Consider the following 57,671-nt stretch of genomic DNA (forward strand, 5'->3'; position numbering starts at 1 on the left):
GATCTTCGACTACATCGAGATGTTCTACAATCCGAAGCGCCGACATGGCTTCAACAACAAGCTGTCCTCGGTCAACTACGAAAAGCAGTATTTTGAGCGGCTCGCGAGCGTCTAGTGAACTCGTGGCGATTCAAACCCCACCAACCAATACAGCTCCAGTGGCAACCTGTGTCGCACCAACCCCTGGGTGATTCGGATTAACCGGATCACCCATTTGATTGACTTCGTACGCACCGCCTTGCTGAAATTCTGAAGCGTTACCCCCACCGCTGGCATATACACTTTTCAGCCATCCAAGGAAACCGCCACTGTTTGCCGAATTAAACTATCCCACTTTGGTAGTCAAAGGAAAAAGATCCTCGTATCACAATCCGATAGAAATAATAAATTCCTCGGCAAGTTGCTCGGAAATTTCGAATGGAGAAAATAAAACTCTAACGTATTCAAGCTTATCTGAATAACTCCACAATTGCCAATCACGCTCTTTAGTCGCACGTTCGTGAGCTACCATCCATTCTTCACGGGAAGGGTCTATTTTTTTCCACTTACTCCAATCCTCAGCTGCAGCTGGTCCTTTTCGACCGACTTCAACGTCAATTAATACATCAAGCGCTCTTTCAAACAACTTCGCCACAATAGGACTCGCGCTAATATCTTCGTCACTAGCCTTAAGGCAAAATTTTGCTTCTCTAAAAACCCTTTGCAGAGCGATAAGCTCATAATAATCAAGAACTACAAAACTCTTAGAATCCATTTTGTTTTACCTCCAAATCCGCCTGCCTGCCATTTCGGATGGGTCCATTGTGAATATATTCATTGCCATTCTTACCTGGAACAATGACAGCCCCGTCTCTTACACGAACCTCTATCACATAGGTACCTTTATCTCCCCCCCGCCCCAAGAACAACACGGAATTAGCTTGCTCTGGAGTCAGCTGCTCTCTAGTTAAAAACACCTGGCGTCGAGCATTTGGCAATATCATGCCGGCCTCTTGGATCGCCTCAGCACCGGCCTTATCGGTGTAATGATAGTATGTGTTCTCTGAAGGGCGAAACGCGTAGCCGACCCCCTCTTTAAATACGCGAGCCGCTATCGCCTCAACTGGTACCGCATTTGCCGAATTCTCTGCCAGATTAGAAAGTTGTCCGGCCATGCTGAATTTGACTTCACCGCGCAACTCACGTCGATGAGTCAATTCTTCACACGCACCTAACGCACCTCCTTCACAGCTAGAGAGTAGATGTTGATCATTTGCCCTTGAGTAGTCTTTAACCCAAAGAAGATTTTTAACTACGCCTGCAATTTCGCTGATTGCCGAAACAATGGGCTGGTTCGACTTATCAACCGCCTTTGACGATTGCTTATTATCCGAGGATCCGACACCCCAACAATGTGCGCAAAAGTTCGAGTTTCTCTTGTTCTCATCCTCTTTTAATTGCCGGCATCGCTTGTCGCAGACAGGCTCCTGCGCCGTATTAGGATCCGAGCCGTTGGCCTCAAATCCAGTCGGATCCGTCATATTCGTCGGGTTATTCCACACATAAGTATAGCGGTTATAGCTCTGGCTATGGCCCGGATCCTGGATGTAGGGATCGGCGCTCATGAAGCGCGCGATGAACGGGTCGTACACCCGCCCGTTCATATGCACCAGCTCCAGCTGATCGAGCATCTCGTGGCCGGTATAGCCCTTGTTGTCGGTCGCCCCCGCCAGTTTGGTGTCGGCTGCCGCGCCCGTCAGCGACATGCGCTTGCCCCAGCTGTCATATGCCAGCGACTCTTTCGCCGCGCCGTTCTGGTCAGTGATCGCGATCACGCTGCCCAACCAGTCGCGCTGCGTCCAGTCCAGCTCCACCGTACCCAACTTGTCGATCTCCACGCCCAGCCCCATCGGCCAGTACGTGCGGACGACGGCGCCCGCGTTGCCCAACTCCACTTCCATGCCGACACCATAATAGGTCAGGCTGCTCGTCGAGCCGTGCTTCCGGGTCTGCGTGCCGCGCTGGCGATCGGCGCCGTACGTGAAATGGCTGCTGTCCAGATCTTCCCCGGCGCCGCGGCTGATGGTGTCCGGCATATCGAAGCTGGTCCACGTGGCGCTGCGCCCGGCGCCGCTGGTCAGGTTGCCGTTGAGGTCATAGCCGAACGCCCCGACGCCCGGGATGGCCGACACCGCGTGTACACCGGCGTTGCCCGTGCCGTCGTACACATAGTCCCCCGTCCCCACGCCGGTCTTGTTGCGGATATTGCCGATCACATCGTAGTTGACGGTCTGCGTCGCATTGCCGATCTTCGACGTGTACAGACGGTTCAGATCATCGTACGTGAAGTCCTCCGCGAAGCCCGCCCCGCTCCAATACAGGTCGCGGTGCGACACATTGCCCAGCACATCGTACTGATAGCCTTCCTGCACCACCGGAGCCGTCCCTTTTCTCAGCCAGCCATTGGACAGGCGCCCCGTGTTGGCAAAGAAGTGGCGCTCCTGCGTCAAGCCATTGCCAAGCATCGCCAGCGTGACCCGGCCGCTCGCGTCCGCCGAACTCAGCTTCCACAGCGCCAGCGTCCCGCGCTCGATGCTGCTGAGCGTGCCATAGCTGTTGTAGCGATAGGCGTACGATTTGACGCCGTCCGAACCGCGCTGGTAGCTCTCCTTCAGCAAACGGCCCCAGTCGTCATAAGCGATGCTGCGCGTGTACGGGTTGCCGGTCTCGACATAGGTGCTCGTCACGGCCAGTCGCCCCTTGGCGTCATACGAATGGGTTTGCCGGAAGTCCTTGGTGTCGCCCGCCATCGTGAACGACTCGACCAGCTTGCCGCAGCTCATGGTGCTGGCGCACTGGCTCGCATCCGTCGCGTGGTCATAAGTCCAACCGCTGATGAGCGAAGGCTCAGCCCGGCCCACCATGCGGTTGAGCGCATCGTAGCGCATCGTTGTGACGGTCTTCGCCGCCCGCTGATTCGGACTGATCTGCTTATAGACCAGGCCGTGCGGATCGACGAAATACTCGATCAGCCCCAGGTCGGGGTCGGTCAGCGTCGTGCGGCGGCCCAGGCCATCGTAGCCGACCTTCACCACATTCTTCTTGGGATCGGTGGTCTTGGTCAGGTTGTTATAGGCGTCATATTCGAACTTTGTTGTTCCCAGCAACGCATCGACACTGCTGACCAGCAAGCCACGCACGTCGCGCGTATCGACCTTCTTCTGAAGCTTGGGATTCTGATAGGTCGTCTGCAGCCCCTGATAGGTCGTCGTCGACATTTGCGGATGGTTGGCCTCGTCATTGGTCTGGACCGTCAGAACACGGTCCAGGTCGTCGTAGGTTCTGCTCGACGACAGGATCGCCGCTGCCGACACCACGCCGGTATCTGCCAACACTTCGCCACTCGAACCGACATAGCGCGGCCAATAATTTGCACTGACCCGGCCCCGGCTGTCATACGCGGTATCGGTGACGATCTGCGTGCCGTCGTAGCCCCAGGTGACCTGGCGCAACGCATGGCCAGCGGTGTCGGCGAACACAAACACCGGCACCGCTATCCGATCTTTGCCGCGTTTGACGTCGCGGATCGCCACCGTCGCGGCGCCTTGCGGACAGCCGGTATCGCACTGCTTGAGATAGGTCCAGGTTTCCGTGCCATCGGGGGCGATCTCTTGCAGCTTGCGGCCGAAGCCGTCGTAGCTGGCCGAGTTGATTTCGCCATTGGCCGTCGTCAGCTTGGTCTGTCCACCGTTGCGCGGGTCGTACTCCGTTTGGGTCTGCTGCCCCAACGCATTCGCCGTCGTGGACACGAAGCGCCCGTTGCCGGAGTAGCCGGTCGCCTGCACCGTGCGTGTCACCGTCTTCGCCGCGACGGGGTCGTACCATTCTTCCTTCAGCCAATTGACCAGGCCGAACTTATTGCCGCTGCGGTCGTAGGTGGTGAGCAACTTCAGTTCCTGATGATCCTTTTCCCGCGTCGCCGTCGACATCAGACCATTGCCGTCGTAGGTGTAATCCACGCTGCGCACGATGCTGTTGCTGCCGATCGTATGCGTCTCCGTCGCACTGGTTTGCAGGCCGATCAGCCAGCTGGCCGGGTTATTGCTGAAGGCCGTCGCGCGGCCGACCGTCAACGTCTGTGTCGGATCGGCACCGGCGGTGACACTGGTACTGTTGAGGATGTTACCCCAGCTGTCAGGCGCACCGTTGGTGACCGTGACCGTCTGCAGCGCGCTGCCGTCCAGGTCCTTTTTAGTGATGACGCTAGTCTCCACATACGAATACACCGTGCTGCGCTGATTGTCGTGACCGACCGTCGCGCTCTGGCGCGTCTCGGTCGAATCGCTAAGTAGCACACCCGCCGCCGAATGCAGCTGGCTATACTGCATGGCGCCAATATGCGGATACACCTGATACGGCCATCTGGTCCGCACCATGCCGCTTTGCACGTCGACGATGTCTTCGCGCGCAAAACCCAGTCCGCCGCGGCCTTGGGGATCAACCGCGTAGCCGGCATAGCTATAGCGGGTATCGAGCACATGTCCCTGGCCGATGTCCTTATGCAGCGCTTTGACCAGTTGGCGATTCGGATAGCTGCGCTTGCCAACCACGGGCGCCAAAGCACCCGATGGCAGCAGCGCGTCCTGCTGATACACCTGGCCGTCGTTGACCGCCGCATACTCAACGGTCTCGACATTGCCCACACCGTTGGTCACGGCTATCAGCTTGTCGATGGCCTCACCGGCCTTGGCCTGATCGGCCGCGCCAGCGATCGCCCAATTGCTGCCACCGAGGTAGGAGACAATATCGACCTTACCGTCGCCGTTGAAATCGCCCATGAACATGGACCGCATCGCCGACTGGTACGGCGTCCCCATCATGACGTAGGAGCCGCGCAGTCCGTGGAACACCGGTCCCTGCCAGGCCTCGCATTTGTGGTAGCTGGCATTCGCGCCGATATGGCACAACTGGTAAGTGGAGAAGTCGTCCGTGCCCCAGGTGTCCACCGCCGGCCGCAGCACGTCGACCATGCCGTCGCCATCGAAGTCCCCCAACGTCAGCACCAAATGGTCGAGATTGACGCCGTTGCTGGCAGTCAGTTCCGACACCGGCAGCGCCCGGCAATCGCCGTTGCCGTCGCCGCGCGAATAGCAAACAATCGCATCATGGCCTTTGACGTCATGCTCATTGATGCCCATTTTATTGGTGCCGAACACCAGATCGGTATAACCATCAGCGTTCAGATCGCCCGTCAGCATGCCAGAATTCGCCGGCGACAGCACCGATGTTTTCTGGTCCGGCAGCACGTACAGTTCTCCGCTGAGACCGGTCGTGCCATTCGGCGCGCGCTGGTTCGACACGGAGATACTCCCCCAGCCTTCGCCATGCGAGTTGCCACAGAACCATTCGTATAAGGTGGTAGGCGCATCGGGAATCCGACGGCGTATACAGCGGGGCAACGTGATCTGGTCAACCCGGCCGTCGCCATCGACGTCGGTGTCAGCATTACCCGCGTTGGCACGGCCGAGAGCCGGATCGCCCAACTGTACCTCATACACGGTAAGGGTTACATCGGTGCAATCGAAACCGGCGCCGTTCGACAAGCAGGTATATTTCTTATTCGCGCCTGGCGACTCGGGCAGGTCGTCGCCTGCCGTCAGGAAGATATCGTCGCGCCCATCGGCGTTGAAGTCGCGCACCACGCGCGCCACCACCGGCGCCACCAGCTTATTGAACGCTCCATCGGGGAAGGTCACCTTGGCATCGCAGTTTTCCTGCTGCGCCGTGCGCAGCCTGCCCCAGCAGATGCGCCAGTTGGCCGGCACCGGTGTACCGGGCACGAGATCGGCGATCAGGATATCGAGCTTGCCGTCGCCATCGAAGTCGCCCACTTCCATCACCGCGACATTGCCGATATTGGAAAACGGCGTACTGGCCGTCCAGCCGTTGCCATCCGCATCGGAGGTGTACATCTTCTGCGGAATGCCGGCGGCGCCGTACCGTTCCAGAATATCGGCTTTGCCGTCGCCATTGAAGTCGCCCGTGATAATGGCGTCGGCGACCGACGGCGACCTGAAGTTGCTGCCTTCGCTCGGTGGCACCAACGCCCACAGCGCACCCAGGTCGGGGCCGGTGCGCACCGGGCCCAGGTCGATAAATTTTTTCTGCGCGGACGGGTCGATGCCGCCCCATCCGAACCTCGTGGCGGGAAGACATTGGTTTCCGCCGTCGCATACCTGCACCGACGCCAGCAGGCTGCGCCCGCTGGAAGCACTCGCAGCGTAGGTCAGCTTGTAGACATTGGCGACGATGCCGCCCGCGCCCAGGGCGTCGGTGTCAGTGGACGTTGTGATACTGAGCAGCCGCTTGCGTTCATCCGTATGACCACCGGCTACATACGCAGTGCGTTTATCGGGCCGGTCCTCGTAGCTGAAACTGGCCTGGGCGTAGTGCGCCTGCGGCATGGCGCTATTGCCGCCCCAGCGTATCGTGGACGGCCTGCTTTCTCCCGTCGCGCCATCGTTTACATAGGCATAACTGATGTAATTGCCGCTGCGGTCGGCACTGCTGCTGATGCGCCAGCGGTGGGCCAGGCTGTCGGAGCGACCAAGCCCCTTCAGATTGCTGTCGGCCGTATTGCCATAATATGCAACGCGTCCGTCCCGGGTCTCCACCGTGAACGAGCGATTGGCCAGCTCACCGACCGCGATGATGCGAGTAAAACTCTCCAGTTCCGTGCGATACTCGGCGCCGGCCGCCCAGTAGGCGTCGTCGCTGGCAACATCCCCATTGACCAGCACCAGCTTCTGCCCGTCCAGGCAGAGGCGATCCACATGTTTGGAGCTGTGCACGCCGGGACTGGTGTACACCTCGCCCACGAAACGGACGGCATCCGAGATACCCTCGGTCGCCACGGTCTTACCGCAGAGATCGATATTGGACAGGCCGCCAACGGACCAGCCCAGCCCCGCCGATCCGGTGGTGTTGCCGCTGTCATAATTGAGGCTCAAGGTCGGTGTCATGCCTGCCGTGCCGGGAGGCAGGGAGAGCGCGATGCTGTACGTCGCCGCGCCGCCATGCACGTCCACAGTGCCCACGAGCGTGCCGGCCGGGCCACTGTCCAAATTCGGCGGTGTGACAGTCACCGGCGTTAACACTGCACCCGAACCGCCGGCCGGATCGGTATCCGCACTGGCGCTCACGGTCAACGTGACGCTGGCGGTTTCCATCAGCACCGCTCCCGCGCCGTCCAGCAATTTGGCGACCACGGTATAGCCACCCTCTTGCGCCGGTTTCCAGGCATAGGCCCATTTGGCTCCATCAAAAACTGCATTCCCCACCACGCTGCCGCCTGCATCCGCAGGCGCAGCCATCTTGGTCTGGCGACGCAGCGCCTTGGGCGCAACCTGCACCTCCTTCGGATTGATGAAGAACTTGACCGTCTGCCCTGCCTGTGCTGGGGTATCCAGAACCAGGCTCAGGACTGTTGCCTGACTGAAGCCCACCGTGGTGCCATCCTTGGGCGTGACATTCCCTGGTACGATGCCAGGATCGACAAAGAACATGTGCGAGTCGGTGATCAGCGTGGTTTCGCCCTGCCGTACTTTGGCATAGGCTGCATACGGCGCCGCGCCCGACTGCAGACCGGCCTTGCTGACGGAATAAGCTCCCGCGCCCTCAGACGTGCCGGCCAGCCATTCGCCATTGATATTGAACGCCACCTCGTCCAGCGTGCCAGTATAGCCAGTGACCACCGCGCGCACGAAGACAGGCTGCGGAGAACGGAAACGGTCCAGATTGTTGACGTTAGGAGACGTCAAGCCGATACGCAAGCCTTCGGGGATGCGACAGCCATGGTCTTCGCAAGGCAGCACCAGCGTTTCGCCTTGCGCGCTGCGGGCCGTCACGTACAGCGGGATGCCAGGGTACTGGGCCTGCAGGCCAGCGATGTCGACCGCAAAGTGATGCGATACTCCCGGCGTGTGGCATTGTTGCTGCACGCCGGCGTCACCGGCCTCGCCCGTAAGATTGGCCGCGCCGCTGGCTACCGGCACGCCACCCAACGCAGATGGCGCCTTAACATACACCTGATAGTTCAGTGCTTCGGTCGAACTGTCGCGGCAAACCCAGCCTACCAACTGCAACTGCGCGCCATTGGAGCGCACGCCGATCAACTGCCCCAGCAGCGGGCTGTCGGTAACGTTCACCGTCACAGGATCGGAATCGGCGAAATGTCCGCCGCCATCGGTGGCGCGCAGTTTCAGGCGATAGCTGCCGTTGGCCAGCGTGATGCCATCGTTCATGTCCAGTCGCGCGTCACTGCCGTTCACCGTCTTGAGCGCAGTCGCGCCATAGCCGGCACCATTGTCAGCGAAGACTTCCAGCTTGCTCAACACCCCGCTCTGCACGGTACCAAAACCGGTCAGCGTCACTATCGCACTCTGTCCCGGCGCCACGCGCTGGTTGACGGGACTTGCCGACAGCGAGACCACTGGTACAGGAGGAGCGCTCACGGTGACGGTGGTCAGCGTCGACGCCGTGCCGAAGAATTCCTTCGACTCGTCGCTCATGCGCCACTGGAACTGATACTGCTTGGTGGCTGCCGGCGCGACGACATCAACGCTAAATGTATAAGTCGCTCCCGGCGCCACGGCGTTGGTCAACTGCACTCGGCCGGTTTTGCTCCATACGGTATTGCCGTTGGGTTGCTCGATCAGCACCATGCCAAGCCGGCTCTGCGTGGAGAACGGCTGCCAGGTCGTGTCGCCGGTATTCTTCACCGTCAGCGTCACCGTGTAATGATCGCCCGCGTACATCGTGGCGGGCACCGACTGGTTGACAAAGGCAGCGTCGTTGTGCAACACCGTCACCGTCGACGTCTGACTCAGCGTGATCGCGTTGCGGCTATCAGTTGCGCGCAGTTGCAACACATGGCTTCCAGGTGTCAGAGGCACGGTCGCGTTGAGCAGGCTACCGCTGCCGGTATAAGCCACCTTGGTTCCGTCGAGCACCTCGAACTTGCTGATGACGGCACTACCGGTCGGCGACGCGGCGCCGGCAACCGCCACCTGGGCGTAACCGCTGATCGCCGTATATGTGCTGCCGTTGGCCGGCCCGTTCAGGTTGACAGTCGGCGCCACGCCCGTCACGACGATATTCTGAATCGTCGATTTGGTGCCGAACAATTCCGTACCATTGCGTACCATCTGCCATTGGAACGGATAAGTGGCCGGATCAGCCGGGGCCTGCACGTCAAACGTGAAGGTGGCGTTGGCTCCCGGCGCGACCGCGGCTGTCACCGGTATGTTTTCCCGCACCCAAGTGCCGTTGTCGGGGGACGGCGCCAAGGCATAGCCGTCCTCGGCCGTCCAGGTCGAGGTACCGGCGTTGCGCATGACCACCGTTACCTGATATGTGGTGCCTCCGACCATGGACGCCGCCGCCGTGCGCGACACCGCGCTGGCGCCATTGGTCAGCACCGTGATCGCCGTGGTAGCAGTACCGGTCACCACTTGCGCGAAGTTGTCGGTAGCGCGCAGTTTCAGCGTGTGGGATCCCGCAGCCAACTGCACCACCGTGTCGATGCTGCCGCCATCAGCGGTCGCGATCACGGTGACGCCATCGAGCACTTCGAGCTTGCTGATGACGGAGCCCTCGCCCGCCGTCGCGCTGCCCTGCAGACGCACGTCGGCCTTCGCGCCCACCGCGACGAATTTCTGGGTGGACAGCGGCTGGCCCAGCCCAGGCACGGTCGGCGCCAGCGGCTTGACGACCACCTGCACATTGGGTGTCTCCGGACCGAACCATTCGACGCCCTCCTGCAGCATCTGCCATTGAAAATTATAGGTGCCGGGCACTGTCGGCGCCGTGACCGGAACGGAAAAACTCAGCTGGCCGCTTGCACCAACGGTCGTGGTCAGGGGAACCCGCCCGTCACGCCACAACGTATTGTTTTCGGGATTCCGTGAGCCGAGCGCGTAGCCGCCCGCCGCGGTCCAGGGCTTGTTGCCCGAGTTCCTCATCGTGACCGTGGTGGTGTATGCTTTGCCCACCTGCATGGTTGCTGGCACGGACTGCGAGACATAAGCCGCGTCGTTGCTCTTTACGGTCACTGTGGCGATCGCGCTCAGCCCCGTTTCGTTCCAGTTGTCGGTGGCGCGCAGGCGCAGCGAGTGCGTCCCCATCGGCAGCTCCAACATCTGATCGATCGCACCGCCGTTGGCCGTGGCGATCACTGCGGCGCCGTCAAGCACCTCCAGCTTACTGATGGTGGCGTTCAGCCCGGCTACCGCACTACCTTGCACCAGTACTTTAGTCGTGGTGTCGGCCGGTATATCAAGAGTACTGGTAACGGGCGCGGTCATGGTGACTGTCGGCGGAATACGCGCTACCGTCACGCTCCTCATTGCGACAGTGCCGAATGGGCTGCGGGTACTCTCTTGTAGCCGCATGGCGAAAGAAAATGCTCCCTCCTTGGGAGGCGCCGTCAGTGTCATGTTGAAGACGGCAGTCCCTCCCGGCGCAACGGTAGAGGTCAGCGGTACGCTGAAGTCCCCCCAAGCGCTGGTGTGCGCCGCGTTGGCGGAAACCAGGGAGACGGTCTGCGGATCCCACGTGGTCTCCCCAGCATTCCTGAACACGACAGCCACGTTGTACTGTACCCCTGGCACCATCGTCGCTGGCACAGAATTGGATACCTGCGTTGAGTCATCATCCAGACCTTTAACGCGTATGGTCACCAAGGCGCTGGACTTATTGAATGAATCAACGGTCCGAGCGTACATAGTAAGGGAGGCCGAGCCCGTCCTATGCAACGTGTCCAGCACCGGCCCAGGGGCGCTGACCCAAGGTACCAGAACACCTTCGCTGTCTTTTATCAATACCTCCGTTCTGAGGATCGTCGCCACACCGGTCGGCGTACCGGTAACGTGAAACGGTATTTCAATTACGCGGTTGTTACTGATAAAGGTCTGACCATCGGTCGGACTGGCGACTTCCACGGTCGGCGGGCCGCCTGCCACCGCAACGGTCAACTTAGTCGTCGTGTCGCCAAAATATGCGCCGCCTTCCTCAAGGACTTGCCATTGCATGTCGTAGTAGCCAGGCGGCGGCGCGGTGATAGTGCCGCTAAAAAGCCCCAAGGCATTCGGTGCAACGTTCGCGCTGAGCTTCAAACGATTGATGCCCCACGTCTGATTTTGCGTACCCATCACAATCTGACCGGCCTTCCACGTCGTATTACCGGTATTTTTCATCGACACCGAAATCAAGCGCGTAGCGGTGGTCAGAGTTGAAGTCATCGACTGCGAAGTAAATGTCGCATTCGGCGCGCGCGCCGCAACTTGGATGGACAGCGCAGTAGAACAAGCGCCGAACGACACACCGCCTTGCGTCATGCACCACTGGAACGTGTAGGTTCCGGGTGTCGATGGCGGCGTGATGGTCGCGCTAAATGGCCGCGTCGCGTTCAGTGCCGTGGTGGAGGTCACGGGAATTGACGCAACACTCCATCCACCCGGGTTCTGCAGCGTCAAGGAATAGCCGCCGGTCGAAGTCCATGAGGTGCCCGTATTCTTCATCGAGATGGTAATCGGATACGCTTCGCCGACTGTCATACTGGTCGACACAGTCTGCGAACTGAACGCCGCGTCATTCGCGGCACATGCGTTGCTATGAGCGGCAACCAGCAAGATGCTTCCAATCAGGCCGGCCAGCACCCTGCCTTGCCGCAATAGTGACAAGCATAGTTCGAGGAATTGGGATGCCCGGGAAAGCTGGCCGAAATTGAACATGGTAAGAACTCGTCGTCTTTGTCCGGCCTTGGGTGCAGTACCACCCGCCAGACTTAAAGCAAAAAAGGACCCCTGCGGACTGCGTCCGCCATCAAGGCACATCAGGAAATAGGTCGGTCGCCGAACAGGCTATTGCCGCCACTGCGCAAACAATGGCGGTGACAGCACTGGAGAGGAATGGTGTGATAAGTATGGCAACATGATTACCCTAACGAATTCGATATCTATTTAAACCATATGGACCGCTATATAGCGGACAATTGGAAAAATTCCATTTGGAAACATTGACAGTATGACAGATTGCCAAAAGGGAAAATCTCACAAATAATCACCAGCATGGAATATTTATCAACTGGCCATTCACACGGCGGTGCAGGCTACTTCAAGCCCGCTTTGATCTCGAAGACTACAGTCTGCAAGCGGTCGCGACGGCGGACTTTTTGATGGGTCAGGTGCACGCGTTTGAGCACCGGCTGCTCCGCCAGCGCATCGACGAACGCCACCAAGGCCGCTTGGTCCCGCGCTTCCCCGCGTAGCATCACCCGGCGGTTGGCCTTGTCGGGCTGGAACTCAAGTAACTCGATATCCGCGCTGCTGGCCTTTTCGATCGCGCCAAACAATGGCCCCCACACAAAATCGCGCTCGGACTTCAATGTCGCCCACTGTTTCTGCGCTTCAGTTTCTGCCTTCGTTGGCGGCACTACCGGCGGGCGAACCTGCGCCGCGCGCAGCACAACAGTACGCGATGAGATCAACGCCCTCGCCTCGCGTTCCTTCAGAGCGACTAGCGCCGCCCAAATGCCTACGCAAGCCACGAGGACCGCCGTGGCAAGCACAGGCACTACCGCACGGGGTCGCGGCTTCAAATATTGGGACATCATTTCCATCGTTTAGCTCCAGACATCCGCAAGCATTGGCGTTATCCGCGCATCGGGCAAGCAGTCGTGCACCCATCCTGCCGCAGACTCGGGCGAGACGGCGGGCCAACATTGAACCGCCTCAGCGGCACCATGACCAGCGCTCACCCGCTTCAGCAAACGCAGCCCGGCAACAGCTGTGTCGCCTGTCACCGATTGAACGTCGCGCGCAATCAGGCTCCCGCCCGCATAGACCAGCGCGGTCAGCCGGGATGCCTCCTCCAGTAACACCAAGCCGCTTCCGGCGGGCCGCGTGGGCCGATGCCGCCAGTAGGCGGCGGCCGACACGGGCAGTACCGTTACCAACCGCGCGCCAGCGTCGCGGCACACGACCTGCAATTTCTCCATCCAGCGCCGAGGCAGAGCGTACGCCATCCCCGCCGCGTTAAAGCGACGGAATCCAACCCGCATCACCCAACCGTCGTCGATCAGACGGCCGTCGCGCTCAAAACAGGCTTGTCCATACGCCATCAGTTCCTCTTCTCCAGCCAGCGCCGCCTGCCATGGCAGCACGGCGATAGCGGCCAGGGTGTCCGATACCACCACATGCAGCCGCATCTTGCCAACGCCAGACTTGGGCACGCCCGCCAGCAGGGCGGCCAACGCCGCCAACAAAGCATCGGCATCGCAGGCGCCGTCCGCTTGCGGCGCGACGATGGGTGCGCCGCGCCCGCGCTTCATCCAGCACCCGCCTGGGAACAAACCTATCCTGATCGACTCAGGCAACAAACGTGACACGGTTCACCTCCTGCAAAGTCGTATGGCCGGCACGCACCAGGTCCAGGGCAACGTCACGCAGAAAGCGCGTTCCCTCCTTCCGCGCCTGCTCCTTCAAGGCGCGAATGGAGGCCCGCGCGATAATCATTTCGCGGATCTCATCGGTCAGCCGCAGCACCTCGGCCACAGCCCGTCGTCCCTTGTACCCGGTATTGCGGCACTGCGCGCAGCCCTTGCCGGCATGGAAGCGATAGGTCTCGGGGTCCTTGATGCCGGATTCGCTCAGCAATTCGGCGCCGACCTCGGCCGGCGCGTTGCAATGCGGGCAGTTTTGCCGAAGCAGCCGCTGCGCCACAACGCCTGTCAGCGAGGAGACGAAGTTATACGGATCGACGCCCATATGCATGAAGCGCCCGATGACGTCGAAGGTATTGTTGGCGTGCACGGACGTAAACACCATGTGCCCCGTCAGCGCCGATTGCACGGCGATCTGCGCCGTCTCGGGGTCGCGGATCTCGCCGACCAGGATCTTGTCCGGGTCATGGCGCAGGATGGAGCGCAGGCCGACCGCGAAGGTCAAGCCCTTCTTCTCGTTGACGGGAATTTGCAGCACTCCCGGCAGTTGGTACTCCACCGGATCCTCAATGGTGATGAACTTGTCCTCGCCGTGATTAATTTCAGTCAGCGCGGCGTACAGCGTGGTGGTCTTGCCGCTGCCCGTGGGACCGGTCACCAGCATCATGCCGTACGGTTCGGCCGCCAGCCGGCGCAACAGATGAATGGTCTGGCGGTCGAATCCCAGCGAGTCCAGCGTCAAGCGCTGCACGCTGTCCGTCAACGCCTTCTTGTCGAGCACGCGCAGCACCGCGTCCTCGCCGTGAATACTGGGCATGATGGATACCCGGATATCGATATCGCGCCCCTTGGCGGATACACGGAAGCGGCCATCCTGCGGTATCCGTTTTTCGCCGATGTCCAGCTCCGCCAACACCTTGATGCGGGCGATCGCCTGCTCGGCCAGCGCAGGATTATTCACCGAGGCGATCTTGTTCAACACGCCATCGATACGGAACTTGATCACCAACCCCTGCGGCAGCGATTCCATGTGAATGTCGCTGGCGTCGGAGCGCAGCGCGTCGAACACCGTCGAATTGATCAGGCGTACCGCTGGACTGGCCTCGCCCTGTATCGAAGTCAGCGTCAGGTCCGCGCTGTCGTCGCGCGCCAGCTCAATCACGTCCTCCACGCCCACGGCATCCGCCACGGCGCTGAACATTCCTTCATGCGACTCCAGTTTGGCCTGGATCGCCAACGCGTCGCCCACGTAGATTTCCCGCAACGGGAACTGCGCCAGCCAAACGCCGGCGTCGGCGTCCAGCGGCATCCCCTGCACCGCGATCATGCGCCCCTGTTCATCAACGCCGACCAGCAGGTGGCGTGCCACCATATCGCCATAGCTGGCTCTTTCAAAGGCTGGCGTCAACGCAGTGATTGCCCCGACATCCAGCGCAGGCATGGCCAACAAGTCGGCGGCGGCGGACAGCGCAGCTTCACGCGACAGCGCCAGCCGTTCGGACAGCATGGTCAGCCAAGAATGGGGCGGGGTCGCCGCGCGCGTAATATCGCCAAGCAGAGTAAGTGTCAGCATAGATAAAGGCTAAAAGAAGGCATCAAACAATATTGGCCAGGTCAAAAATCGGGCTGTACAGCATCAGCACGATGGCGCCCACTACCGCACCAATGGCCAGCATCAGAATCGGTTCGATCAGGCGGCCGGCGGTATCGATCCAGATCGCCGTCTCCTCGTCGTAGAAATCGGCGATGCGCTCCATCATCTCGTCCAGGTTGCCCGACGACTCCCCCGCCAGCAACAACCGCTGCGCGACTTCGGTACTGAGGTTGTACTCGCTCATTACCTTTGACATGGCTTGTCCTTCGCTTACCGCCAGAATCGCCGCCGTCAGGTCGGCATGCATGGTGACCGGCATCGAGGCCTGCGTCATGCGCATGGCGGACAACACGCTGACGCCGCTGCGCAGCAGCATGCCCAATGTCCGATACAGGCGCGCCAGTTGCAGCACCAGGACCCGCTCACCGATCCACGGCAAGGTCAGCAATTTTCGATAAGCCATGGCGCGCAAGGCCGGGTGCAACGCCACCGTCAACACGGCGGCGGCGGTGACGATCACGCTCGACCAGGCCAGCACCGTGTTGTTGCGCACGAAGCCACCCCACAGTTGCACAAAGCCCGCCTCACCATGGCGACTTGGGCCGGCGTCGTCATAGACCGCGCTGAACCGCGGCAGCACGTACAGCAGCAGGAAGCTGATCACCAGAAAGCCGACGCTCAGCAAGATGGCTGGATAGGTCGCGGCCGCCGCGATCTTGCTGCGGATATTGTCGACCTGGCGTTGATACAGCATGAAGCGGCGAATCGCCGCCCGCACCGTGCCGGTGGTTTCGCTGGCGCGTACCATCGCGATGTACAGCGGCGAAAACACCGACGGCAACGTTGCCATCGCATCCGACAATTGGTTGCCCTGTTTAAGTCCCTGCAACAGCGTGTCGTAGATCGCGCGATGGCGGCCGCGCCGGTCGTTCTGCCCCAGCACCTCGATCGCCTCCACCACGGTCTGGCCGGCATCCAGCAGCGAATGCAGCTGCTGATTGAACACACCGAGATTGAATTTCTTCTGCCGCGAAGAGCTTTTCAGCCCGGTTCGCACCGGCCGCAGGTCCAGCACCCTTGCTCCTGATGACGCCACGAAACGGCGCGCCTCCTCCTCGCTGGACGCGTCGACGTCGATGTGGTCGACCGCCATCTTCTGATTCAATACTTTTGCGCGAAACTGCATCCCGGTCCTTGTCTAATGCCAGTTGGCGATGTCGGCGGCATCGCCCTCGCCGCCGGGTACGCCGTCACTACCGTAGGAGATCACCTCGAAATCGCGCCCCTCGCTGCCAGGCAGCTTGTACACATAGGCGCGCCCCCAGCCATCGGCCGGCAGCAGCTTTTTCAGATACGGTCCGCGCCACAGCGCCTCGTTGGGCGGTGGCGCGAACAGGGCCACCAGCCCCTGTTCCGGTGCCGGATAATGGCCGGTGTCTATACGGTACTGGATCAGGCCCTTGTCCAGCGCATCGATCTGTGCGCGGGTGATCTGCGCCTTCGAACGCTCAAGCTGGGCGAAATACTTCGGCCCCACGAACGCCGCCAGCAGGCTGATGATGGCGATCACCACCAAAAGCTCCAGCATGGTGAAGCCCGCGCGTTTATTGAGGAACATAGACGAACTTCCAATTTTGGTAGCTGGCCGCATTCCTGAAGCTGGCCTGCTGTGGCGGAAACTGGTCGCGTTTGAGCGGCTTCTGGGTCGACAGTGAATACACGCCGATCAGATTGCCGTCGTCGTAGACATACCCCCATACCTTGGAACCTGTGATCGGATCGCGATACAACTTGCGCAGCGGCCTCGATATCCTGTTGGAGCGATCATCCAGCAGCAAATCATCCGGCTTTTTGGGCCAACGCTTCTCCGTCCCCTGCGAACCGTTGTAATACGCGGCGATGGCGGCGGCGTAAGCCTGCCCGACAAACAACAGCTGCGCCTCCTTGTCGCGGCGTTCCGCCGTCAGCGTGCTCTCCAGCGCCCGAACCGAAACAATCGACAGGACGGCGACCAGGAACATCACCACCACATAGCTAAAACCTTGTTGTCGTTGCACGTGTCACCACCCGCCCAACGGCGTGCCGTCGCGCCCATTGCCCGGCGCACCACTCCTCACATCGGCCACGCCGCCCAGGGAAGCGTCGGTAGGCGGGACAGGGAACCAACTGTGAGCACTTTGCGTATAAGGATCGACCGGCAAACTGCGCAGGTACTTCTCCGTCACCAGGTCATCCAGTTTCGCCGGATAGACATTGCGGTCGCTGTAAAAATGGTCGATCGCGCTGCGCATGATGTACAGGTCCTCGCGCAACACGTCTTCCCTTGCCCGGTCGATATTGCCGAAGTAGCGCGGCGCCGCCAGAGACACCAGCATGCCGATAATCGCCAGCGTCACCAGCAATTCGATCATGGTGAATCCTTTGCCTCGTCGCTTCATCACCATTCCCGGTAAGGCACGCCGTTCAGTCCGGTCGCATCCGATGTCGAATATACGTCGAACACGTCCTTACCCTTGGCGGGATTCTTGTCCGACGATGCAAAGCTGCGCAGCCCCCAGGTGTCGATGGCGGCTGCGGAAGCATCCGCATAGAATGGATCGCGGGGAATACGGCGCAGGAAATACAACGGCTTGCCGCCATTTTTCTCGTTCGGCGCGCCGGCCACCAGATCGGTCAGCGTGGCGGGATAGCCGCTGGCATCGATGTCGGCTAACTTGATTTGCCCGTCCACCACGGCCTTCTTGTAAGCGTCGATCCCTTGGCGAATATCGCGCAGAGCGATCCGCAAGCCCTGCTCTTTTTGCCGCTTGATCGACGTCTCAACAAACGGCACGGCGACCGTCGCCAGCAGGCCCAGGATGGCGGCTGCGGCCAGCAGTTCGATCAGGCTGAACCCCTGGGACGCCCTGCCCCCGCTGAACGTCCGCGTCATCGCGTCACCGTCAACGAATGGGTCAGCGGCAAGCCTGGGCGGCCAACCGAGTGCTCGCCGCCGATCGGTGTCATGGCGATGACGCTTACGCCATTGCCATTGCCCGGCGCACGCGCCTTCACTGTCACCGCCAGCACCCGGCCGCTGCCTTTCGCTCCGGCGCCGCTGCTCACGCCCGCGCCTATCGATACGCGCCCGCTGGCCGCATCGATGGCCTTGCTGAACGTGCTGGCGCCGCCCTTGGAGAAATAATCGCCCTCGTCCACCGCCAGAATCTCCAGCTCCGCAGGATCGAACGCCAACTGCAGCGAGGCCGCGCGCAGCAGTTCCGGACTGTCCAGGTTCAGCATCAACATCACGGTCTCACCGACACGCGCGCCGGGGGGCCCAGACCAGGCCAGCTTGGGGGCGTTCGACGAAGTCGGCGGCGCCATTGCCGGCGCACCGCCGCCATTGGTGCCAGCAGGGCCGGCGCCCGGCGCCGCTGTGCGTTGTGCACCGGGGCCGCCATGATCCGCAGTCGTATCAAAACCACGCAACTGCAAAGGCCGGTTGCGAAGGCTGGCCTCCGTGCCGGACCAGAACGATTCGGCAGCAGCGCCCTTCCGCTGGATGTTGCGTATCAGGTGGGGCGTGATCGACAGCACAATCTCGGTCTTCTGACGGTTGTCGTTCTGACTGCCGAACAACCGGCCCAGCACCGGCAGGTCGCCCAGCAACGGAATACGGTTGGCCGACGAGCGGTCCTCGTCGTTGATCAGGCCCGCCAGTATTTGGGTCTCACCATCCTTCAAACGCAGCGCGGTGTTCACGTTGCGCGTGCCGATCTGATAGGCCTGCGATCCGTTGTTGGTCTTGACCGATGACACCAGGGAGCTCACCTCCAGCGCCAGCTTCAGCCCGATCTCGTCGCGCAAGTGAATGTCCGGCTCGACCTCAAGCTTCAGGCCTACGTCCAAGTATTGAATATTCTCGGTCACGAACGTGCCGCTGCTGGTGGTAGTCACGACCGGCACCTTGTCGCCGATCAAGATCTTGGCCTTCTCGCGGTCGCGAACGCGGATGCGCGGATTGGCCAGCAGATTGGCATCGCCATCGGACTTCTGCACGCTGATGGTCGCGCTCGGCGGCGTAATGCCGATCACCGACGAGTTGAGCGACTTCAGGTCACTCAACTTCATCGACGACGTGCCGACGGTGCCGGTACCGCCGCTGCCGGAAGAACCGCCGCCAGTCGTGGTGACCGCCAGCGGCGTTACCGTGAACTGGTTGGTCCATTGAATGCCCAGGTTCAGCAGGCGGGAGCGGTTTATCTCCAGCACCTCCACATCAAGCATCACCTCCGGCTCCTCCAGGTCTTGCAGAGCGATCAGCTTCTCGGCCAGCGCGATCGACTCGGGATTCTCACGCAACACCAGCAGATTGTATTTGTCGTCGACGTAGATGTCCTTCAGCTTCAACACGGTCTTGAGCATGTTGGCCGCCTGCTTGGCCTCCACGTTGGAAAGGTAAAAAGCCTTCACCATCAAGTCCTGGTATTCGCGGGTCTTGGCTGGCGTATTCGGGTAGATCAGCACGCTGCTGGCATTGAGAATTTTCTTGTCGAGCTGGCCTGTCGACAGGATGACGTCGATGGCATCATCCAGCGTAGTTTGCTTGAGAAACACGGTGGTGCGCTGGTCGCTTTTGACATCGCGGTCGAAGATGAAGTTGATCCCGGTTGTGCGCGACAGGGCGTCGAACACCATCTTGATGCTGGCGTCACGAAATTCCAGGTTGATCGGCTTTTTGTAGGCGCTACCGAGGGTGGGCGTCGCCAGTATCGCTTGCGCTTGCGCGGCGTCGATATCGCGCCGGACCGCCTGCGCCTCCGCCAGGCCAGGTACACTTTTTAAAGCCCGTGTCGCCAGCTCGGACGCCGTCGCCACATCACCCTGCTTGAAAGCGGCACGCGCTTGTGCCGCGTCGTCGGCTGCGCGCGCGCTGTTGGCCAGCGACTCTATCCCAGCCAGCGCCCGCGCGTTGTCGTGGTCGAACCGCAATATCGCCCGATAAGCCTGCTCGGCTTCGGCGCTCCTGCCCTCGTTTGCCGCTGCTGCGGCCGTCGCCAGCAGCTTGCTGGTCGCGGTCTCACGTCCCCTCAACCAGTCGTTGCGGTACTCGACATCCTTGGGTTTCAATTCCGCCGCTTGTACCAGCTCAGCGACTGCCTTCGGATAATCACGGGCTTCCATCGCCGCCAAGCCATCACGGTGATGGCGCTCGGCGGCACAGCCGGCAAGCAGTGCCGCGCACACCAAGCCTGCGGCAAATCGGAAGGAGGAATGTTGGGGGAATCGGGTCATGGATTAGTTGTCGCGTGCAGGGAAAACCAGTGCCTGCCTGGCGCCGGTCGGGATGTATTCGAACTCGATTTGCTGAGCATTGATCGCCACTACCTTGTACTCCGTGTCAAGCACCTCGCCGGTGCGGGCGACGAGCGCCTGGTCGCCTCGCGCCAGGTATACGACCTGCTCGAGGTTGTCGTTCATGCTGCCGACAAAGCGAAACGGCAAGGCCGGCGGTCCCGGCGGCGTCAGGTCCACCGCTGCCACAACCAATGGGGCAGCTGGTGGTGGAGCTGCTGGCGGTGGAGGCGCCTGCCAGCCGCGCGGCGCGAAAGGATCGACATCACTGCTCTCCTCGGCATCAATCGCGACAGCATCGGCGGCGACGCTCACCAACGCCTTCGCGGCCGGAGGCAGACGCGGCGCGGCGGCAGAAACCTCGACGCCGGCGTCATTCGCGCCGGGATAGAACACCGCCGCCACCGTCGCCGCCAATGTACTCAGCAGGATCGCCCAACGAATACGGGCCGCCTTATCCATACGCTTCGGCCCGGAAAAAAGCGGAGAATGCCAGCTCACACGTCAGCGGCGCGACAACGATATCGGCGCGCGTGCAACTGATGCTGTCCAGGTCCACATGTCCCATGGTCGACGTCACATTGGCGACAAACTGGCGTATGGCAGGATAGCTGGCAGCCACTGTCATCGTGATCCGGTAGCGCAAATAGGGACGGGTTGCGCCCTCTTCCAGCAGGTAGCCGATTTCGTCGAGCGGCAGCTTGCTCTCCTCGGCCACACGGCTGAACTGTGCAACCAGGTCTGAACTCCGGAACCATGGCAGCGCAGGCGCCGCCAGTTGCGGCCCAGCAGGTTGCACCGCGATGACGGGACGGGAGGCCGCGTGGCGTAGCTCCTCCAGCTGCTCATTGGCCAGTTTTGTCGCCTGAGTCTCCTGCGTGAGTAGCGCCAGCGATACCATCAGCAGCAGAAGTGACGCCGCACATACCGTCGTAACAAATGGATGGGGGCGAATCAGGCGAAGCACATGAAAGCGACAGAAGAGAAATAGCGTCGGAATCATGAATGTCTGCCGGGGGAGAACCGTTGAATATTGGGAATAGCACAGGAGCTACAGAAGAGTGACGACGACCAAGCCGAAAAGTACAAGCAGCGACAATCGCTACTTCCAACAAAATATTGACCAGAAGCTAAATTATTAATTATGCAAAATTATGCTGAAAAAATTTCAATATGTCAACTGAATATGGTTTTCCGCAAGAAATTTCTTAGGAGTTCTCTTCATGTTTGCGAAAAAAAGCCCTGTTAAAACAGGGCTGTGGCATCAGTCAATTACCGACAAAAACATTTCATTATAGCATCTCGCTCCCACTCGATTATCAAATCACCCTCTAGTCAGTTGATTTGTAAGCACTTTCGTGGATAGCGGGGACATAAGGACCATCAAAAATGCCATCACAAGACAACGGATGTGGACACTGCCCGGCAATTCATCCGCCGTAATAGATTTGCAGACCGCATTGGCTACTGACACCAAGGCTTGAGCTACAGATTACAGAGTATCGACGGGCTTTCTCTCAATGAACATGAGAGTTACTTCAATAACACCAGCGATCACACCGATTGGAACAGTAAAGATCGTGCCTGTTCGTTTGCGCGCCGAATTGACCCACTCCGTTTGACCCTCCCTCCATTGCCTGGCGAAGGCCGCCACGCGGTCGTAAGACCCTTTGCCCCCCAACTCCGATAGATCCTCGTGAAGCTGTTTTAGGCTGCGCCGCTGCTTGCGTGATTTGGCCGCCTCGGTCTTGAGCCAGCCTGAGAGCTGGAAGGCGTATGGGTCGATTGCGCTGGCCGATTGGCGCTCCGCATAGGCGGGCTCGGTCGTTTCCGAGCGCAGGTAGCGCCGGACGGTGTTGCGCGAGATGCCGAGGCGCTTTGCGATTTCCCTCAAAGGGACCTGGTCGCGAAGGTGCCAGCGCCTGATGATTCCTAGTAATGCCACGTCGATCACTCCGATCCCCTACTCATTCAGATAAGTAGGATTGTGTGCTAAACGTGGGTCAATTTTCGATGCAAATTATGCGGCAAAGTGGGTCAGTTTTCGGTAAATCAACAGATGATGGCGTCACACCGCTGGCAAGCGGCGTGATCTCAAAGGGCTGCTGGCAGGTTGCAGTTCCCAGGCAAGAAATCATCAACCCGGTTAACGGGATGATCGGCGAGATGCGTCAGCACGTGACGCAGTGACTTATCACTCTCCCAAACAGAGCCATCCTCCGGATTCTGCTTAGCGTCCTTTCCGCCATTGATGCGATCAAAATCAGTGTTGTCTGGATTGTTGGGGCAAGGGGCTTCAGGGATTGGCTTCTTGACCTCGCCGTCTCCGCTGTTTGTATCTACAGTTCTTTGCGAAGGTATACAAGTAAGTCATTTTCCGGATTGAATGGCTGCGAATAGAACGACGCTTGGATCGCCAGCGTATAAACGTCCGCCGCAGGTAACACAGTCAACGTTTCCCCGCCCATCGTACTTAAAGAAAAGCCCGATTCGGCGTCACATTCCTCTGACACGAAAACAAGCTTTTGAACATCTTGCACGTGCAACCAAGGCTCCGGCAAAGGCACCATTTCTGGCGCATCCGCTGGGCTGACTATTTCAAACGTGAGCGTGCCGACCTCTTCCCAATCTGCGAGATCGTGCATTTCCACTCCTATCCTAAGAATCCGGCCATCCCCCAACCGCAACCACAGAGTCGCCGGCGGCCCAACCTTGGGGAAGTTAGTCGCGTATGCAGTCAACCCGCTGCGCAAGCCTGCTGCGAGCGATGGTACGGAAGCGAAGTCAAAATTCAGCAAGCTCTTCATGCGATATCTCGCGTTAGTAATGCAGCGTTTCAGGTAATTTGTTACCGTTGCCAGGTATTTCAATTCGAGGACCATCGCCTGGATTCTTAGAGCCTGGGCGCATCCAGATTCCATTGTCACCAATGACATAGCCGGGCTTTGTACTGCGACCGTCACTGTCTGGGAATGGCTTGCCGGTACCACCTGTCAGCTTGTCAAAGTCCTTTTCAGCATCACCCGTACCACCATTTTCTGGCGTAAGCGGTCCACTTGTGTGGCGCTTTCCGCTTTCGCTAGTACCCGCGCGCTTGTCCCCTTGATCTCCTACATAATCGCCTGGCACAGGTGGCACACTGTTTGTATCAGCTTGTTTGCCTGCGTCACTTGACACGGCGTCACTGGCATTTTTCCCTTGGTCGTTGGCCGCGTTATAAATAGCCGAACCGATCTCGTACGCCCCCCAAACCGCACCCGCAACTTCAACAAATGGGGTGGTCACTGGCACAGCTAACGATGCCGCGCCCGCCACTTCCCTTTTCACAGCCCTCGCAACAGCGCGCCTAACTGGCAGTGGCACTCGAGCTATAACTTTACCGCTATTCTTGGCGAACTCACTGCCTTTCGCTTTCAAGGAAACCCATGTGCTGCGGATAAAGTCAGGGTCATGACAAATCCAGCACCTTGCCCCCGTAATTTCCACAACCGCGTCAAAGCCAGTAGGATCGGTCAGGTTGGTCGGATTGTTCTGCACATAACTATAACGGTTGAAACTCTGGCCGTTGCTGGGGTCTGTTACGCGGGGATCCGCTGACAGGAACTTCGCCAGATACGGATCATACACGCGACCATTCATATGCACCAACTCGACCTGGTCAAGCATCTCATGACCAGTGAAGCCCTTGTTGTCGATGAATGGACCGCTGCTCGCGCCATCGGTAGTGCGCCGCTTGCCCCACGCGTCGTAGGCTAGCTTATCCTGGATGACACCGCTCTGATCGCTCAACGCCATAGGACTGCCAAGGCGATCGACGTGACTCCAGTAAAGCGCGGTCTCCGCCCCTGAGCGATCAATCTCCAATCCGATGCCGTAGGGCCAGTAGGTCCTGATCGTCAGTTGACTGCCGTTTCGCTCCAGCTCCTGCGCCCCGGCGTAGACCTCGGTGCTACCATCGCCATGCCTCTGCCTGGTTCGTTGATGCTCCGGCCCGTACACGAAGCTGCTCGTCTCCGCTCCCCGTTTGATTGTGATCGGCATGTCGAAGCTGTTCCAGGTATAACTGCGCCCGCCACCGCTCAACAGGTTGCCGTTGTCGTCATACTGGAACGTATCCCCGTCGATCTTCCATACCGCATGCGGACGCACAGCGTCAGCACCCTGCGGCAGATAAACATACGGCGAACCATTGGCAATACTTCCGACGCCGGTTTTGCGCTTCAGATTGCCAGCTCCATCGTAGGCAAAGGTCTGCAGCGCGGAACCCGTTTGGCTGCTGGTGAGCCGGTTCAACTCGTCGTAGCCGAACCCCTCCGTGTAGCCGCCCTGGTTCCAAAGCTGTGCCCGCGTGGTCACATTGCCCAAAACGTCGTACAGGTAGCTCTCGCTGAGCACAGCAGCTTTGTCGCCAGCCGCAAGGGTACTGTCTTGCAGCCTGCCGGTATCACCATCGAAGATTTTCTTATGTGTTAAGCCATTTCCCAACAGGACCTCGGTCGGACGCTGCCAAGCGTCCTGTGCCACCACCTGCCACAAAGGAACGCCGGCGCGCTCGAGCCGCGCCAGATAGCCATACTTGTTATAACGACTGTCGAAAACCTTGCTGACATCGGTATCGCGCTGGTAGGTCTGATGAATCACCCGTCCCCAAGCATCGAAAGAGGTCAACGCGCTGTAGGTCGAATCAGCCGCTCCATCGCCGATAGTCTGAACTGTTTTTTTCAAACGGCCGACATCATCATAGGTATGGAGGCGGTCATAGTCCTTGCGAGCACCAGCCAGGGTATAGGCTTCGATCAACTGACCGCAACTCTTCGCTGTCACACAATCCGTCTTTTCCTGCTGATCGAATACCCAGTGGCTTTCCAGATCTGTCTCGTAACGCGCGGTCATCCGACCCAGCACATCGTGATTGAACGTCGTCGCTTGTCCCAGCTTGGACTGATTCGGCGTCACCTGCTTCCATACCTGGCCAACCGGATCGACCGAATACTTGATGGTCCCCAAGTCAGGATCGGCAAGTTCCACCTTGTGGCCCAGCACGTCATATTTGACGGCAATGACGTTCTTGTTCGGATCAATCGTCCGATTCAGATTGCCGAAAGGATCGTAACCGAATTTGGTGAGCGTACTTTCCGTCCCTGGTTCCGTCATGACCTGTTCCACCTGGCGCACTTGTCCCAGCACGTCCGACGTGTCGATGCGGGTCTGGCCCTTGTCGTTTTTCTGGATACGAGTCAAGCCCTGATATGTGGTCATGGCTGTCAGTGGAATGTGCTTCACGTCGAAGGTTTCAACCTTCACCACACGATGCAAATCATCATAGAGATGCCGGCTTGCCAGCAAGGCTGAATTGCCGTCAAAGTGCGGATGATCCACTTCATACTGGCGACCATAGTCGTCATAGCGCGTGTCGGCGACGATCTTCGTGCCATCGAAGCCCCAGGTCACGTCACGCACCATCCGCCCCACATTGTCCATATAGTTCAACCGCGGCACGGCGATCCGATCCGAACCGTGATAACGCTCGACGATAGCGACCGCCACAGCACCCGCAGGACAGTCCGGAGAACAGGACTTGCTGAAATAGCGGGTCTCGTTCTGATCCGGTGATTTTTCAACCAGCACGCGGCCGTAACCGTTCAAGGTCCACGTCGTTTGCAGGCCATTCCGATCCGTTCTCATGGTCCGGATGCCGGTCGCCGCATCATAGGCGTACTGCTCGCTTTGCAGCAGCGCGTTCGTCACGGTCTTGGGATAGCGGCCCCGCTCGTCGTAGACTGTGCTGCGGTCGACCGGATTCATATCGGAGGCAGTCGCTGGATCGCGCCACTTGCGCGATTGGCTATTCACCAAGCCAAACGGATTGCCCTTCACGCTGCGGTCATAGCTCGTGACAACCTGGTATACCGGGTCACCGGGCTGCACGGTTTGCGTGATCAACAGCCCGCGCGTTGGCTCGTACTCGTTGCTGGTGACACGGGTCACGCTGGTCGGGTTCGACTGCGGATCAGTTCTCGTGACCGTGGTGACCAAGGGCAGCCCGATCAACCAGTTGGCCGCATCATTTCTGAAGGTCGTCACCGTTTGCGCGGCAAATGTCGTCCCGCCACCTTTGACGCTATCGTCGACGACACTGACATCCTGCTTAGTAAGATTGCACCAGCCATCGCCATACTGGTTAACAGTCGTGCTAGTACCGAGGGCACTGCCGTCGAGGTCTTTACGTACCGTCACGTTTTGCTTGACCACCGGGCAGACTGTGACAGCGCCGTTGGCCTGGCTCACCGTCACCAGATCGGGCGAGTTAATGCTGCTGACCAGCGTCTTGCCATCCTGCGCCGTTACACTGCTCGACAGGACGGTCCCTGTATAGGGCCAATCCAGGCGGTAGCTCGTGGTGGTGGTCTTCAGTACGTCCGTAGAACCAGGGCGCTCCTCGACAGCGATCACTTGCGCATACCCGAGCGTCCCGCGGCCGGCCTGGTCTGTTGCGCCATCCTTGTATTGATAGCTTACGGTGAGGTCGGCCATGCCTCCGTTCGCCTTCCGCAGTCGCTTGACAACCTTGCCCACACCATTGTTCGCGCGCAGCGGATAAGCAAACTTCACATCCGGCGAACGGGTCACGACGCCTTCGACGAGACCATCGGCATACTCGACCGAACTTACCGCGCCCAATCCATTCGTCACCTGGTAGATGCGATCCAATGCCTGGCCTGTTACCGCGACATCGATCGGCGCAAACACTTCCCATCGGCCGTCTTCAATCCAGGCACTGTTAACCTCTTTACCGCTATGGTAATACACCAACTGCGTGCGACCAGTACCCAGCAGGTCCATCAGGTAAACCTGGTCCAGCGCCATCCCTGCCGTATTGGATGTAAATGAAAAATTCAAACCGCTCCAGGGATCGCACTGGATGTTGCTGTCGTCGGCGCGGGCACCGCCCGTGCTGTCATCGCCGGTGACGCGACACATATTCAAGCCGCCCTCGGTAGAGCCGTCACTGGTCAAAAACGGCACATTTTGCGCCAACATTTTAGGCTGCCCGTCACCGACAAAGTCGCTGACCGCCCGAATACCAAGGTAGTGTCCCTTGCTGTATTTTTGTCGGATCGCACAATCGAGCGCCCTGCCTGTCGACAAGCATAGCGTCATCTCCGCACGCTTGTATATCGTGGTTGGCGATGCAGAGTCGTAATTATAGAAGCCAAAGGCCAGGCTGGAATAGCCGGAGCCATTCAAGTCTCCAGACAAGCTCCCACCTTGCGCTGCAGCATCAAAGACATACGGAGTCAAGCCTCCGCCCGACAACGACGTCGCCGTTTCATAGGCATAAGGCGCAATCGTGCCGACAGTGCGTGTATCCGACGGATGATGAAAGCCCGTCATCAATATTCGCGGTTGAAGGTTTACCCAGCGTCCGCCATGGGCCTGCCCTTCGGAATCAGAGAAAGATATGTAGGACGGCGCGGTCCAGCGCACGTCATATGGTTTACCAATGCCGCCGAAATCGACGTTGTCCCCAGTGCTGATAAACCGTGCAGTATTCACATACGTATACGGCTCCACACCCGGCTTCCCGAACAGCACATTCATGGGTGGGTGATCGTCGGGCAAACAGCTGAACTGGATACATACCTGAGCTTTTCCGTCTTCATCCATCTGGCTGTAGACCGCGGCGCGGCCATCGCCCATGACATCAGTGACGTAAGGGCTCAGGCTGGACACGTTGTCGCCGACAGCTCCCCGCGTCGGATCGCAGGTGAAGACCAGTGGAGTTTCTGGCGAGCCCAAGCCGGAAGGCTTTCCTAAAGGAGAAAGGCAAATTTTAGGTCCGTTGCTCTCCGTGGAAACCAACAGGTCCGGCGCACCGTCACCGTCGAAATCCGCGGTTTCAAGTACGACAAAGGACTCTCCGGTATCCAGCTTGTAATTGTATTGGGTAAACCCGCTGCCATTGTTGTGGAAATAACGATACTGCGCCCGCAGTGCGCCAGGCTGGATCGGACTAAAATCGTCACGGCTAGAACTACGTGGGCGCGCCACGCGCTTTTCCAGCACGTCGCTACGACCGTGATTTTCGAAATCGCTAAACGAGAAGTACTCTGAGCGGTTGGCGCCGTTCACTGGGTATTGCACAATGCCCGTATTTGCCCATACCGTCAGAATCGGTGCCCCATCCCAAAACCCCTTACTTTCAAATCCCGCTTGTTTTTTCGGATCGGGCTGTCCCCATGCGAACTTTGTCTTCGGCATCGGTTCCAGTTCGCCGGTTTGGGGATTGCGGGCTTTAACCTGGACAGCGGTCAACAGGCTACGGCCGCTGGTTGGACTCTGTTCATAGTCGAGTGCATAGTCGCGCACGATGACTCCTGCGGACAACACATCGCCTTCCCGGCCAATCCCGACATAAGTCCGGATATGCGTCATCCGGTGGCGCAGATCGTTGCGCGACTCATCGATATAGCGTTTCCAGGCATCTGTGCGGGGCTCGTAGACGAACTGGAGCCCCGCATGGGCGGGAAAACCCACACCGCCATAGCGGATCGCATCAGGACGGTGTTCACCGCTATCGGCATCCTGCAGATAGCTGATGCTGATGTAATTGCCGGCACGGTCTTTGATTGCGTCCAGGGCCCATGACTGCGCGCCGTTTTTCGCGCTCGGTTGGCTCGCGGTGACGCCGCTATTGACCGAGCCGATGATCAAGGCAGCGACCGCACTGTCGCGGGTGCTGCCGAAGGTCAGGACGCGCCCGTCGCGCGACTCAATTTTAAAGCTGCGGTTCGCTATATTGTCTGACGTGGTGGTACCGACGGCGGTGATCCGGCTAAAGCTGTCGATCTCCGTGCGATACTCGGCTCCGTCGGCCCAATAATTATCGTCGGTCAGCGGAAGGTTAACCAGTACCAAACGCTGTCCATCGAGGCACAGTCGATCGGAGGACGAAAAGCTGATACGGTCATTGATACCATCTTGGGCAATGGTCTTGCCGCAGCGATGAATACTCGACAGTCCGCCCAGTTGCCACCCCAGACCCAGCAAACCATTGCCCGCGTCGCTGCCATAGTTCAGCGTCAGTTCAGGCTGTAGACCTGCCGTCCCCGGAGGTACCGCGATAGGTATGCTATATGCCGCTGTGCCTAAAGGAGTAACGCTCAGCTCACCCGGCAATGTACCGGCATCCGCATCGGTAAGATGCGGGATATCGACTTCCACCGCCAGCGGCATATCCGGATCGGCGCCGCCTCCCGCCCCCCTCACAGTCACACTCACGACTGCGGATTGTGCTAGTTGCACGCCATTGCCATCGAAGGCCGCCGCCTTAATGCCGTAGACGCCGGTCTGAACATTGCTCCAGACAGCGCTCCAGATACTGCCATTCTTTGTAGCTGTCGCCACCAGCTGACTGTTGGCAAAGAACTTCACACTGGCGATAGATGAATCACTACCGGCCGTCTTTGCTTCCAACACCAGTTGGCCACCGTTTGCAACCGCTGATCCCTCGACTGGCTTGCTCAGCGTTATACTCAACGCTGCTGCAGCGTCAACAAAAATGTTACTCGTGACCGAGTGCAAGGTTATATTGCCTTTTCGGACTCGGGCCTGGATGGCATATGGCGCCGCCCTAACCGCCAGGGTCTTGCTAATGGAAAAGGCGTCAGCAGCGCCGTCGGCATTTGCAGTAGTCCAGACTCCGTCCACTCCGATTGCCACCTCGTCATATGGTCCCGCGCCTCCGCTCAACTGAGTTCGGATGAACACCGGACCAGCGCCAGCAAAGTGCTGGCCGTCCGGCGGCGTACTCAGAGCAATCCGCAGGCTGCCGGGCATAGTGCAGCTACCGTCGGCGCAAGGAAGGACAATGTCGCTGCCGCCATTACTGCCCATCGCCTGCACATACAACGCTCGGCCCGGATACTGTCCGGTATACGGAGTCAGATCGATGTTGAAGTGATGGCTGAAGCCCGGGGTCGCACAAGCCGTCTGAACCGCGAGATTGTCTGCCTCGGTCGCGACGTTGGCGACGCCTGTTGCCAAAGACGTGGCGCCGGCCGCCAGCGAAGGGGCATCCAGCAAGACCTGGTATTTGAGTGCTTGGTTGACGCCCGATTCACAAACCCACCCCACAAGATGTGGTGTGTTGGCGGCGTCGATGTTAATGCCGGTAATCTTGCCCAGTATCGGGCTATTGGTCACATTGACCGAGACTCGTGCCGACTCCCTAACGTGCCCCTGCTCATCCGTCACGCGCGCTTTATACCAATACGTGCCAGCACCGACGGAGACCGTAAAGTTGCTGCTGGCGCTGGAACTGTTACCGGCAACGACGTTGATAGGCGTGGCCTGGAAATCGTTGCCATCGAAGTTATCCTGAAATACCTCGAGCTTGCTGGTATTCATCGCGAATGACGTTCCTACCGCAGCGATGTTCAGCGTTGCCTTGGCCGAAGCATACACGCGCGCGCTCGGGGGCGAGACCGTCAATGTTGCTACCGGCCCTGGATTATTCGCCACCACCACATCGATAGCGGGGCTTGAGTCGCCAAACCACCCCACTGACTCCTGCAACATCTTCCATTGAAACCTGTAGGTCCCGGCCACAGCTGGCGGTGTGACCGTAAACGTGAAGACGCCAACCTCGCCAGGCGCTACCTGCGTCAATAGGTTCACCCGCCCCGAACTTCGGAACAGCTGATTGTCCTGCGGACTTTGCGCGCCCAACCGAAACGGATTGACACCGCCTGGGGTCCACGTAGTGGTACCCGAGTTGACCATCCTGATAGTGACCGAGGTCGGCTCCCCGGCTTGCATCGCTAGCGGCACATTTTGCGACATGAAGGCAGCAGAGTTGCCCTGTGTTGCACTTGCCACCGTCACCGTCGTGACACTGCTGGAAGTCGTCCGATTTGCACTGTCAGTGACTCGCAACTTGAGTTGGTGATTTCCAAGCGCAAGCGGCACCGTTGTATTCAGATTCGTAGAGGCCTTGGCGGAGGCGATCACCGCATTCCCATCCAACAACTCAATCGACAAAACCACATTCCCGGGCATCGATGCTCCCGTTCCCGAAACGACGACTGCGGCAGAGGTTCCATCGACAATAAAAGTACGCCCATTCTCCGGGGTGCTCAAGGACGCGGTTGGGGGACCATCCTGGCCTGGCGCAGGACCACCGGGTACCCACAGCCGCATACCGCACTCCGGGGCCGGCACGGTTCCAGAAGTGACGCCATGCGCTGTGCTGCCGGGGAAGCTGGGAACGATGTCCATTGGCGTGATCCGTACAAAGCTGCTCTCCCCTGGATGCAGCAAGCCGGAATGGACCAGCGCCAAGTCAACCCGACTGGCATAGTCGTAACCATTAACGTTGTCGCCCCAAATCGACGAACCATCATCGCTGGCGACGTAGTCTCCGCTCGCCGGGGTGTGCGCCAAGCAAAACGCGCTGATGGGAGGCGGGACGGTCGCCCTTGTCTCCGTATAAGTTTGCGTGCCACCCGGACCGGTGGCGGTCCAGGTGCACGTCGATGCAAAATCCGTCCAGTCCCAACTGGCGACTTCGGTCAAGACGCCCGTTCCAGGAAGCGTGACATTCCCTGCGTAGCCAGGAGCACGCGCAGTGCAGCTTCTACGCACCTCCGACGCGCCGCTTGTGCTCCAGGTGCTTGTAAAGTTTCGCCCTGCTACTAAAGGCAATGGACTCGTTTGAACGCTAAGAGTAACAGGCGCAGGGGGTACGGACAGGCGCATGCCACAGCCGGCACTCGGAGAACTCGCCGCTGTCACACCCGACGAAGCCGTTCCTTTAAAACTGTGCAGGATGTCGACCGGCGTGACGATGACCTGTCCAATCATGCCATCGGCCAGCAGTCCCGCATGCACCGCTGCCGCGCCGACGTTGGAATCTGTCCGATAACCGTCGGTGTTGTTTCCCCACACCGCTCCACCCGAAGCGTTACCGGTATAAGTCCCTGTCACGGGCGTGGCACTTTGACATTGCGTGCTCATCGTTGGCAAAGTAGTGGCCACTACCGCATGGGTATCTTGAAAGCCTCCTGGGCCCAAGGCATTCCAATTGCAATAGGTCGGTGATTTGGCCGCCCAGGCCGGACTAGCAATGCCGCTGATCGATCCATTCGCCGGAAAATTGGTCATTGGCATCATGCCGTCGGAACACTCACCGCGCACAGAAGTCGCACCGTCACTGGACCACGTCATTTGATAGCTTTGGTTGGCGACCAACGGCGATGGTGTGACAGTCAATTTGATGGTGGGCGGCGTGCTGGCTGTGAGCGCCAATCGCATGGCACACGCCGCATCGCTGGACTCCAACGAGTTGAAACCACCGCCCCAAGAACTCTGAAACGGCCCCTGCATACCCAGGTAGCTAACAGTGACATCCGCGCTTTGCCCCTCTGCAAGCAACCCCGAGTGAATCAGCGCCGCCGGAATTGAGGAATCGGCGCGATATCCGCTCCAGTTGGATCCAATTACCTTCATTCCTTTCGAAAGGGTGGCGGTATACACGCCGCTTGGCGGCGTGTGCGCCCAACAGAGGCCATCAAGTCCTGAGTTCAACAGAGTTGTCTCCAACCGGGTCTGCCCTCCCGGCCCGCTGGCAACCCAAGTGCAGCTGGAAACGAGACTACCGTAGGTGGGAGCGACAGCTGTGATCGAGCCATTAACATCGACCGAGGCGGAGACCAAACAAGTGCGCTGCAACGAGGTGGCATTTGTGGTGCTCCAGGTCGTCGTGTACGGCTGCCCGGCTCTCGCCGGCGACGGAGTGGTTTGTACACTGACCGTCGGCGCGGGGACGGTGATTGCCGGCGCGCCCTTGGTCAGCGACAGCCTTATACCGCAGGCCGGAACGTCTGAATCCCCGCTGCCAAAATTAAAATTAATTTGAGGGGTCCCTACAAACTGCGGTAACTGACCTAAGGGCGTAATAGTGACGTAGGCGGTTTCTTCCGGCGCAAGCAACCCTGAATGCACTAGCGCCATCGGGATGTTCGAATTCGACGTGTAACCATTCACATTATTGCCAACAACGCTAGCACCTGCAGTGACCCTCGCCGTGTACAAGCCGGTCAAGGGAGTCATGGAGCACGTAGCGCTCAATGCCAGAGTCTGCACCGTTCCGAAGAGAAGAAAAAGCGACGCGCGGACTAAGGACTTGAAATATTGCCTCTGATCGAAAGGGGAATGCGATTGAACAACCGCAGCTAGGCGAATAAAGCGAGCAATTACATTGCGGCCAAAATACCAAATTTTCTGGAAGATATGCATGTCAAAAGAGGAAAGAAAAAGGTGCGCGGACGAACAATATCGACACCAAATCCCCACGAGAATCTGATTGTCATTTGAACATACAATTTTAGCGACGTGATTATACTAAAATATAATTGCCCAAATCACACATAATGTCACGCAGATAAATATTGCCGCAACAACAAGAATCTAAACTATCCTTCCGAGAACCAATTTTGAGGCTCCTCGGCGCGAGCGGCGCCAAACCGATCAATTGCGCCAGCCAGCTTCGCTGGCGTAGCGCCGCTCAAGCAAATTACGCAAGCAAGCGTGCCCACCAATCTTTCCTGCGCGGTCAACGCCATAGCGGATAGAACAGCACACTGCCAACTCCAAAACACAGGCTGCCGATGAGTAGCAAGCCGATGCCACCCAACAGTGCAAGGCAGCCGGCGCGGATCGCGCCCGCCCCGACCATCACGCAGCAGCGCCACAGCAGGCCGACCGCCCGCGGCGGCAGCCGAATCAGCCACCAAAGGCAGCCAGCCGCCAGCAACAGATCGTCCCGCAACGCAGTGCGGCCTCGTGCGCGGCTGGCCCGTGCACTGTTTCTCCCGCTCGCAATCCTATGCGTGGCATCACGCTTCATCGTTCTCTCCTTGTCTCCATACCTCTTTCCCGTCGCGGCGCCGGCTCCGGTCCACGCGCGCGCCGGCACACGTCGACCAAGCCCAGCGCCAACGCGCGATCGGCCGCGAGCGTCGAGCGGGCCAGCATGCCGGCCACGCCCGCGTAGCGCTTCAGCATGGCCGCCTCGGCCTGTCTGGAGCGCTCGGCGCGCAGCGCGTCGGCCGGCGTCTGGGCCGTCAGTGGCTCGCTGCGCGCCAGCTTGTGGCGCACGCTCTGTTTCTGGCCCCGCTCCGGTTGGAATCGTTCCAGCCGGCTGGACGCCGCCACGTCGACCCCGCGTTCGCGCAGCCGTTGGGCAAAGCCCGCGCGCCAGCGCCGCAAATCCTCCTTGCGGGGATTGAGGCGAATGCCGTCGTCATCGCGTGCCTTGACGCAAAGGTGCACATGGGGATTGGGCGATGGGTCCCGGCCGGGATCGCTGCCTTGCGTGTGCAGCACCAGCGCATATTGGTGTCCCTCGAACTCGTCTTGCGCGAACGCGCGCGCGGCCTGATGTAGCGCCCTCGCGCTGGTCCCGGCCGGCATCGACAGGATGATGTTGAACGCCTCGCGTCGGTCCGACACCTCGGCGATGGGTATGCCGCCCAGCTGCCAGGCCAGCGCCAATTCGGCGACATCACCCCGGCCGTTGAAGCGCTCGCCATTCTGGTCCTCCAGCTCCAACTGGCCGTTGCGCGAAATGTAGTCGAGGTGGGCGCGGATATGCCGCATGCCCTTGCCGCCGCCGGAGATGCGCACCATGGCCTGGGGCTTGCGCTGCACGATGCCTCGCAGGCGGCCGCGCACGCCGTCGGCCGTCATGCGTGGACCGGATCCGCCTGCCTTGCGCAACGTGACGCCGCTGATGCCGCGCACTTTGACCTTGCGCACCGGCCGTTCGTTGAATCCCTGCTCGTGCCAGCGCAACAGTTCCGCATCGGTCTGGGTTCCGGCTGTCATTTGCTGTGCCACCTTTCCATGTTGCGTGCGATCGCCTGCGCCACTTCGGCGGTATGGGTAGCGATGCGGCGACGGACTTCGGCCACGACCTGCGTCAGGTCCGGGGGCGCCGTCCCGGCCGGGGACGGCAGCACCGCGGCGATCTGGCGCAGCCGGCGCCCTATCGTCAGCAGCATCAGGTTGGACTTGCCCAAGGCCGCCAGTTCGTACTGGCCGAACTGCGCGCCGTTGCCCATGCGCGCTTGGATCAGCGCGACGATCCAGCGCGTGGTGGAAAAGCCCTCGGCCCGCGCGCAGGTTTCGATGAAGCGCAGTTCGGCGTCGGTCAGGGCGATCTCTTTGCGGTGCTTGCGAGCGGCCGACGGGGCGATAGGCGCGTCCGCCGACGGCGCCATGTTTGCGGTCAGCCTGGCCACCACCTGGCGGAACGCCGCGCTGGGTGTCTGGCCGTGCAACGCGCAGTACGCCAGCCAGCGTTCCTTGTAGGGGCCGAGGTCGATGTTGATGCGGTTCGGTCGGGAGCTGTCGGGCATGGCGGCCTCGCTGGTTTCGCGCTTTTTCTACCACTTTCGCTTTGATGGTAGCGCGCCCCAAGCGGAGCACATTGACCGGCGTCAGCCTATCCTGCATTAGTCCTTCGCTTCGCTCTTTTCTTGATAATATCAAGCGCCGCAAGTCAGCCCGCCTCATCCATAACGACGCCCGCCCCCCACAAGCAACCTCAAGCAACCCCGGCCGACCACAGCATGCCCGCGCCAGCGCGCCGCCCCCGCCCGCCGCCGCGCCATCGCACCGCCATCCGTTCGACCACCGAGGACCGCCGACTTGACCGCCCACCTGCCCGCCATCCCGCTGCACATCGCCGGCCACATCGACGACCATGGCCCCGGCTATCTCGCCTGCGCGCTGCGCGACGCCCACGGCATCGAGCACAAGTTCATCCTGACGCCACGCGCGGCGGGCAGGCCGGAACTTGCGGCCGACAGCGTGTATCCGCAGTCCGGCACGCTGGCCTGCCAGATCGAGTTTGAATGGGAGGACGACGCCGGCGAGGCGCTGGCGCGGGTGTCGACCCGCAGGCCGTGGGCGGCCGCGTCGATCGACGGCATGTCCAGCTTTGTGGTGAAGGCCGCGCAGCTGCTGCGCGAACCGGCGGCCTAGCGGGGACCGGCCGGCGCCGCGGCGGCCGCCAGCGCCAGCAGCAATTGGCGCTGCGTCGCGGTCAAGGCGCTCAGTTCCACGCTGGTTTGCCGCGCGTAGATCATGCGGCCATACAGCTCGGCCAAAGCCTGAAGCGGCGCGGACAGCTCGACCGCGTCCCGGGGCTGTCCGGCGCGCAGCCGGTTGATCCAGGCCTCCAGCTGCAACAGCTCGATCCGTTCCATGCGCTCCCCCTAGGACGAAAAAAAAAGGCGGACACCGCTCGCGCCATGTCCGCACTATCGCAGAGACCGCTTGCCGTCGCTTGCGCCGGATCAAGCACCCTGCACGGACGGATCGCCGGCTGCAGGTTCAGCCTGGCCGTGCGCTGCCGGCGCCACACGGAACAACGCCGGCAGCCAGCCGCTGTCGGCCACGGCGCGCGCCGCCGCCTCGACCGCCGCCTGCTTGCCCAGCCGTTCCAGCGGCACCGCCGCCGCCGGCGAGACCGCCTGCGCCACCACCTCGGCGATGCGGGTCTTGTTCAGGTGGGCGAAATAATTGGCGGCGCTCGGCTGCCACCAGCGGCGCATGTCCAGCGCCAGCAAACGCGACGACTGGTCTATCGCCGGCACGGGCTTCCCGCCGTCCTGCGACGCATTCAACATGCAGGCGCTGCAATAGGCCAGGCAGTCCAGCACCAGCGCCTGCGGCTGGGCCTGCAACCAGTCCAGCAAGGCGCCGTCGGTGTCGTGCTCCGGCAGCAGGGCCGCCAGCGCCACATGCTGCGCCGCCAGGCGTTCCCACGCCGGCCCGGTCTGCGCCTCGGCCGGCAAGTCCGGCGCCCTCAGGTCCAGCTGCAGCACTTCGGCACAACGCTGCCGGCTGTAGAACACGCTGTGCAGCAGACGCTGCGCCAACAGCAGCAAGGCTTGTCCCGGCTGGTTGACCATTTCCGCCCGCAAGGCCAGCGTGCGCTGGGCGCCCAGCAAGGCGGTCAGGCGCGCGCTGTGCGCCGCCTTGGACTTGCCGCGCTTGCTGCCCGCCTGGTCCGCCGCCGTGCCGGCCACGCTGACGGGCCGGTCCTGCGGCCGCATCAGGCCGCGCAGCACACAGGGCTTGCCATCCTCCGCGATCGTCACCAGGGCGCCGGCCAGCGCCAGGTCGGCCGGATCGATCCTGCCGATGGCGGCCCGCTCCCGCTCGATGGCCGCCTGCGCCGGCTGGTCGCCGCCCTCTCCCAGCGCCGCTGCCTGCGCCGCGTCCGGCTCCAGGGCGACGGTGCGGGCCCGCGCATAACAGGCCAGCTCGGCCGCCTCGATGTGCACCCGCACCTCGATCCAGCTCCAGCGCTCCGCCGCCAGTTTGCGCGCCACCCGCTCCAGCCGCGCGCGCGCCAGCGACTCCAGCAGCGCCACATCGGCCAGGTAGCCGTCGCCGTCGCTGCTGAACAAGTCCCGCTCCACCACGCCGCCCGCCGCCTCGTAGGCCTTGACGCCGACCAGGCGCGCCACCCGGTCGGTGCGGACATTGAGCTGCTGGGCGGTCAGCAGGCGGCGGATCTGACCAGGCGGCCTGTTCCATTGCGGCAGGCTGTCCCACACCTGCTGCTGGGCCGCATGGTCGTCGCTCACCGCCAGCGCCGCCATCTGTTCGTAGCTGGCCTGGTCGGCGCGGAACAGCGCGAACAAGCGCGGCGCCACGTTCGCCAGCTTCAGCTGCCGCCGCACCGCGATTTGTTCGACGCCGAAGGCCAGCGCGATCTCGGCCACGCTGCGGCCCTCGGCGGCCAGCAAGCGCATGCCATCGAAGACGTCGGCCGCATGCATGGGTTCGCGGCCCAAGTTTTCCGCCAGGCTGACCATCACCGCCTCGGCCTCGGTCACCATCAGGCACGGGATGTCGTAGTCGGCCGGCAGGTCGCCCTCGGCGATCAGTTCGCCCAGCGCCTGCCAGCGGCTGTCGCCGGCCGCCACCGCCAGCAGCCCGGTCGGCACGTCGTCCCGGCGCTCCTCGTAACACACCAGATTTTGCAGCAAGCCCTGCGAACGCAGCAGCGCCTTCAGTTCCCGGACATCGCGCGGCTTGCGGCGCGCATTGCGCGGACTGCGCACCAGCTGGGCGTGGGTGGCGTGGCGCAACGTCGCGTGCCTGGTAATTAGCGTCGCCGACTGCGCGACGGCCTGTTGCAGCAAGGCGCCACCGGCGCCACAGGGATCGGTCACTTCAGTTGTTTCAATCACAGCAGACATGATTCCTCCGGATATCAAGATAAAAAGAGCGGAAAAAAAGAACGGAAGGCACGCGCCGCGAAAGCCGCCGCAGCGGCGTCGGCGGCGCGGCGCGGCGCGACTCAATCGAGCACGTCGTACAGCTGTCTTGCCGCCACATGGGTGGCGATGTAGTCGCGCAGCCGGTAATAGTCCTCGGCGATGCGTCCGCCGTCGGGCCAGAACGACAGCTGGCTGTAGGCCATGGCGCACACCGCGAGGCCGGTGGCGTCGGCGCTCAGCGTGCCCTCGTAGCCGTTGCCAGGGCAGCACAGGCGGTAGTGCGCCGCCTCGGTCGGGGCCATGTAGAAGCCGCCGTTCGACAGCTCGTAGTAGTCCCAGTAGTCGCCGCGATACGACGCGCACAGATGGCGCATCATGTCGTACATACAGTGTTCGACCGTGGTGAACAGCGGCCCGAAATGGCGCGGCAAGGCCTGCAAACGCCCGGCCGGCGCCAGCAAGGTCGCCGTGATGCGGCCGCAGCCCGGCGCGCGCTCGTCGGTTTGTCCCAAGATAGTCATGGTGGTGTCCTCCAGAAAGTTGATCAAAAGAGAGGTTTGCAATCTCATCCTCTCATTTGGACTCTCTCGCTCCCGCCGGGGCGGGCGGGGGGTGGCGAATGCCCTTCCCTCAGGGAAGGGTTGGGTTGGGTGGTTTGCAGGCAGCGGGGTAGGGGCCGCGGTTTCAGCCCATTGCGTGCGTTTATCCCCCCACAAGTCCCCCTCGCCCCAACCGGGGGGACTTGTGGGGGGATTGGCGCAATGGGCGTCGCGGCCCCTGCTGCCCTCGTGGGGGTTGCGCCGCAGGCGCCCCAGGGAGGGCGCGGCCGGCTTCACAGCGCAGCGGCGGCACACAGTCCATGCCAGCGGGGGTATCGCTGGCATGGACTGTGTAAGCGCCCTCCCTCACTTCAGGCCGTTCAGGGGTCAGCGGGGTGCGCAGCGCCGCGCGTTCCTCATGCCTTCCCAGGGGAGCGCAGCTGCCCTGGGCTGTTCAGGCCGTATCGGGGTTGCGAGAGGAGGACTGGAGGCGGGACGGCGCAGCCGGCCCGGTCCCGCAGGGACGGAGCGCAGCGACCCGCAAGGAGGACGGGCCCGCAGGGCCTCGCCCAAAGCGACCGCCCGCCCGGCAGCATCGGCCGCGGCGGCCAAGACACCGGACACGGCCATCAAGAACGACCCCGTTCCCGCAACGGCGCCATCCCACGCATCGGACCCGCGCCATGCGGCGATCCAGCGGCCCCGGACACGGCCAGCCAACGGACCCGGCCTGTGCCCGACCGCCTGACGGCGCGGCCGACGGCATCCCCGCCCATCCGCCCGCAGCGACGCTTGAGCACCCCCGGGCAAACCGCGCGAACCGCCGCGACATGGTCCGGCAGACAGGAAGCGACCGGCGCATAGCCCCGGGACCATCCCGACATCGTCACGCATGCCATGGCATGTGGGGGAACGGCGCCAGGCTGTCGCAGAGAAGCGCGGCGATGCCGCCATGCGGACCGCACACCGCGCGCCCCCGAGAGGCGCGACGCCACCAGCGACGGCTGCCCGACACCAGACAAACCCGTTCATGTCCTATGCATGTCGACGCCGCCGTCCCGCTCCCCCGCCGGCGCACCGCTTGCCGCCATCGTTGCGGACACGTCGGCCAAGTCATCGAGCCTGACCAGGCGCAAGACATCGAACGGCAACTCCAGGTCTTCCCCGTTGCGACGCACCCACACCCTCCCCTCGGCACTGGGCCGGCGCCGCAGCACCAGCAGCACCTCCTCGCCCTGGTAGCTGGCAAACAGCCCGGGCCGCCGGATCGCCCCCGGCTTGGCGGCGCGGGACGACGCGGCGGGCAGCACAGCGCCGTCCGGCACACTCCCGCCATCCACCGCCACCACACCGCCAGCGCCTGCCGCGGGCATCGCCCCCTCCATCTGCGCGCGCAACCCGGCCAGGGCCTGGCGGTCGACCACCCCGCCGTCGGCCAGCGCCCGCTCCACCAGTCGCGGCCGCTTTACATACATATTGCGCAACTCGTACAGGTATTGCGGCGAGCGGCAACGCCGGCTGTGGTACAACTCCAGCAGCATCGGCGGCGCATCGTCCACCAGGGCCAGCAAATGGGTCAGCGCGCTGGGGTCCAGGCACAGCCGCGCCGCCACCGCCTTCTTGCGCTCCCCCAGCGCCAGCTTGCGCGCAATGAAGGCCGCCAGCTCCAGCGGCTGCAAGTCCTTGCGGCGGGCATTCTCCGCCACCTGGGCGTAGTCGTCGAACTGGCGCTCATCCTCGGTCACCACATAGGGCGCGACCGCCAGGCCGGCGCGCCGCGCCGCCCGGAACCGCCGCAGGCCAAAACGGATCAACAGGCGCCCCGACGGCATGCAGCGCACCACCAACGGTTGCAGGATGCCGCGCGCCCCCACCTCCGCCACCAGCGCCTCGAATTCGCCGGCCTCCTCCTCCTCGAACCTGGGTGCGTCGGGGTCTTCGTCGAACCGGTCCAGCGCCGCCGTCGGCGCCAGCCACCGCGCCGACGGCGGCGGTTCCACCGCGTCGAGCATGGACAGATCGAGCGCCACGCTAGGCTCCCACGCCCAGGCGCCGCGCGATCGCCTCGAACGACGGCCGGAGCTCGCGCCAGGCATCGCGCGCGGCGCTGCGCAGCGGCCTGGCGCCCAGGTCCGGCGAGCCGGCCGGCGCCGCCTGCCGCAACTTCCACAACGGCACGCCGGCCGCCTGCGCCTCGGCGATCGCCGTGCGCGTCGGGATCAGCGCATAGCCATCCAATTCACCGCGCCGCACCGGGATCAGCAGGCCCGGATGCTGTTCCACCAGCTGCCGCAAATTGGCCCGCTGAAACGGCGTCGCCTCCACCAGGTTCGGCAGCAGGCCGAGCAGCTCCAGGCGCGGATTGAGCCGCTGCCTGATGCGCAGATAGCCGTGCCGGGGATGATGCAGGAACATCCCCACGCCCTCCAGCGCCTCCTGGGTCAGCACGATGGGCGACAGCACCAGGTCGGCGGTCGCCAGCGCCGCGACATAGCGCACATCCGGGCACGGATGGGTATCGATCAGGCACACGCGGAAGCGCGGCGCCGCCTCCCGCAGGAAGGCCTGCAACGCATTGACGAAATCGTTATGCCGCTGCGGCTGGCGCTCCAGGCCGCCCAGCCCCTGGTCGGCCGGCACCAGCACCAGATCACCCGGCGGCAAGGCCGACCACCGCCCTTCGAACACCTGCGTGGTGCTGAAGGCCGCCACCGCCGCCACGCCCCCGCGCAGCATGCAGCGCGTCGCGTTCATCTGCGGATCCAGGTCGAGCAGCAAGGTCGGCGCCGCCAGCTCTGGCATGTAGTACGCCAGCTGGCAAGTCACCGTCGTCTTGCCGCCCCCGCCCTTCTGACTAGCCTCCACCATGATCTTCATGCCAGCGCTCCCCAGGGAAGCGCGGCACGCACCCAAGCCCGCCGCACCGGCCCTGTGCCACTTGTACGCGCATTTCCCGCCTCCGTCATGAGCGTCGTCAAAGTCAGGCCATGCCCGAGCCGTCGGCGTCCCGCGCGCCCAATTGCCGAATCGTCTGTGCCAGCGTACTGAGCAAAATCAAACCTGGTTCGTACTCGGCCGTGAAAACGAACCGACTTAGCCGCAGCGCAAACAGCGGCCTCACCGTGCTTGAAACCGGCGGTCCGCAGCATTAGTGTGTATCCGTATTTTAGGTAAAACATAACATAAATTATCCACTGGAAACAATTATCGGCATCGCTTCGCCGCGCGCACCGCGCCTATGCCGACCTTGAAAAAAGGAACACACCATGAAGCCCACGCGTCGCCCCGATCCAAAACATATCGTCGTGTACCAACGTCCCCTCCTGCTTGGCGCCCTGCTGTACAGCCTCGCCTCGCCCGCCCACGCCCAGCTCGGCAAATTCGGCGTCACCCTGAACGCCGTCCAGGTCGCGCTGCTCGGCTTGTCCGTGACGCTGTTCACGATCACCATCATGGTGGCAGGATTCCAGGTGGCGTGGCGGCACGCCAAGATCACCGAAATCAGCCACATCCTCTGGGGCGGCTGCCTGACCGGCGGCGCCGCCGGCATCGCCGCCCTGCTGGTCGGCAGCTGAGCCATGGAACAATTCCGCGATCCCATCTTCCGGGGCTGCACCCGCCCGGCCATGTGCTGGGGCATACCCTGGATGCCGCTGCTGTGCGTCTCGGGCGCCTTCCTGCTGCTGGCCGTCTGGCTGTTCTATCTGCTGTCGCCGTACGTCTCGCTATTCCTGCTGGCGCTGTACGCGCCGCTGGTGCTGATCATGCGCGAGATCACCCGCCAGGACGATCAGCGCCTGCGTCAGATGGGGCTGCGGTTGCGGATGCGGTTCCGCATGGGCGCGGCGCGCCGACGCTGGGGCGCGTGCTCCTACAGCCCGCTACGCTACCGGCGCCGGAGTTGATCATGCGGGACAGCAACGCAGCGCAGCGCGTCGCCAACAGCGAGGCGCCCAGCGCCAACCACATTCCATTTGGCGCGCTGATCGCGCCCGACGTGGTGCGGCTGCGCCGCACCGGCGACTACGTCGCCACCTGGCGCCTGGACGGCATCAGCTTCGAGACCGCCGATATCGCCTACATCGCCGAACGCAAGGAGGCCTTGCACAATTTCTGGTGCTCGCTGGGCGGCGGCCACCATGCGTTGTGGCTGCACAAGGTCAGGCGCGAAGTGCACGAGCGCCTGGGCGGCGTGTACGACAACGCGTTCGCCGACCGTTTCAACCGCAGCTACAACGCCAGCCTCGACAACGGCAGCGCCAGGAACAGGCAAATGGTGACCGAATTGTATGCGTCGGTAATCTACCGGCCGGCGCCGACGCGCGTCTCGCGCATGCTGCGCAAGCTGGGCGGCCAGGCACGCGCGGAACGGCTGGCCAGGGAACAGGAACACCTGGCCGCCATCGAGGATCTCGACCAGCGCCTGCGTTCCAGCCTGCGCCGCTACGGCCCCGAACGTCTTGGCGCCTGCCAGCGCGGCGGCCAGCTGTGCTCCGAGATGGCCAGCTTCTTCGGCTACCTGGTCAACGGCGTCTGGCTGAACATGCCATACCGCCGGGCCGACCTGGCCGAATACCTGCCGGTGTCGCGCCTGCATTTCGGCGAACGCAACGGCATGCTGGAAATCTGGCACCCGGCGCGCAGCCGCTTCGCCGGCCTGCTCGACTTCCAGGACTACCCACGTTATTCCGAGCCGGGCATGAACAACGCCATCCTGTACAGCGACTACGAATACATCGAGACCCAGAGCTTCTCGATGCAGGGCAAGCGCGACGCGCTCGACGCGCTCAAGCGCCAGAAAGGCCATCTGCAGGCCTCGGAAGATCCCTCGCAAGCCGAGATCGACGATATGGACTCCGCCATGGAGGCCGTCAACAGCGGCTTGATCCACATGGGCGAATACCACTACTCGCTGGCAGTGTTCGGCGATACGCTGGCGCAGACCGCACAGCACATGGCGCAGGCCAGGACCGCCCTGCAGGACGGTCCCGGCTTCGTCATGGCCACGGTCGACGCCATTCCCGAATGCGCCTGGTTCGCCCAGCTCCCGGGCAACTGGCGGCTGCGTCCGCGCGCCGCGTCGATCAGCAGCAGGAACTTCACCAACCTGTCGCCGCTGCACAACTTCGCGCAAGGCAAACGCCACGGCAATCCCTGGGGCGAGGCGCTGGCGCTAATGCAGACACCCAGCGGGCAGCCGCACTTCTTCAACCACCATGTCACCCCGGAAGAAGAAGACTCGACCGACGAAAAAAAACCCGGAAACACCACCGTCATCGGCCCGACCGGCAGCGGCAAGACCGCCCTGGTGAACGGCCTGATGCTGTTCGCGCTCAAGTACCAAGGCTTGCGCGGCGTCTTCCTCGACTACAACCGCGGCGCCGAAATCTGCATCCGGCGTGCGGGCGGCCAGTACCGCGCCCTCAAGCGCGGCGAACCCACCGGCTTCAATCTCTACCAGCTGGCGCCGACCGAGGCCCACCTGGCGTTCTGCGAGAGTTTCACCCGCCTGCTGGCAGGCCCTTGCCACCCGGACCTGCGCACCACCGAGGAACACGACGTCAGCCACGCCGTGCGCACCGTGATGAGCGACGCCATGCCCCTCCAGCTGCGCCGGCTCGGCGCGGTCTGGCAAAACCTGCCTGTCAGGGCCGGCGGCAACAGCTTGCGCGACCGCCTGCTGAAATGGACCGCAGACCACGCGCTGGGCTGGGCCTTCGACAACCCAATCCACACCCACCACTTCGACAACGAACAGATCCGCATCTACGGCTACGACTACACCGACTTCATCGACGACGAGCAACTGTGCGCACCGACTGTGAAACTACTTCTGCACCTGAGCGAGAAGATGATCGACGGCCGCCCCTTCATCTACTGGATGGAGGAATTCTGGAAAGCACTGAGGAACGAACCGATTGATGCTGATGCGCTCTATGTCGGAAGCGGCGGATCGCGCCGCAGAACAAGCCATCCGCGAAAAGACCATGAAAAACCTTTCACTGCACGGTGATGGCAGCGACACGTTCACCTATGTGCCGCCCGGCGGCAAGCCGTAGCCCGTACCGTCAGACCGCAGGCATTCTCGCAGCGATGGAGCCAGAAACATGGATCTAGATCCTCAATACTTTACCGCCGCCCGTTCATGGGAAACCGACCGGGAACTCATGCGCGAGCGCTCGGAACTCCGCGCGTGGTGGGTCGCCGGCGGCGCCACCCTTACCGCCCTCGCCGCCGTGGCCGGACTGGCCCTGCTGGCGCCCTACCGCCGCAACGTGCCCTACCTGTTCGCGCTGGACCGGACATCAGGCAACGTCGAGTTCATCGGCACAGTCGATGACCGCACGATCAAGGGCTATCAGGAGATGCTCGACAAATTCTGGCTACGACGCTACGTGATCGCGCACGAATCCTACTTCTATCGGTTTCTGCAAGAGGACTACGACACGGTACTGGCACTCAGCACCGAAGACGTCGGCAAGGACTTCAGCCGCATCTATGACGGCCCCAACGCCCGCGACAAGACGTATGGCTCCGGCATCGAAATCAAGGTCACCGTCTTGAGCATACAGGTCGCCACCAACGCTGTCGGCCAGCACGCGACCGTACGCTTCAGCAAGGTCCTGCGCCGAATCGACAGCAACGTCGCCGAGCCCGCCCAGTACTTCGTCGCCGCCATGACCTACACGTACAAGCCGACCATGTTCGGCAAGGAGCAGGAATTGCTTAAGAACCCGCTCGGATTCCAAACCACGGCCTACCGCGTGGACAGCGAACTGGCGCCGATCGAAGCCTCCGGTGGCAATCCCGCTGCCGCGCCCAGCGGAGAGTGACATGAGAACATCCACATCCTCCACGATGATACTGACGCTGATGTGCGCGACGGCTTACGCCGCCCAGACGCCGCAACCGGTCGGTAGCGATCCCCAAATCCGTTATGCCGTCTACCGGCCCGACGAAGTGACGGTGATCACCGTCCAGCGTGGAACCGCCAGCCGCATCGTATTGGCCAGCGACGAGAAGATCCAGCGCGACGGCACCGGCACCGGCTTCCCCGCCGACTGCGCAAAGCCAGAACTAGAATGGTGCATACATGCCGACCCCGGCAGTAACCAGGTGCTGGTGAAACCCAAGGACGGCGCCACCCACAACAACCTGGAACTGCGCACCGACAAGCGCGACTACAGCTTTAAATTTGAGGTCGCCGCCGACGCGCCGGCGCGCGGAGCCACGCCCCGCGCATCCGACGGCGCCGTCTACCGAGTCGTCTTCCGCTATCCGCAGACGCCGCGGACGCAGCAACTGGAACAATTGCTGCGCGCAGCAAGCTCCCAAGCCGCGGCACCAGCCACCGTGGACACCGCCATCCGGGAAGCCAGGCCGCAACCGCGCAACTGGCGCTACACCATGCAGGTCCTACCTGGCGCCGAGGACATCATTCCCGCGCTTGTCTTCGACGATGGCCGCTTCACCTACTTCCAGTTCCCCGCCAACCGCGAACTGCCGACGATCTACCACGTCTCGCCGTCCGGCGAAGAGGCGCGGGTCAACTTTCACATCGATACATCGGATGCCGGCTTGACGGTGGTGGAACGCATGGGGCGCCGCTTCGTCCTCAGGCTGGGCGGCGCGACCATCGGAATCTGGAACGACGCATTCGACTCCTACGGCATCCCGCCCAAGGACGGCACCACCATCGACGGCCTGGTGCGAACGGTACGGAAAGAGACACCATGAACGCCGACGCCACCACCGAAAACAGCGCCGAGCCGGCTGATCGCATCGTCTCCGTCAACAGCCGCAGCGGCGCTCCCAACAGCATCGCAACCAAGCTGGGCCTGCTGGTGCTCCTGGTCGCGCTGGCCGTGGTTGGCTGCGCCATGGCGGCACACCGCTACTGGGCCGCGCGGTCCGCGACAGCCAAGACCAACGAGGCCAGTAACCAATTGGAGCATCCGAAGGCGGCCCCGGCAAGGCGCCACTTCAGCGATGCCGCGCCCACACCGTCCTCCAAGCCAACCCAGACGCCGCCGGCCAGCGCCGCCGTCTGCGACGACGGCGGTCCCAGCCAAGTCTTGACCGCCATCGACGGCAAGCCCATGACGGCACCCAACGGACAGGTGGCGCGGATATGCCAAAACGGCCAATTGCTGTTCCTACAACAGACCGGCGCAGCAAACGCGACGCCCACTCAGGCACCGATGGGAACGGCGGTGCCAGTGCCAACGCCGCCTCAGGCCGCACCTGCGCCCAGCCGCTATGGCGGCGACGTCCTGCTGAGCACCGCAGCAACGCCGCCGCAATTCCTTTCCCCGGAAAACACCGATAGCCCCGGCCTGGCGACGCCGGCATCCGCGCCGGCAACGACGGCAACGACGGCGCAACGCCTGGCGGAAGCGCCCGCCGGCAACCAGGTCGCCAGCCCGCAGGGCAAGCTCAAGCCCCTGTTGCAGGCGACGCCGACGGCGCCGGTGCAAGCCACGCTGATGGGCGACCGCGACCTGATACTGCCGGAGGGACGCACCATCGATTGCAACCTGTCGCTGCGTATCATCAGCGAGGTCTCGGGCATGGCCGTCTGCGTGTTGTCGTCCGCCGTCTACGGCGACAGCGGCAACGTGGTGCTGGCGGAACAGGGGTCGGTGGCCACCGGCGACTATGTCGCCGTCTCCGAGCAAGGACAGCGCCGCCTGTTCATCCTGTGGACGCGCCTGAAGACCCCCAAGGGCGTGCTGGTCAACCTCAACTCGCCGGCCGCCGACGCGCTGGGCACTTCCGGCCTGGAAGGCTATGTCGACAACCGCTGGAGCGAGCGGGTGGGCGCGGCCTTCCTGCTATCCATGGTGCAGGACGCGATCGGCTACGAAACCGCCAAGGCCACCGCCGGCAACGGCAATGGCAATGCCGCCACCGGCATCGCGGTGTTCCAGAACACCACGGAAGCCGGCAACCGCCTCGCCGAGCGCATCCTCAACAGCACCATCAACATCAAACCCACCATCTATAAAAACCAGGGCGACCGCGCCAGCATCACCGTCGCGCGCGACCTCGACTTCGGGAAGATCTATGCACTGCGCACCCAATGAGCCGCTGCCGATGGACGCCTCGGTGCGCCAGCTGTTCGCGCCGCTGGCCGAATTCCTGGAGATCCCCGGCATCACCGAGATCGCCATCAACCGCCCCGGCGAAGTGTTCTTCGAAGCCGGCCCGCTGTGGCAGTTCCGGGCGATGCCCGCATTGACCTTGCAACGCTGCCACAGCCTGGCCACCGCCATCGCTTCCTACGGCAACCAGCGCATCGACCAGCACGCGCCGCTGCTGTGCACCCAGCTGCCCGGCCTGGAGCGGATACAGATCGCCGTGCCGCCGGCGGTGGAAGACCATACCGTGTCGATGACCATACGCATCCCCGACGCCAGCACGCGCGAACTCGACGCATACCAGCAGCAGGGATTCTTCGACCATTATCAATGGGCCCGGCCCGCCGGCCTGGCGGCCCATCGCGACCAACTGGACCCGGTGCAGAGGGAGCTGTTGGCCTGCCTGGAACAGCGCCGCCTCGCGCAGTTCCTCAAGACCGCGATACGGCACAAGCTCAACCTGGTGTTCGTCGGCGACACCGGCTGCGGCAAGACCTCGCTGATGAAGGCGGCCTGCCACTACATCCCCGCCGACGAACGTCTAATCACCATCGAGGACGTGCGGGAACTGTTTCTGCCGCGCCACCCGAACCGCGTCCACATGCTGTACAACAAGGGCGACCAGGGCACCGCCACCATCACGCCCGCCGAGCTGATCGCCAGCTGCATGCGCATGAAGCCGGACCGCGTGCTGCTGGCGGAATTGCGCGGAAGCGAAGCGTTCGACTTCCTCAAACTGCTGACCACCGGCCACAGCGGCGCGATCTCCAGCTTCCACGCCGAATCCTGCGCGCTTGCCCTGGAACGCTATGTCTTCATGTGCAAGGAGCACCCGCAAGCGGCGATCTACGACACGGACGCCCTCAAGCGCCTGGTGGCGCTGACCATCGACATCATCCTGCATATCCGGGTCAGACGGGTGTATGCCGACGACGGCACGCCGCTGCGCAAGGAGCGCTATGTGTCGGAGGTCAGCTACGACCCGGTCGCCAAGCTGCGCGAACGCACCGGCGCCGTCCAGCCGCCGCACGCGGGAGGCCAGCCATGATACGGCGCACCCTTTGGATCGTGCTGCTTGCGCTGCTGGGCCTGGCCTTGCTGTGCGCGGCCGCCACCCTGTGCGCCTACCTCGCCGGCTGCGCCAGCTATCTGCTGCACAGGACCGTGCCGCGCCACGTCAGTCCATACACCTGGTACCGCTTCTGGCTGGCCTGGTCGAACGATCCCGCCGAGCGGCGGCGCCTGATCGCGGCGGCGCTCATCGGCGCCAGTCCGGTGCTGATAGCACCGCTGTGGCTGTTGATCGAGTCGAGCCGCCGTCCCAGCACGCTGCACGGCGACGCACGCTGGGCCAGCGGGACGGAAATCCGGAAGGCCGGACTGCTATGAGCGAGATCATCGTCGGCAAATACCGCGGCCGCTACCTGACCGCCAAGGACCAGCAGTTCGTGCTGCTGGCCGCGCCGACCGGCGCCGACAAGGGAACGGCGGTGGTCGTGCCCAATCTACTGAACTATGCCGATTCGGTGGCGGTGTTCGACCTCAAGCTGGAAAACTTCCGCTACACCTCCCTATACCGCCAACGCAACGGACAGCAAGTCTTCCTGTGGGCGCCGTTCGCCGAGGACGGCAAAACCCACCGCTGGAACATGCTCGACAACATCGACCGCGACTCGCTGTTCCGCATCGGCGACATCCTGGCCATCGGCCAGGCCTTCTATCCCAGCGACTGCCATCCACGCGAAAAATTCTGGAACGACAACGCCCGCAACCTGTTTCTGGCCCTGGTCCTGTATCTGATGGAGACCCCGGAGTTGCCCTGCACCCTGGGCGAGGTATTCCGCCAATCGTCCGGCGCCGGGCAGCCGCTCAAACAGCATTTGCAGGACATCCTGGAGCAACGCGGCGACAGCGATCGACCACTGAGCGACGCCTGCGTCGACGCCATCAACCGCTTCCTGTCCGCCTCGGCCGAAACGGTCGGCAACATCATCTCCACCTTCAACGCCCCGCTGCTGATCTTCGCCAACCCCATCGTTGATGCCGCCACCTGCGCATCGGATTTCGACCTCGGCGCCGTGCGCAGGCAGCGCATGTCCATCTTTCTCGGCATCCCGCCCAACCGCGTCAACGACGCCGGGGTGCTGGCCAATATCTTTTTCTCGCAGCTGATCAACCTCAACACCAAACAGCTGCCGGAAAACGACCCCACGCTGCGCCATGAATGCCTGCTGGTGCTCGACGAGATCACCGCGATCGGCAAGCTCGCCATCATCGCCAAATCGAACGCCTATATCCGCGGCTACCGCCTGCGCCTGCTGACCACCGTGCAAAGCCTATCGCAGCTGGTGTCGACCTACGGCGAAGCCGACGCCCGCACGCTGATCACCGACCACACGATACGGATCGCCTATCCGCCCAGCGAGCAACAGGATGCCGACGAGTACAGCAAGATGCTGGGCTACCTCACCTTGTTCGTCACCTCCAGGGGCAGCAGCCGGACCAGCACCGCGGCGGGCGGCAGTTCGCAATCCGAACACACGTCGGAACAGGCGCGCGCACTGATGCTGCCGCAGGAACTCAAATTCATGCCCAGGAACCGGCAGATCGTCTTCGCCCGCTACTGCCGTCCCATCCTGTGCGACAAGGCGCTCTACTACCACGACCACCGCTTCCTCGACCGCATGAAGTCGGTCAGCCCGACGCTGGCCGCGCTGGACAAGCACGGCTGGCGCGGCGCGCTGCGCCGGGCGGGGCTGCGCAATGCCTTCAAGGTCGTCCCCACTGAAGCCGCCATCAAGCATGCGGCCTTCGTGCTGCACGAAATGAGCATCGACATACAGCCCATTTCACCGGCGACCTTGACGCGTCGACCACGGCCCCAAGACACGCAGCCCCGCAAGGCCAAGCGCAAGAACGCCGCGACACCCGCCGCGCCGATACAGCTGCCGGCGTTCAGCGATCCGGCCCGGCCATCGGCTGAAGAAGCCGGCGCGGTGGTCGACGCCTTCTTCGCGCAGCTGGCGCTATTCGATGCGGCCGGCGACGACGCCACGCCGGGCAGCGATCGCGTCGGGAACAACACCATCGAGTCCCTGGAAAGCAACGCCATCGAAGCGGGCGACATCCCGCCCATCAAGATAGACCTGTCCGCATTGGACAACTGAACTCGGGAGGCCACCATGCACCTTCGCCACACATTGCCGCTTGCGCTGCTGCTGGGCGCATGCAGCTCAGCCCCCAAACCCGCCATGCCCGATGGCGGCCAGCGCGTCCCGGCCAACACCCAGGACCGCATCGACGCCTATCTCGACCATACAAGACAGACCGGTCTGGCGTCCCGTGCCGAAACAAGCAAAGCACAACGCATCGCCACGCTGGAAAACCAGTTGCGCGAGGCCACACAATTACTGGCGTCCTGGGCCAAGACCGACGACGCGCCGACGATCGCCGCCGCGCTCCCGCTGGCTTCCGCAAGCGCGGACGACGGCTGGATCGAGCTCAGGCCCGGCATCGTCGGCTTTCATTTCTCCCTGCCGTTGAGCAGCGCAGACTTCCGCCCCGCCGGCGAACTGCATGCCCGCCTCCTGTCCGCCGCCCAGGCCTGCGCCCGCGTCACGATACGCGCCAGCACCGGCGCCAACCTCCCCACGCCGGCGCGCCGACGCTTGACCGAGCGCCTCGCCGCACAAGTCCGCGATCACCTGATTCTGCACGGCGTCCCCGCCGACATCATCGGCATCGACCTGACCGCCGCACCTGCCGGCGCCACCGGCGGCCACCCAGCGCGGACAGGGTATCCCGCCGCAGCCATGTTCCTCGACATCGAGACCGCGGGCGCAGCGCGTCCGACGCGGGCCCCGGAAATTCCAACCGGAGAAGCGAAATGAACCAGATCGAAGACGGCGCCGGCACCGGGCCGGCGGACCAAGGACGGCCCGGCCGGCGGCGGCCCTCGAGGAAAAAGGGCAAGCAGCCTGCACCAGCCAGCGTCAAGCGCTCAGCCAAGGTCGCCAGGTTGCTGTCGCCCCCTCCCGACCGGCCTGCGGCACTACCCGGCCGCGAATCCGACACAAGGCCGCAGCCGCCCGATGAACAACCGGAGCGCACGGACCGCGGCGGGCCGCCCGACCAGCAAACTCCACACCACCGGCGCGGACAGCCCATCATCGGCGCGCTCCATCGGCTGCGCGCCGCCGTCGCCGACTACATCCGCCCCGTAGCGCCAGATCAAGCCGATCGACAGACGGCACAGCCGACGACGGCGCCAACCAGACAAGCTGAGACGCCGCCACAGCCCCCCCCGCCCCAAAAAGGGCCGAAGCGTAGCGCGCAACCGCTACCGCATGCCAACGATGCGCCCGATGCCATTCCGCCAGCCTTGCGCATACGTTATCTGGTGGTCGACGACAAATTCTATTTCCGCGACCGCGAGCAAACCCTGGCGTTCGAAGACCAGGGAAAACGCATCGCCACCGCGCACGACGACGCCGAAGTCGCCCATTCCATGGTCACCCTGGCGCAGGCCAAGGGCTGGACCAGCCTGAAGCTGCGGGGCAGCGACGAGTTCAAACGCGAAGCATGGCTGGCCGCCGCGCTGCTGGAGATGGACGTCAGCGGCTACCGCCCCAGCGACATCGACAAGGCCAGACTGGCCGAGCGACAAAGCGAACGGGCCCAGGACAAACCGAACACCATCCAGCGAGAACTGCCGCCGGCGCGCCCACAGCCCGCGCCGGTCGACATGCCCGTCGCGCGGAACGCCGCGCCGCCGCCGATCGAAGACCGGGCGGAAGGCCTCGGCAAGCGGCAACAACGCGCGATCGACGCCCTCGCGTCGTATCTGCGCAAGCGGGGCGACAGCGAGCAGACCATCGCCATGACGGTCGCGCTCGCCTCGGACCAAATGCTGCAACGGCGCGCCCACTTCGGCCAGCTGATCGAACATGGCGAAGCGCCGTACAAGAACGACCCGAATGAGGAGTCCAGCTATTTCGTCACCCTGCAAACGGATCGCGGCCGGCAAACCATCTGGGGTGTGGACCTGGCGCGCGCCATCGGCGACAGCGGCGTGGCCATCGGCGACGACATCCTGCTGAGCAGGCGAGGCGCCCGCAACGTCACCGTGCCCGTTTACGAGCGGGATCCGTCGGGCCGGCCGCTTGGCGACAAGACCTATCTCGACACCCACCGGAACGACTGGGAGGTCAGCTCCCTCGACGGCGCCCGTGACTTCCCGTCGCCCCGCGGCAAAGACGGCCAGGCGGGCAGCGTGCCGGTTGCGGCCCAGCAGCCCACACAGGATCGGCCGAGGCGCGCGGCATCCCCGCCGCCGGCCCGGGAGCCCGAGCCATCCCGGACACGCTAGGCACGAAAAGCAGCACGATAGCCCGCGACATCTCGGCGACGCCGAAATGCCGCGCATCGGCAGGTCAGCCATCCGCCAACGTCCTCACCCATTCCGCGAACGCCTCACTCTCGAACTCGTACGTGTCGCGAGGCGACTTCACCACCACCCCAGACAGCTTTTGCATGGCCCGCTGCACATGGGTCGCCGCCAGCGATTCCACGCCGACCGCGTCGCGCAGTTTCAGCAGCACCGGCTTGCTAAAGGGCTTCAACATCGGATCATCCACCAGCAGCCGTACCAACGCCTTTTGCAACGCGTCGAACCCGCCCCACACGCCCTCATGGTTCTCCGTCCGCGCCAGATTGTCGGCGACCGCCGTCATCGCCTGGTCCAGCGTCAGACGTGGATTAAGCACCATCTGCACCACGCCCACCAGAAAGGGCTCCGGCTGCTGGTGAAACGCCACGAAGGCCGTCCATGCCGGCGCCACCGGCAGCGCGCGCCGCGTCGAGTCCTCGAAACGCTGCGCGACGTATTCGACAAAGTCGCGCCCCAACTGCGGGAAGTCCGCGATCGCCGCCCCGGTCGAGTACAGCGGCGCGCTGGCGTTGGAAAACACGTGGGCCAGCTTGGTCCGCGACGAGCCGGTAAACAGCACCCGCAGGCGCTTCTGGTTCTTCGTGATCGCCGTGCGCAACGCGGTCGCCACCGCTTCGTGCTCGCGCGTCCTGGCCAGCTCCTGGGCCTCGTCGATCAACAGCAGCAGCGGCGCCTTCCTGCACAGGGACTCGATCAGCACATCGATTTGCAGCGCTGTTTCCGCCTGCGCCTTGGGGCCCCCCTCGCCCAGTTCGACCTCCCCCTCCAGCTTGGCGCCCGCCAGTTCCGCCTTGCCCTTGATTTTCCTGACCGGCGCCCGCGCCTTCGCCACCAAGCCGCGCAACGGCCCCTTCGGCTCCAGCGCCTGCTCCAGCGCGCGCACGATGGCCAAGCCGGGCGACAGGCGGGTCTGCCACAGATCCGCATAGGCCACCGTATAGCCAGCCTTCTCCGCCGCCGGCCATAGATCCTTCAACAGGAAGGAAGTCTTGCCCGCCCGCCGCGGCGCGAAGATCGTGGTCGACGTGACTAGGCCGGCGTTCAGCGTGTCCAGATACGCCCGGTTGCGGCCCTTCGTATTGCCACTCCCTAAGTTTTTATTGAAGGAACGACTAGTTAATTCTGGCTGTAGGGCTGGTCGGCGGCTTCGTGAATACGTCGAACGATGTCCGGCGCGGTGTCGGCGTGGGATTCATCGCTGAGGACGGCGACCCCAGCGTCGACCAAGGCGGCTTTCGCTCTGTCGCGGCGGCGGCGATCGTGACTTTGCATGGAACGCTCCCCCAAACACCAGCCTAGCCGGAGGCCGGTCGCCTTGACTTGACGGGGAGTAAATCTCGCCGCCGGCGGGATTCGCGGCATTTGGAGAACACGACGGCGAGCGATCGCCATTTTTGGGGATTTGGATAGATTTCTTATTGTTAACTTGCCTATAATTGAATTTGCGGCCGGCTCACTTTGCCGTTACAGGAGAGATTCATGAAAAAATATTCGTTGGAATGTTCGCGCTCTGCCTCGCATTCCCCGCGTTTGCCCGCGGTGGGCATGGCGCCGGCCATATGGCTGGCGCCACCCACACATCGAAGGCAGTGACCGGCAACGGGGCGAAGTCGCAACATATCCATGTCGGCGGCTACACGAAGAAAAACGGTACCCAGGTCGCGGCGCATGACCGTTCGACCAAGGACGGAACGAAGGACAATAACTGGTCCACCAAAGGCAACGTCAATCCGGAGACAGGCAAGGCAGGCGCCAAATGAGGATCTCCGCTCGTATCATGCCTGTTCTGCTGGCGATTCTGCTGGCGGGACCGGCGCATGCGCAGTTGGCGCCGCCGACGAGCGCTCCGGCCACGGCGCCGAAGAAAGCCGAGCCGAACGAAGCCGACCTGCAGACGCACGGTCATTACGTGAACAAGGCCGGCCAGGAAGTGCACGCGCCGGCGAAGAGCGTCGATGGGAAGGTGCCAGCCGGCGCCAGCGCGAAGTGCCGGGATGGCAGTTACAGCTTCAGCAGGAGCCATCGCGGAACCTGCTCGCATCATGGCGGCGTGGCAGACTGGTTGTAGGTCTGGTTGTCGCGCGGGCGCCTCTGTAATGAAGCCGGTGCGCATTTGCGGATGGACCTTATCGCTCATCATGGCCCCAGGCTTAACAACATGCGCGCGGCCGGTGTAAATTGCTCCAGCTGGTCCAGCCGACGGTTTTCGCGCAATGAGCGTTGTGGCTCCGCTTCGTTTCTATAGGCCGTGCAGGCGCTCCCCATGTCTTGTTCGCGCACCAGGACTATGCCGTAGCTCTCGCCGTCCGATGAGTAGAACTGCGCCGCGCCGGCGCCGCTGATCAGCGCGGTATCGATGGCAGTGCGCAGGCGCAGCAATGCATCGTAGTCGCCGGCGATCACAGCGGCGGCGCCATCGCGCCCAGGGGATGCCAGATGGAGAAAATGTGCGGTCATGATCGATTTTCCTTTCGTGGTTTGGAATTGCTTTTTGCGTCGGCTCCGGAAGTCAAAAGGTCGTTCTTGGAAGTGAGCGTGGCGGCCAGTTGGGCGCGCAATCCTGCCACCTCTTGCCGCGCTTGTCCCAGCTGTTCTGCGTAGCGTGTTTGCTCGCCAAGGTTGCGCTCAGCCGCCACGGCGGCTGCCACGTGCTGGTCTTGCAGCTGCTGCGCCAACTGCTGCTGTGCCAGCTGAGCCTGTCGTAGCGATTCGTGCAGTTCCCGTAGTTGTGCCTGGCCGTGTTCCAGCGCCGCACGGGCGTTACCCGCGTTTGTTTCGGCGTCGCTGACACGCTGTTTCAGCAATGTCAGCTGTTCCTCTCGCTTCCCCATTTCTGCGCGCAATGCGCTGCTGGCTTGGTAGGCCGCCGTCAGTTCGCCGGCCTGGGTATCGAACGCTGCCGCGAGCTGGTCGCGGAACTCCTCCAGTTCGCCGCGCTCCTGCTCCCAGCCTGCTTGGGCGGCTTGCAGGTGGCCGTTGGCGATGGCACTTGCCTCGCGCCAGAAAGCATTCAGCAACTGGCGGCCCGCTGGCTCCAGGCTGGCGGGTAGGGCATCAGCACACAGCTGCAAGCACCCAGCGATTGCGCCAGGTCGGCACCCAGCGCCGGATTGCGGATCAGCATGTCGGTATCGCCTGCGCCATCGCGGATGTCGAAGTGGGCCGCGCCGGCGCCGAGGAATCCTGCCATGTGAAAAATCGGGCGCAGCGCATGCTTGGTGGCGCCGAACGGAATCACCGTGGGAGAATGGCTGTGGACGATGGCGACCACGTCCGGCCGCGCCCGGTAAATCTCGGCATGGATGAAGCGTTCCAGGTAGGAGCGCTCATTCGTCGGCGAGATCGCTTCCCCGTCGTAGTTGTAGCAGACGATGTCCTGGCGCTTGACCAGGCCGGGCGCCCGGTTGCAGGACAGCAGGAAGACGTCGGGCGCGCTGTCGTGCCGGACGCTGACGTGCCCCAGGCCGTCGACGATACCCTGGTCATACAGGATGCGGTTGGCTTGGACAAGTTGTTCGACCAGCGTCGGATTGGGTGCGGGTATATGCATAGGAGACTCCGTAGTGTGGCAAAAATTAAATAACCTGGCGCTCTTCGGTCACGAAGAACACGCAGCGCTCCCGATCGGAAAACCGGTCCTCGTCGGGACGCACGTCCCTCAGATAGTCTGGATCGGAGAAGAAACGGTGCATGTCCTCGACCGTATTGAAGTACAGTTCCGCGCAGCCGTCGAAAGCGTTTTCCGGGTCACCGGGAGCGGCCGGCAGGGAGTAGTTCTGTACATACTTGGGCATGTACCTGGTGGTCGCGGGACAGGCCTTAATGAGGCG

The 57,671-nt window shown here is 62.4% G+C and carries 45 protein-coding genes and 1 pseudogene (1 of these 46 running past the window's edge); 16 read left to right on the top strand and 30 right to left on the bottom strand.

All coding sequences use genetic code 11. The annotated features are described in order from the left end of the window. The coding region (locus tag HUX88_RS03130; protein WP_176360811.1) for an IS3 family transposase at positions 1-115 on the top strand (115 nt) is incomplete at its 5' end. Positions 116-364: 249 nt separating this feature from the next. On the opposite strand, the gene HUX88_RS03135 is transcribed toward HUX88_RS03130, so the two are convergent. From HUX88_RS03135 to HUX88_RS03200, 14 genes and pseudogenes are all read right to left on the bottom strand, one after another. Beyond that, entirely contained in the window at positions 365-754 is a 390-nt protein-coding gene (locus HUX88_RS03135) for a hypothetical protein (RefSeq protein WP_176360812.1), read from the bottom strand. After that, on the bottom strand, positions 744-11,771 hold the full coding sequence (locus HUX88_RS03140) for an NBR1-Ig-like domain-containing protein (protein WP_176360813.1): 11,028 nt from the start codon (positions 11,769-11,771) through the stop codon (positions 744-746). Before HUX88_RS03140 ends, HUX88_RS03135 begins: the two co-directional genes overlap by 11 nt. Positions 11,772-12,148: 377 nt before the next feature. Continuing rightward, positions 12,149-12,658 carry a PilN domain-containing protein gene (locus HUX88_RS03145; protein WP_176360814.1) on the bottom strand — a complete coding sequence of 170 codons (510 nt, stop codon included), beginning with the start codon at positions 12,656-12,658 and terminating at the stop codon, positions 12,149-12,151. A gap of 3 nt (positions 12,659-12,661) precedes the next feature. After that, a complete protein-coding gene (locus tag HUX88_RS03150) occupies positions 12,662-13,426 on the bottom strand; it encodes a hypothetical protein (protein WP_176360815.1) in 765 nt (254 codons plus the stop codon). Then, entirely contained in the window at positions 13,407-15,053 is a 1,647-nt protein-coding gene (locus HUX88_RS03155) for a GspE/PulE family protein (RefSeq protein WP_176360816.1), read from the bottom strand. Before HUX88_RS03155 ends, HUX88_RS03150 begins: the two co-directional genes overlap by 20 nt. Positions 15,054-15,075: 22 nt before the next feature. Then, positions 15,076-16,260: a type II secretion system F family protein gene (locus HUX88_RS03160; protein WP_176360817.1), complete on the bottom strand. Its 1,185-nt coding sequence runs from the start codon at positions 16,258-16,260 to the stop codon at positions 15,076-15,078. A gap of 12 nt (positions 16,261-16,272) precedes the next feature. Continuing rightward, positions 16,273-16,692: a type II secretion system major pseudopilin GspG gene (gspG, locus tag HUX88_RS03165; RefSeq protein WP_176360818.1), complete on the bottom strand. Its 420-nt coding sequence runs from the start codon at positions 16,690-16,692 to the stop codon at positions 16,273-16,275. After that, positions 16,679-17,131, bottom strand: a complete 453-nt coding sequence (locus HUX88_RS03170; RefSeq protein WP_176360819.1) for a type II secretion system protein — start codon at positions 17,129-17,131, stop codon at positions 16,679-16,681. Before HUX88_RS03170 ends, gspG begins: the two co-directional genes overlap by 14 nt. Positions 17,132-17,134: 3 nt before the next feature. Further along, positions 17,135-17,518, bottom strand: a complete 384-nt coding sequence (locus HUX88_RS03175; RefSeq protein WP_176360820.1) for a prepilin-type N-terminal cleavage/methylation domain-containing protein — start codon at positions 17,516-17,518, stop codon at positions 17,135-17,137. Continuing rightward, on the bottom strand, positions 17,512-18,006 hold the full coding sequence (locus HUX88_RS03180) for a prepilin-type N-terminal cleavage/methylation domain-containing protein (RefSeq protein ID WP_176360821.1): 495 nt from the start codon (positions 18,004-18,006) through the stop codon (positions 17,512-17,514). Before HUX88_RS03180 ends, HUX88_RS03175 begins: the two co-directional genes overlap by 7 nt. Next, entirely contained in the window at positions 18,003-20,351 is a 2,349-nt protein-coding gene (locus HUX88_RS03185; protein WP_176360822.1) for a secretin N-terminal domain-containing protein, read from the bottom strand. Before HUX88_RS03185 ends, HUX88_RS03180 begins: the two co-directional genes overlap by 4 nt. A 3-nt stretch (positions 20,352-20,354) precedes the next feature. Beyond that, positions 20,355-20,873 (bottom strand): hypothetical protein, encoded by a 519-nt coding sequence (locus tag HUX88_RS03190; protein WP_176360823.1) that lies wholly within the window; start codon positions 20,871-20,873, stop codon positions 20,355-20,357. After that, the gene (locus HUX88_RS03195; protein ID WP_176360824.1) at positions 20,866-21,414 is read right to left on the bottom strand and encodes a hypothetical protein; all 549 of its coding nucleotides are present in this window, start codon (positions 21,412-21,414) and stop codon (positions 20,866-20,868) included. The genes HUX88_RS03190 and HUX88_RS03195 overlap by 8 nt, the downstream gene beginning before the upstream one ends. 558 nt (positions 21,415-21,972) lie before the next feature. Next, positions 21,973-22,365 (bottom strand): annotated as a pseudogene (locus tag HUX88_RS03200) (helix-turn-helix domain-containing protein); the annotation flags it as partial. Between the two features lie 44 nt (positions 22,366-22,409). On the opposite strand from HUX88_RS03200, the gene HUX88_RS03205 reads away from it, so the two are divergent. Beyond that, positions 22,410-22,601 (top strand): hypothetical protein, encoded by a 192-nt coding sequence (locus tag HUX88_RS03205; protein WP_176360825.1) that lies wholly within the window; start codon positions 22,410-22,412, stop codon positions 22,599-22,601. A gap of 149 nt (positions 22,602-22,750) precedes the next feature. On the opposite strand, the gene HUX88_RS03210 is transcribed toward HUX88_RS03205, so the two are convergent. From HUX88_RS03210 to HUX88_RS03230, 5 genes are all read right to left on the bottom strand, one after another. After that, positions 22,751-23,218, bottom strand: a complete 468-nt coding sequence (locus HUX88_RS03210) for a hypothetical protein (protein ID WP_176360826.1) — start codon at positions 23,216-23,218, stop codon at positions 22,751-22,753. 13 nt (positions 23,219-23,231) lie between these two features. Continuing rightward, entirely contained in the window at positions 23,232-33,710 is a 10,479-nt protein-coding gene (locus HUX88_RS03215) for an LCCL domain-containing protein (protein WP_176360827.1), read from the bottom strand. Between the two features lie 316 nt (positions 33,711-34,026). Next, positions 34,027-34,320, bottom strand: a complete 294-nt coding sequence (locus tag HUX88_RS03220; RefSeq protein WP_176360828.1) for a hypothetical protein — start codon at positions 34,318-34,320, stop codon at positions 34,027-34,029. Continuing rightward, entirely contained in the window at positions 34,317-35,300 is a 984-nt protein-coding gene (locus HUX88_RS03225) for a relaxase/mobilization nuclease domain-containing protein (RefSeq protein WP_176360829.1), read from the bottom strand. The genes HUX88_RS03220 and HUX88_RS03225 overlap by 4 nt, the downstream gene beginning before the upstream one ends. Then, positions 35,297-35,833, bottom strand: coding sequence for a hypothetical protein (locus tag HUX88_RS03230; RefSeq protein ID WP_176360830.1), 537 nt, complete (start codon positions 35,831-35,833; stop codon positions 35,297-35,299). The genes HUX88_RS03225 and HUX88_RS03230 overlap by 4 nt, the downstream gene beginning before the upstream one ends. 292 nt (positions 35,834-36,125) lie before the next feature. Between HUX88_RS03230 and HUX88_RS03235 the strand changes: the two genes are divergently transcribed. After that, complete coding sequence (locus tag HUX88_RS03235) at positions 36,126-36,461, top strand: hypothetical protein (RefSeq protein WP_176360831.1); 336 nt, start codon at positions 36,126-36,128, stop codon at positions 36,459-36,461. On the opposite strand, the gene HUX88_RS03240 is transcribed toward HUX88_RS03235, so the two are convergent. The 5 genes from HUX88_RS03240 to HUX88_RS03260 all read right to left on the bottom strand — a co-directional run bounded on the left by HUX88_RS03240 (position 36,458) and on the right by HUX88_RS03260 (position 42,129). Next, positions 36,458-36,685: a DUF3717 domain-containing protein gene (locus HUX88_RS03240; protein ID WP_176360832.1), complete on the bottom strand. Its 228-nt coding sequence runs from the start codon at positions 36,683-36,685 to the stop codon at positions 36,458-36,460. The genes HUX88_RS03235 and HUX88_RS03240 overlap by 4 nt on opposite strands. A 90-nt stretch (positions 36,686-36,775) precedes the next feature. Beyond that, on the bottom strand, positions 36,776-38,692 hold the full coding sequence (locus tag HUX88_RS03245) for a ParB/RepB/Spo0J family partition protein (protein ID WP_176360833.1): 1,917 nt from the start codon (positions 38,690-38,692) through the stop codon (positions 36,776-36,778). 101 nt (positions 38,693-38,793) lie between these two features. After that, a complete protein-coding gene (locus HUX88_RS03250) occupies positions 38,794-39,234 on the bottom strand; it encodes an antirestriction protein (RefSeq protein WP_176360834.1) in 441 nt (146 codons plus the stop codon). 1,046 nt (positions 39,235-40,280) lie between these two features. Beyond that, on the bottom strand, positions 40,281-41,282 hold the full coding sequence (locus HUX88_RS03255) for a ParB/RepB/Spo0J family partition protein (protein ID WP_176360835.1): 1,002 nt from the start codon (positions 41,280-41,282) through the stop codon (positions 40,281-40,283). 1 nt (position 41,283) lies between these two features. After that, positions 41,284-42,129 carry a ParA family protein gene (locus tag HUX88_RS03260; RefSeq protein ID WP_176360836.1) on the bottom strand — a complete coding sequence of 282 codons (846 nt, stop codon included), beginning with the start codon at positions 42,127-42,129 and terminating at the stop codon, positions 41,284-41,286. 389 nt (positions 42,130-42,518) lie between these two features. Here HUX88_RS03260 and HUX88_RS03265 point away from each other — a divergent pair, with 389 nt between their 5' ends. From HUX88_RS03265 to HUX88_RS03315, 11 genes are all read left to right on the top strand, one after another. Continuing rightward, on the top strand, positions 42,519-42,827 hold the full coding sequence (locus tag HUX88_RS03265; protein WP_176360837.1) for a TrbC/VirB2 family protein: 309 nt from the start codon (positions 42,519-42,521) through the stop codon (positions 42,825-42,827). Between the two features lie 3 nt (positions 42,828-42,830). Beyond that, positions 42,831-43,157: a type IV secretion system protein VirB3 gene (locus HUX88_RS03270; RefSeq protein ID WP_176360838.1), complete on the top strand. Its 327-nt coding sequence runs from the start codon at positions 42,831-42,833 to the stop codon at positions 43,155-43,157. A gap of 2 nt (positions 43,158-43,159) precedes the next feature. After that, positions 43,160-45,265, top strand: a complete 2,106-nt coding sequence (locus HUX88_RS03275) for a VirB4 family type IV secretion system protein (RefSeq protein WP_176360839.1) — start codon at positions 43,160-43,162, stop codon at positions 45,263-45,265. 94 nt (positions 45,266-45,359) lie between these two features. After that, on the top strand, positions 45,360-46,085 hold the full coding sequence (locus HUX88_RS03280) for a virB8 family protein (RefSeq protein WP_176360840.1): 726 nt from the start codon (positions 45,360-45,362) through the stop codon (positions 46,083-46,085). A 1-nt stretch (position 46,086) separates the two neighbouring features. Beyond that, entirely contained in the window at positions 46,087-46,989 is a 903-nt protein-coding gene (locus HUX88_RS03285) for a TrbG/VirB9 family P-type conjugative transfer protein (protein WP_176360841.1), read from the top strand. Next, a complete protein-coding gene (gene virB10 / locus HUX88_RS03290; protein WP_176360842.1) occupies positions 46,986-48,338 on the top strand; it encodes a type IV secretion system protein VirB10 in 1,353 nt (450 codons plus the stop codon). The genes HUX88_RS03285 and virB10 overlap by 4 nt, the downstream gene beginning before the upstream one ends. Beyond that, positions 48,319-49,440 (top strand): P-type DNA transfer ATPase VirB11, encoded by a 1,122-nt coding sequence (gene virB11 / locus HUX88_RS03295; protein ID WP_176360843.1) that lies wholly within the window; start codon positions 48,319-48,321, stop codon positions 49,438-49,440. Before virB10 ends, virB11 begins: the two co-directional genes overlap by 20 nt. Next, positions 49,437-49,781 (top strand): hypothetical protein, encoded by a 345-nt coding sequence (locus HUX88_RS03300; RefSeq protein WP_176360844.1) that lies wholly within the window; start codon positions 49,437-49,439, stop codon positions 49,779-49,781. Before virB11 ends, HUX88_RS03300 begins: the two co-directional genes overlap by 4 nt. After that, positions 49,778-51,559 (top strand): type IV secretory system conjugative DNA transfer family protein, encoded by a 1,782-nt coding sequence (locus tag HUX88_RS03305; RefSeq protein WP_176360845.1) that lies wholly within the window; start codon positions 49,778-49,780, stop codon positions 51,557-51,559. The genes HUX88_RS03300 and HUX88_RS03305 overlap by 4 nt, the downstream gene beginning before the upstream one ends. Positions 51,560-51,574: 15 nt before the next feature. Continuing rightward, a complete protein-coding gene (locus HUX88_RS03310) occupies positions 51,575-52,282 on the top strand; it encodes a hypothetical protein (protein ID WP_176360846.1) in 708 nt (235 codons plus the stop codon). Next, positions 52,279-53,760 carry an LPD7 domain-containing protein gene (locus HUX88_RS03315; RefSeq protein WP_176360847.1) on the top strand — a complete coding sequence of 494 codons (1,482 nt, stop codon included), beginning with the start codon at positions 52,279-52,281 and terminating at the stop codon, positions 53,758-53,760. Before HUX88_RS03310 ends, HUX88_RS03315 begins: the two co-directional genes overlap by 4 nt. A 64-nt stretch (positions 53,761-53,824) precedes the next feature. Here HUX88_RS03315 and HUX88_RS03320 read toward each other — a convergent pair whose 3' ends face one another. Further along, on the bottom strand, positions 53,825-54,817 hold the full coding sequence (locus HUX88_RS03320) for a hypothetical protein (RefSeq protein WP_229219183.1): 993 nt from the start codon (positions 54,815-54,817) through the stop codon (positions 53,825-53,827). Between the two features lie 140 nt (positions 54,818-54,957). Further along, positions 54,958-55,113 (bottom strand): hypothetical protein, encoded by a 156-nt coding sequence (locus tag HUX88_RS03325; protein WP_176360848.1) that lies wholly within the window; start codon positions 55,111-55,113, stop codon positions 54,958-54,960. Between the two features lie 227 nt (positions 55,114-55,340). On the opposite strand from HUX88_RS03325, the gene HUX88_RS03330 reads away from it, so the two are divergent. Both HUX88_RS03330 and HUX88_RS03335 read left to right on the top strand, forming a co-directional pair. Next, positions 55,341-55,601, top strand: a complete 261-nt coding sequence (locus tag HUX88_RS03330; RefSeq protein ID WP_176360849.1) for a hypothetical protein — start codon at positions 55,341-55,343, stop codon at positions 55,599-55,601. 17 nt (positions 55,602-55,618) lie between these two features. Next, entirely contained in the window at positions 55,619-55,909 is a 291-nt protein-coding gene (locus HUX88_RS03335; RefSeq protein ID WP_229219184.1) for a DUF3761 domain-containing protein, read from the top strand. Between the two features lie 68 nt (positions 55,910-55,977). Here HUX88_RS03335 and HUX88_RS03340 read toward each other — a convergent pair whose 3' ends face one another. The 4 genes in view from HUX88_RS03340 to HUX88_RS03355 are tightly spaced (at most 25 nt apart) and all read right to left on the bottom strand, a layout consistent with a single transcriptional unit that may run on beyond the window. Beyond that, positions 55,978-56,298 carry a hypothetical protein gene (locus HUX88_RS03340; protein ID WP_176360851.1) on the bottom strand — a complete coding sequence of 107 codons (321 nt, stop codon included), beginning with the start codon at positions 56,296-56,298 and terminating at the stop codon, positions 55,978-55,980. Next, positions 56,295-56,858, bottom strand: coding sequence for a hypothetical protein (locus tag HUX88_RS03345; protein WP_176360852.1), 564 nt, complete (start codon positions 56,856-56,858; stop codon positions 56,295-56,297). Before HUX88_RS03345 ends, HUX88_RS03340 begins: the two co-directional genes overlap by 4 nt. Further along, complete coding sequence (locus HUX88_RS03350) at positions 56,852-57,391, bottom strand: class II aldolase/adducin family protein (protein WP_176360853.1); 540 nt, start codon at positions 57,389-57,391, stop codon at positions 56,852-56,854. The genes HUX88_RS03345 and HUX88_RS03350 overlap by 7 nt, the downstream gene beginning before the upstream one ends. Positions 57,392-57,416: 25 nt before the next feature. Then, positions 57,417-57,671, bottom strand: the 3' portion of a protein-coding gene (locus HUX88_RS03355) for an EthD domain-containing protein (protein WP_176360854.1). 84 nt of this gene lie beyond the right edge of the window; the window shows 255 of its 339 coding nt (coding positions 85-339); its start codon lies beyond the right edge, outside the window; its stop codon occupies positions 57,417-57,419.

It is taken from the genome of Duganella sp. BJB1802, from assembly GCF_013369445.1.
GTDB lineage: Bacteria > Pseudomonadota > Gammaproteobacteria > Burkholderiales > Burkholderiaceae_D > Rugamonas > Rugamonas vulcania_A.

Excerpts from the sequence above, each read along its gene's own strand:
- HUX88_RS03135 (WP_176360812.1), bottom strand. The coding sequence starts at position 754 with ATGGATTCTAAGAGTTTTGTAGTTCTTGATTATTATGAGCTTATCGCT.
- HUX88_RS03140 (WP_176360813.1), bottom strand. The coding sequence starts at position 11,771 with ATGTTCAATTTCGGCCAGCTTTCCCGGGCATCCCAATTCCTCGAACTA.
- HUX88_RS03145 (WP_176360814.1), bottom strand. The coding sequence starts at position 12,658 with ATGGAAATGATGTCCCAATATTTGAAGCCGCGACCCCGTGCGGTAGTG.
- HUX88_RS03155 (WP_176360816.1), bottom strand. The coding sequence starts at position 15,053 with ATGCTGACACTTACTCTGCTTGGCGATATTACGCGCGCGGCGACCCCG.
- HUX88_RS03160 (WP_176360817.1), bottom strand. The coding sequence starts at position 16,260 with ATGCAGTTTCGCGCAAAAGTATTGAATCAGAAGATGGCGGTCGACCAC.
- gspG (WP_176360818.1), bottom strand. The coding sequence starts at position 16,692 with ATGTTCCTCAATAAACGCGCGGGCTTCACCATGCTGGAGCTTTTGGTG.
- HUX88_RS03175 (WP_176360820.1), bottom strand. The coding sequence starts at position 17,518 with ATGGTGATGAAGCGACGAGGCAAAGGATTCACCATGATCGAATTGCTG.
- HUX88_RS03180 (WP_176360821.1), bottom strand. The coding sequence starts at position 18,006 with ATGACGCGGACGTTCAGCGGGGGCAGGGCGTCCCAGGGGTTCAGCCTG.
- HUX88_RS03185 (WP_176360822.1), bottom strand. The coding sequence starts at position 20,351 with ATGACCCGATTCCCCCAACATTCCTCCTTCCGATTTGCCGCAGGCTTG.
- HUX88_RS03190 (WP_176360823.1), bottom strand. The coding sequence starts at position 20,873 with ATGGATAAGGCGGCCCGTATTCGTTGGGCGATCCTGCTGAGTACATTG.
- HUX88_RS03195 (WP_176360824.1), bottom strand. The coding sequence starts at position 21,414 with ATGATTCCGACGCTATTTCTCTTCTGTCGCTTTCATGTGCTTCGCCTG.
- HUX88_RS03210 (WP_176360826.1), bottom strand. The coding sequence starts at position 23,218 with ATGAAGAGCTTGCTGAATTTTGACTTCGCTTCCGTACCATCGCTCGCA.
- HUX88_RS03215 (WP_176360827.1), bottom strand. The coding sequence starts at position 33,710 with ATGCATATCTTCCAGAAAATTTGGTATTTTGGCCGCAATGTAATTGCT.
- HUX88_RS03220 (WP_176360828.1), bottom strand. The coding sequence starts at position 34,320 with ATGAAGCGTGATGCCACGCATAGGATTGCGAGCGGGAGAAACAGTGCA.
- HUX88_RS03225 (WP_176360829.1), bottom strand. The coding sequence starts at position 35,300 with ATGACAGCCGGAACCCAGACCGATGCGGAACTGTTGCGCTGGCACGAG.
- HUX88_RS03230 (WP_176360830.1), bottom strand. The coding sequence starts at position 35,833 with ATGCCCGACAGCTCCCGACCGAACCGCATCAACATCGACCTCGGCCCC.
- HUX88_RS03240 (WP_176360832.1), bottom strand. The coding sequence starts at position 36,685 with ATGGAACGGATCGAGCTGTTGCAGCTGGAGGCCTGGATCAACCGGCTG.
- HUX88_RS03245 (WP_176360833.1), bottom strand. The coding sequence starts at position 38,692 with ATGTCTGCTGTGATTGAAACAACTGAAGTGACCGATCCCTGTGGCGCC.
- HUX88_RS03250 (WP_176360834.1), bottom strand. The coding sequence starts at position 39,234 with ATGACTATCTTGGGACAAACCGACGAGCGCGCGCCGGGCTGCGGCCGC.
- HUX88_RS03260 (WP_176360836.1), bottom strand. The coding sequence starts at position 42,129 with ATGAAGATCATGGTGGAGGCTAGTCAGAAGGGCGGGGGCGGCAAGACG.
- HUX88_RS03265 (WP_176360837.1), top strand. The coding sequence starts at position 42,519 with ATGAAGCCCACGCGTCGCCCCGATCCAAAACATATCGTCGTGTACCAA.
- HUX88_RS03270 (WP_176360838.1), top strand. The coding sequence starts at position 42,831 with ATGGAACAATTCCGCGATCCCATCTTCCGGGGCTGCACCCGCCCGGCC.
- HUX88_RS03275 (WP_176360839.1), top strand. The coding sequence starts at position 43,160 with ATGCGGGACAGCAACGCAGCGCAGCGCGTCGCCAACAGCGAGGCGCCC.
- HUX88_RS03280 (WP_176360840.1), top strand. The coding sequence starts at position 45,360 with ATGGATCTAGATCCTCAATACTTTACCGCCGCCCGTTCATGGGAAACC.
- HUX88_RS03285 (WP_176360841.1), top strand. The coding sequence starts at position 46,087 with ATGAGAACATCCACATCCTCCACGATGATACTGACGCTGATGTGCGCG.
- virB10 (WP_176360842.1), top strand. The coding sequence starts at position 46,986 with ATGAACGCCGACGCCACCACCGAAAACAGCGCCGAGCCGGCTGATCGC.
- virB11 (WP_176360843.1), top strand. The coding sequence starts at position 48,319 with ATGCACTGCGCACCCAATGAGCCGCTGCCGATGGACGCCTCGGTGCGC.
- HUX88_RS03300 (WP_176360844.1), top strand. The coding sequence starts at position 49,437 with ATGATACGGCGCACCCTTTGGATCGTGCTGCTTGCGCTGCTGGGCCTG.
- HUX88_RS03305 (WP_176360845.1), top strand. The coding sequence starts at position 49,778 with ATGAGCGAGATCATCGTCGGCAAATACCGCGGCCGCTACCTGACCGCC.
- HUX88_RS03310 (WP_176360846.1), top strand. The coding sequence starts at position 51,575 with ATGCACCTTCGCCACACATTGCCGCTTGCGCTGCTGCTGGGCGCATGC.
- HUX88_RS03315 (WP_176360847.1), top strand. The coding sequence starts at position 52,279 with ATGAACCAGATCGAAGACGGCGCCGGCACCGGGCCGGCGGACCAAGGA.
- HUX88_RS03325 (WP_176360848.1), bottom strand. The coding sequence starts at position 55,113 with ATGCAAAGTCACGATCGCCGCCGCCGCGACAGAGCGAAAGCCGCCTTG.
- HUX88_RS03330 (WP_176360849.1), top strand. The coding sequence starts at position 55,341 with ATGTTCGCGCTCTGCCTCGCATTCCCCGCGTTTGCCCGCGGTGGGCAT.
- HUX88_RS03335 (WP_229219184.1), top strand. The coding sequence starts at position 55,619 with ATGCCTGTTCTGCTGGCGATTCTGCTGGCGGGACCGGCGCATGCGCAG.
- HUX88_RS03340 (WP_176360851.1), bottom strand. The coding sequence starts at position 56,298 with ATGACCGCACATTTTCTCCATCTGGCATCCCCTGGGCGCGATGGCGCC.
- HUX88_RS03350 (WP_176360853.1), bottom strand. The coding sequence starts at position 57,391 with ATGCATATACCCGCACCCAATCCGACGCTGGTCGAACAACTTGTCCAA.